General features: G+C 63.1%; 43 protein-coding genes (1 of these 43 running past the window's edge). 14 read left to right on the top strand and 29 right to left on the bottom strand.

What is annotated here, in order from left to right; genetic code table 11:
* From Q5H93_RS19405 to Q5H93_RS19325, 17 genes are all read right to left on the bottom strand, one after another.
* On the bottom strand, positions 1–1,114 hold the 5' portion of the coding sequence (locus tag Q5H93_RS19405; protein WP_305008316.1) for a sensor histidine kinase. Its footprint begins 2,696 nt before the window's first position; 1,114 of the gene's 3,810 nt are visible here — the first part of the coding sequence; it begins with the start codon at positions 1,112–1,114; its stop codon lies off the left edge, out of view.
* A gap of 135 nt (positions 1,115–1,249) precedes the next feature.
* Positions 1,250–1,504, bottom strand: a complete 255-nt coding sequence (locus Q5H93_RS19400) for a hypothetical protein (protein ID WP_305008315.1) — start codon at positions 1,502–1,504, stop codon at positions 1,250–1,252.
* A 38-nt stretch (positions 1,505–1,542) separates the two neighbouring features.
* Positions 1,543–2,112, bottom strand: coding sequence for a DUF420 domain-containing protein (locus Q5H93_RS19395; RefSeq protein WP_305008314.1), 570 nt, complete (start codon positions 2,110–2,112; stop codon positions 1,543–1,545).
* Positions 2,096–2,764, bottom strand: a complete 669-nt coding sequence (locus tag Q5H93_RS19390; protein WP_305008313.1) for an SCO family protein — start codon at positions 2,762–2,764, stop codon at positions 2,096–2,098. Before Q5H93_RS19390 ends, Q5H93_RS19395 begins: the two co-directional genes overlap by 17 nt.
* A 3-nt stretch (positions 2,765–2,767) precedes the next feature.
* On the bottom strand, positions 2,768–3,112 hold the full coding sequence (locus Q5H93_RS19385; RefSeq protein WP_305008312.1) for a cytochrome C oxidase subunit IV family protein: 345 nt from the start codon (positions 3,110–3,112) through the stop codon (positions 2,768–2,770).
* Between the two features lie 113 nt (positions 3,113–3,225).
* Positions 3,226–3,984, bottom strand: a complete 759-nt coding sequence (locus Q5H93_RS19380; protein ID WP_305008311.1) for a cytochrome c oxidase subunit 3 — start codon at positions 3,982–3,984, stop codon at positions 3,226–3,228.
* A 21-nt stretch (positions 3,985–4,005) separates the two neighbouring features.
* Positions 4,006–4,590, bottom strand: coding sequence for a cytochrome c oxidase subunit 3 (locus Q5H93_RS19375; protein ID WP_305008310.1), 585 nt, complete (start codon positions 4,588–4,590; stop codon positions 4,006–4,008).
* Between the two features lie 98 nt (positions 4,591–4,688).
* A complete protein-coding gene (gene cyoE / locus Q5H93_RS19370) occupies positions 4,689–5,540 on the bottom strand; it encodes a heme o synthase (protein ID WP_305008309.1) in 852 nt (283 codons plus the stop codon).
* Positions 5,541–5,593: 53 nt separating this feature from the next.
* Positions 5,594–6,712 carry a COX15/CtaA family protein gene (locus Q5H93_RS19365; protein ID WP_305008308.1) on the bottom strand — a complete coding sequence of 373 codons (1,119 nt, stop codon included), beginning with the start codon at positions 6,710–6,712 and terminating at the stop codon, positions 5,594–5,596.
* 102 nt (positions 6,713–6,814) lie between these two features.
* A complete protein-coding gene (locus tag Q5H93_RS19360; protein ID WP_305008307.1) occupies positions 6,815–8,701 on the bottom strand; it encodes a cytochrome c oxidase subunit I in 1,887 nt (628 codons plus the stop codon).
* Positions 8,702–8,729: 28 nt separating this feature from the next.
* Complete coding sequence (locus Q5H93_RS19355) at positions 8,730–9,803, bottom strand: cytochrome c oxidase subunit II (protein WP_305008306.1); 1,074 nt, start codon at positions 9,801–9,803, stop codon at positions 8,730–8,732.
* 93 nt (positions 9,804–9,896) lie between these two features.
* Complete coding sequence (locus Q5H93_RS19350; protein WP_305008305.1) at positions 9,897–11,207, bottom strand: quinol:cytochrome C oxidoreductase; 1,311 nt, start codon at positions 11,205–11,207, stop codon at positions 9,897–9,899.
* A gap of 3 nt (positions 11,208–11,210) precedes the next feature.
* Entirely contained in the window at positions 11,211–11,951 is a 741-nt protein-coding gene (locus Q5H93_RS19345) for a c-type cytochrome (RefSeq protein ID WP_305008304.1), read from the bottom strand.
* Between the two features lie 2 nt (positions 11,952–11,953).
* Positions 11,954–12,478, bottom strand: coding sequence for a DUF3341 domain-containing protein (locus Q5H93_RS19340; protein ID WP_305008303.1), 525 nt, complete (start codon positions 12,476–12,478; stop codon positions 11,954–11,956).
* Entirely contained in the window at positions 12,471–13,934 is a 1,464-nt protein-coding gene (gene nrfD / locus Q5H93_RS19335; protein ID WP_305008302.1) for an NrfD/PsrC family molybdoenzyme membrane anchor subunit, read from the bottom strand. The genes Q5H93_RS19340 and nrfD overlap by 8 nt, the downstream gene beginning before the upstream one ends.
* A 61-nt stretch (positions 13,935–13,995) precedes the next feature.
* Complete coding sequence (locus Q5H93_RS19330; protein WP_305008301.1) at positions 13,996–16,995, bottom strand: TAT-variant-translocated molybdopterin oxidoreductase; 3,000 nt, start codon at positions 16,993–16,995, stop codon at positions 13,996–13,998.
* A 165-nt stretch (positions 16,996–17,160) separates the two neighbouring features.
* Positions 17,161–18,459 carry a cytochrome c3 family protein gene (locus tag Q5H93_RS19325; RefSeq protein WP_305008300.1) on the bottom strand — a complete coding sequence of 433 codons (1,299 nt, stop codon included), beginning with the start codon at positions 18,457–18,459 and terminating at the stop codon, positions 17,161–17,163.
* A gap of 375 nt (positions 18,460–18,834) precedes the next feature.
* On the opposite strand from Q5H93_RS19325, the gene rpsF reads away from it, so the two are divergent.
* The 5 genes from rpsF to Q5H93_RS19300 all read left to right on the top strand — a co-directional run bounded on the left by rpsF (position 18,835) and on the right by Q5H93_RS19300 (position 24,847).
* Complete coding sequence (rpsF, locus tag Q5H93_RS19320) at positions 18,835–19,212, top strand: 30S ribosomal protein S6 (protein ID WP_305008299.1); 378 nt, start codon at positions 18,835–18,837, stop codon at positions 19,210–19,212.
* Between the two features lie 11 nt (positions 19,213–19,223).
* On the top strand, positions 19,224–19,499 hold the full coding sequence (gene rpsR, locus Q5H93_RS19315) for a 30S ribosomal protein S18 (RefSeq protein ID WP_305008298.1): 276 nt from the start codon (positions 19,224–19,226) through the stop codon (positions 19,497–19,499).
* A gap of 93 nt (positions 19,500–19,592) precedes the next feature.
* On the top strand, positions 19,593–20,036 hold the full coding sequence (gene rplI / locus Q5H93_RS19310; protein ID WP_305008297.1) for a 50S ribosomal protein L9: 444 nt from the start codon (positions 19,593–19,595) through the stop codon (positions 20,034–20,036).
* Positions 20,037–20,132: 96 nt separating this feature from the next.
* On the top strand, positions 20,133–22,712 hold the full coding sequence (locus Q5H93_RS19305; RefSeq protein WP_305008296.1) for a GSCFA domain-containing protein: 2,580 nt from the start codon (positions 20,133–20,135) through the stop codon (positions 22,710–22,712).
* Between the two features lie 68 nt (positions 22,713–22,780).
* Positions 22,781–24,847: a thioredoxin domain-containing protein gene (locus Q5H93_RS19300; protein ID WP_305008295.1), complete on the top strand. Its 2,067-nt coding sequence runs from the start codon at positions 22,781–22,783 to the stop codon at positions 24,845–24,847.
* An 81-nt stretch (positions 24,848–24,928) separates the two neighbouring features.
* Here Q5H93_RS19300 and Q5H93_RS19295 read toward each other — a convergent pair whose 3' ends face one another.
* Positions 24,929–30,037, bottom strand: a complete 5,109-nt coding sequence (locus Q5H93_RS19295; RefSeq protein WP_305008294.1) for a T9SS type A sorting domain-containing protein — start codon at positions 30,035–30,037, stop codon at positions 24,929–24,931.
* Between the two features lie 774 nt (positions 30,038–30,811).
* Here Q5H93_RS19295 and Q5H93_RS19290 point away from each other — a divergent pair.
* On the top strand, positions 30,812–31,798 hold the full coding sequence (locus Q5H93_RS19290) for a hypothetical protein (protein ID WP_305008293.1): 987 nt from the start codon (positions 30,812–30,814) through the stop codon (positions 31,796–31,798).
* 258 nt (positions 31,799–32,056) lie between these two features.
* Positions 32,057–34,600 (top strand): replication restart helicase PriA, encoded by a 2,544-nt coding sequence (gene priA, locus Q5H93_RS19285; protein WP_305008292.1) that lies wholly within the window; start codon positions 32,057–32,059, stop codon positions 34,598–34,600.
* 78 nt (positions 34,601–34,678) lie between these two features.
* On the opposite strand, the gene Q5H93_RS19280 is transcribed toward priA, so the two are convergent.
* Entirely contained in the window at positions 34,679–35,356 is a 678-nt protein-coding gene (locus Q5H93_RS19280; RefSeq protein ID WP_305008291.1) for a hypothetical protein, read from the bottom strand.
* Positions 35,357–35,516: 160 nt separating this feature from the next.
* Here Q5H93_RS19280 and Q5H93_RS19275 point away from each other — a divergent pair, with 160 nt between their 5' ends.
* The 3 genes from Q5H93_RS19275 (at position 35,517) to Q5H93_RS19265 (ending at position 37,980) form a co-directional block, all read left to right on the top strand.
* Complete coding sequence (locus Q5H93_RS19275; protein ID WP_369811068.1) at positions 35,517–36,305, top strand: class I SAM-dependent methyltransferase; 789 nt, start codon at positions 35,517–35,519, stop codon at positions 36,303–36,305.
* Between the two features lie 33 nt (positions 36,306–36,338).
* A complete protein-coding gene (locus Q5H93_RS19270; RefSeq protein WP_305008290.1) occupies positions 36,339–37,583 on the top strand; it encodes an S-adenosylmethionine:tRNA ribosyltransferase-isomerase in 1,245 nt (414 codons plus the stop codon).
* Between the two features lie 79 nt (positions 37,584–37,662).
* On the top strand, positions 37,663–37,980 hold the full coding sequence (locus tag Q5H93_RS19265) for a hypothetical protein (protein ID WP_305008289.1): 318 nt from the start codon (positions 37,663–37,665) through the stop codon (positions 37,978–37,980).
* 81 nt (positions 37,981–38,061) lie between these two features.
* Here Q5H93_RS19265 and Q5H93_RS19260 read toward each other — a convergent pair whose 3' ends face one another.
* Entirely contained in the window at positions 38,062–38,340 is a 279-nt protein-coding gene (locus tag Q5H93_RS19260) for a hypothetical protein (RefSeq protein WP_305008288.1), read from the bottom strand.
* Positions 38,341–38,520: 180 nt separating this feature from the next.
* Here Q5H93_RS19260 and Q5H93_RS19255 point away from each other — a divergent pair, with 180 nt between their 5' ends.
* The 3 genes from Q5H93_RS19255 (at position 38,521) to mltG (ending at position 41,626) form a co-directional block, all read left to right on the top strand.
* Positions 38,521–38,988 (top strand): hypothetical protein, encoded by a 468-nt coding sequence (locus tag Q5H93_RS19255; protein ID WP_305008287.1) that lies wholly within the window; start codon positions 38,521–38,523, stop codon positions 38,986–38,988.
* A 270-nt stretch (positions 38,989–39,258) separates the two neighbouring features.
* Positions 39,259–40,434 carry a ribonuclease D gene (locus Q5H93_RS19250; protein WP_305008285.1) on the top strand — a complete coding sequence of 392 codons (1,176 nt, stop codon included), beginning with the start codon at positions 39,259–39,261 and terminating at the stop codon, positions 40,432–40,434.
* Between the two features lie 154 nt (positions 40,435–40,588).
* Positions 40,589–41,626, top strand: coding sequence for an endolytic transglycosylase MltG (mltG, locus tag Q5H93_RS19245; protein ID WP_305008284.1), 1,038 nt, complete (start codon positions 40,589–40,591; stop codon positions 41,624–41,626).
* 74 nt (positions 41,627–41,700) lie between these two features.
* On the opposite strand, the gene Q5H93_RS19240 is transcribed toward mltG, so the two are convergent.
* The 9 genes from Q5H93_RS19240 to Q5H93_RS19200 all read right to left on the bottom strand — a co-directional run bounded on the left by Q5H93_RS19240 (position 41,701) and on the right by Q5H93_RS19200 (position 56,431).
* Complete coding sequence (locus Q5H93_RS19240; RefSeq protein WP_305008283.1) at positions 41,701–44,088, bottom strand: fibronectin type III domain-containing protein; 2,388 nt, start codon at positions 44,086–44,088, stop codon at positions 41,701–41,703.
* 99 nt (positions 44,089–44,187) lie between these two features.
* Positions 44,188–45,897: an NIDO-like domain-containing protein gene (locus Q5H93_RS19235; RefSeq protein ID WP_305008282.1), complete on the bottom strand. Its 1,710-nt coding sequence runs from the start codon at positions 45,895–45,897 to the stop codon at positions 44,188–44,190.
* Positions 45,898–46,175: 278 nt separating this feature from the next.
* Positions 46,176–49,334 (bottom strand): NIDO-like domain-containing protein, encoded by a 3,159-nt coding sequence (locus Q5H93_RS19230; RefSeq protein ID WP_305008281.1) that lies wholly within the window; start codon positions 49,332–49,334, stop codon positions 46,176–46,178.
* A 284-nt stretch (positions 49,335–49,618) separates the two neighbouring features.
* Positions 49,619–51,472 (bottom strand): T9SS type A sorting domain-containing protein, encoded by a 1,854-nt coding sequence (locus Q5H93_RS19225; protein WP_305008280.1) that lies wholly within the window; start codon positions 51,470–51,472, stop codon positions 49,619–49,621.
* A gap of 672 nt (positions 51,473–52,144) precedes the next feature.
* Positions 52,145–52,390, bottom strand: coding sequence for a hypothetical protein (locus Q5H93_RS19220; protein ID WP_305008279.1), 246 nt, complete (start codon positions 52,388–52,390; stop codon positions 52,145–52,147).
* 133 nt (positions 52,391–52,523) lie between these two features.
* On the bottom strand, positions 52,524–52,703 hold the full coding sequence (locus Q5H93_RS19215) for a hypothetical protein (RefSeq protein ID WP_305008278.1): 180 nt from the start codon (positions 52,701–52,703) through the stop codon (positions 52,524–52,526).
* Between the two features lie 3 nt (positions 52,704–52,706).
* On the bottom strand, positions 52,707–52,856 hold the full coding sequence (locus Q5H93_RS19210) for a hypothetical protein (protein ID WP_305008277.1): 150 nt from the start codon (positions 52,854–52,856) through the stop codon (positions 52,707–52,709).
* Positions 52,857–52,869: 13 nt separating this feature from the next.
* Positions 52,870–56,013: a fibronectin type III domain-containing protein gene (locus Q5H93_RS19205; protein ID WP_305008276.1), complete on the bottom strand. Its 3,144-nt coding sequence runs from the start codon at positions 56,011–56,013 to the stop codon at positions 52,870–52,872.
* A gap of 247 nt (positions 56,014–56,260) precedes the next feature.
* Positions 56,261–56,431 carry a hypothetical protein gene (locus tag Q5H93_RS19200; protein WP_305008275.1) on the bottom strand — a complete coding sequence of 57 codons (171 nt, stop codon included), beginning with the start codon at positions 56,429–56,431 and terminating at the stop codon, positions 56,261–56,263.
* Positions 56,432–56,526: 95 nt separating this feature from the next.
* Between Q5H93_RS19200 and Q5H93_RS19195 the strand changes: the two genes are divergently transcribed.
* Positions 56,527–57,671, top strand: a 1,145-nt coding sequence (locus Q5H93_RS19195; RefSeq protein ID WP_305008274.1) for an OmpP1/FadL family transporter, incomplete at its 3' end; no start/stop codon positions are given.

Below are 57,671 nucleotides of genomic sequence, written 5' to 3'. Positions count from 1 at the left end.
ATAGAAATAAGGCTGTTAGATACGCCCCGGTATGCAGCAGCACCGCCAGGGCCAGCCCCAGCCGAAAGCCCGTTACCTGAATGCTGCGCGTCACGTCCAGGCTAAGCTGCGTGCTGCTGAAGGCGTCGGAATAATACGAAAACAACGAGGCCAGTAATCCGCAAAATGCAGCGCCGATACCTACCAATGCCAAGGCCTGCCCCGGCAACGTACGCGGTGCCCGCACCCGGGCCAGCACGCGAAAATGCCCCCACAGCAGCACCAGTCCATACGCCAGCAGTAGGGCTAGCAAGGAGTTTAGCAGTAAGTCGCCCAGCGACGGCGCCCACAACGAAACCGCATACACCCGGGGGTCAAACAGCGGCAGCTCGATAAATGAGTACGGTAGCCCCAGATACAGCAGCACTCCTCGAAGCAGCCCCAAGGGCAGCACCAGCGCCGCCACGGCTGCTACTCCCCGACCAGCCAGCCACCAGCGGCGCGCCAGCAGCAGCCAGCCGGCTGCATACAGCACTATCCCCAGCACCAGCAGCGCCAGCGGCACGTATTGCCCGGTCAGCGGGTTAGGCTGCAAGCGCCTGATGGAAAACAGGTAGCGCCCATCGGCGGCTTCGAAGCGCGGTAAGTTACGGGCGGCGCTGTCGGTTACCACTTTCAATTCCAGGCCGCGAAACAGCGACTCGGCCCCACCATCGCGCAGGTAGCGGTTGTTGATGCCGTAGTGCCGCTTCAGCGGCACGTACGTCAGCACCAGGTAGCGCCCGGCCATGCGCCGCAACAACAGAAATTCCCCGAAGGCATTTTTCACCATCCGCTCAGCCGCCGGGCCGCTGGTAGCGTCGTTCTCCGGCCGCAGCGTAGCATCAGACCAATAGCGCAACTGCCCGTTTTCGAATACGAACGTGGGGTAGGTACTACGGGCCAGCAGCGGGCCAAAAGCGTACTTACCCTGGGCTAGCTGGGCGGCCACGGTATCGGCATCGCGGCGGGCGGTGGCTTCGGCAGTGCGCACCAGCTGTTGCAGGCGCGTCACGTCGGTGCGCTGCACCACGCCCGGGTTCTGGCCGTAGCGGCCGGTGAGATAACCACCGGCGAAGCATAGCAAAGCGGCCATCAGCAAGGCTAATGGTCCCCAACGCCGCGCAGGTAGTAGGTCGCTCACTCGAAACACGTAAACTGAAGCGCAACAAAAATGCCGCCAATTGGCGGCATTTGCGGCTTTTTGCCGAATTATTCTGCGGGCCGACGGTTAGGCTTTCGCCGTTTTCGGGTGCGTGCGACGATACCAGAAATAGCCCACTGCGCCCATCAGCACATACGGAATGCTCATCATATAGAGAATACCCTTGTTGAGGCCGGTTACGTCGTAGTCGTCCTTTTCGGCGCGGGCAGCTTCCACTTGCGTCTTGCACATCACGCACTGGGCTTGCGAAGCCATTGGCAGCAGGCTGAGCAGCAGAGCAATAGCCAGAGTAAAAAATCCGAGGAGCGTGTGCTTTTTCATAGGTAATGGAACACGTTTTAAGTGGTTAAGTTCGCCGCTTAAGTGTAGTAGGGCGAAATCATAAAGTACACGATAACCCCAGTCACCGACACATAGAGCCACACCGGAAAGGTCCAGCGGGCAATGCGTTTATGCTTGGTGTACTGGCCGGTAAGGGCGAAGTATAGCGTAAAAAGCACCAGTGCTACCGTTACCACTGCCAGGCTGATGTGCGTCAGCAGTAGAAAGAAATAGACCAACCGGATGGTGCCAACGCCGCCAAAATGAGTGCTAGGTACTTGCGAATGGTAGGCCACGTACGACAGCAGGAAAAGCGCGCCAAAGGCGAAAGCTGTGCCCATCATGGCACGGTGTGCCAGCACATTTTTCTGCCTGATGAAATAGAAACCCGTCAGCAGGCACACAGCAGTCAGCGAATTGAGTACGGCATTCACAGCCGGCAGAAACTTCACCTGTGCTCCCGGAATGCGGAAGGTTTCGGGGAAATAGTAAAGCACGGCCACCAGCAGCGGCACCACCGCGCCCAGCACGCCCATAATGATTTTGTAGCGGGTATAATCGGCCGGGTCCAGTACCGGCGGGCGCAGTTGTTCAGTGGGGGTGCTCATAATCGTAGAGTTGCACAGTAATTTCAGTTAGCAGCCGGTCGATATCACGGCCGTCGCGGCCGTCGTAGATGCCGCGCACCCGGCGCTGGCGGTCGACCAGCAGCAGGCGGCCGGCGGGCACGTTGGCGGTGTACACGGCACCAGGCAGGCGCTTGGGGTCGGCAGTGAGGCGGAACTCCTGTTTCAGCAGCTGCTGCAGGGTATCAGCATTGGCGGTAAGGAAAAACCACTTGCCCGCGATGGTACCATACTGCTCGGCCAGCTTGGTGAGCGCAGTAGCAGGCGGGGCGGTGGTCACGAAAGTGACGAGGCGCACTTCCGGCTCGTGGCGGAATTTCTCCTGCACCCGCAGCAGCTCGCGCGCTACCAAAGGGCTGGCCGCATCGTCGCTGTAGAACTGGGCCACGTAGAGGCCGCGGCCCAACTCGTCGCTGCTCACGGCCCGGCCGGCGGAGGAGCGCAGCCGAAACGGGGCGACCTGGTGAAAAACAGTATCGCGCCGCCACTTACCCACCACTTGCGTCGAATCGACGCGGTCGGGCAGGTAAGTGGGCAGCGCGTAACGGTTTGTGCCAAAGCGGTACAGGAACAAAAAGGCCAGTACCGGCACCAGTAGCAAAAGGCCCAGCAACAGGGTTTGGCGGGGCCGCATCGATTAGCTAAACATGTGGGCCAGCACCTCGCCGATGGCCGAGCCTTCGGTGATGAGGGCTACCAGCAGCCATATCAGCAGCGAGGTAGGCACCAAAATGGTCCAGATGAGCCCCTTCGTCTCATGCTTCAAGTGCATGAACTCGGCCACGATGAAGAAGGCCTTGAAGATGGTGAGGATGATGAAGATGGTATTGCGAGCCGTGCCCGCGTTCATGAAGAACACGAACACGAACTCCAGGGCCGTGATGCCCACCAGCACCCAGAAAGTTTTCCAAATCCAGCCGGTGTTGGGTTTGGCGATTTCGCCAGGGGCGAGGTCGTGGTCAGTAGTTGCGTGAGCAGCCATAAAAATGTCATTCTGAGCGCAGCGAAGAATCTAATCCCGTTTGCGCCGTTAGAGGTTAGTTGAGCTGAAATATCGGAGCGTGATAAGATGCTTCGTTCCTCAGCATGACAGGATTAAACCAAGTAGAAGAAGGTGAACACGAACACCCACACCAGGTCCACAAAGTGCCAGTAGAGGCCGATTTTCTCAACCATTTCGTAGTGGCCGCGCTTGTGGAAAGTGCCGTTGGTGGTGGCGATGAAGCACCAGATGAGCAGGCAGACGCCCGAGAATACGTGCGTGCCGTGGAAACCAGTGATGAAGAAGAACAGGTCGGCGAAGAGCACCGGGCCGTACTGATTTACGGCCAGATTGGCGCCGTGAACCACGGAGCCGTCGGCCATCGTCAGGCCTTTCTCGGTACCGTGGATGAAGTGGGTCCACTCCCAGGCCTGGCTACCGAGGAAGGTAGCGCCGAAGAGGATGGTCCAGAGCAGCCATTTCTGTACGTCGGCTTTGTCCATGCGGTGGCCGGCTTCTACGGCCAGCACCATGGTTACCGAGCTGAAAATGAGAATCATCGTCATCAAGGCCACGAATGCCAGCGGCAAATCGACGCCGTGCAGGCCGGGGAAAGCATTGAAAACCTGGTCGGGCACGGGCCACCAGCGCGTGCTAGCGAAGAACTTACCGGGACCGGCAAACACTTCGTGCTTGTGGCGGATGAAGCCGTAGGTAGTCAGGAAGGCGGCGAAGGTGAAGGCATCCGAGAGCAGGAAGAACCACATCATGAGCTTGCCGTAGCTCGCTTTGAAGGGTTCGTTGCCGCCGTCCCAGGTGCCGGTGCGCGGCGCATCGAGGGTAGCGGTAGCAGAGGGGGCGTGGTGGGCCATAGAAGACAGCAAAAGGGCGTTTTAGTGGTTCAAAAGTAGGAACAAATACAGGTACAACCAAAGGCCGCCCAGGAAGTGCCAGTACAAGGTAGCGTTGCCAATGGAGAGCATGGCACGCGAATGCACCTGATACTTAACGGTACGCAGCAGCACAACGGCCACAAAAACCAGTCCCGTAATCAGGTGAAAAGCGTGCACGCCCATGAGCACGTATACGAAAGAGCCGGAAGGATTGGCATCGGCGCCGCCGAAAAAGGTGCGCCCGGCCACCAAGTCACCCCAACTGATAAACTGCCCGGCGAGGAAGGCCAGGCCCAACGCCAAGGTCAGCATAAGGCCGATTTTTACGCGGCTCAGCTCGTCTTTTTTGGCCGAAAACCAGGCCCACTGCATGGTGGCGCTGCTCAGGGCAATGATGATGGAATTGATGAGCAGCGAGGCCGGCAGGTCGAACTCGCGCCAGTTGCCCTCGTCGCGCCGCACAATGTAGCCGCTGGTGAAGGCAGCAAACATCATCACGATGCTGAAGATGAGTAGAATCAGGATAACGCGCTTCGGGTGCCAGCCAAGGCCGACTTCTTTTTCGGACAGGATTTCGGGATTCATAGGATAGTCAAATGAGTAATGAACAACTGGCAATGAGCAATGAACGGGAGGCGTTGAAACAAAAGAATACTTATTGCCAATTGTTCATTACTCATTGATTATAACTTATCCAGCACCAGCGCAATCTGCACAATCGGCAGATACAAAAAAGAGGCAAACATGATACTCAGTGCCGCCTTGCGCGACTGCCGCCGCATGAGCTGCACCGTGAGCAGGAAAAACAGCACGCCGCACACCACCGCCACCAGCGCCGACCATTTGCCGGAAATGTTGAACACCAGCGGCAGCAGGCTGAGCGGAATGAGCAGCAGCGTATAAGTCATTATTTGAAACGCCGTGCGCAGGTCACGGTTCCCCGGCGAGGGCAGCATTTTGAAGCCCGCCCGCTTATAGTCCTCGTCGGCTACCCAGGCAATGGCCCAGAAGTGCGGAAACTGCCACATAAACTGAATGCCGAACAGCACCCAGGCCTCCACGCCGATGTAGCCCATGGCTGCTACCCAGCCAATCAGCGGCGGTAGCCCGCCCGGAATGGCCCCGACGGCCACGCAAACGGGCGAAATCGTCTTGAGCGGCGTGTAAATGAAGCCGTAGAGAATAAGCGACAGCAGCGACAGCGCGGCAGTGAGCGGGTTGAAACAGTAAGCCAGCAAAGCCAGGCCCGTTACCCCCAAAAGCACGCAAAAAACCCAGGCTTCGGCGGGCGAGATGATACCGAGCGGCAGCGGACGCCTGGCGGTGCGGTTCATCAGCTTATCCAGCTCCTTTTCGTGGATTTGGTTGATGATGTTGGCCGAGCCCGTTACGAGCAAGCCACCTATCAGCACCAACGCCGCCTGCAGCCAGCTGAAATCCCGCGCCCCGAGCATGTAGCCGATGGCGCTGGAAAACGCCACCGTGAGCGAAAGCCGGAATTTAAGCAGCTGAAAATAGGCGCGGGCCTTACTCATCAAGGATGGGGCTAGGGAAATCAATTGGGCCAGGGCCAAACCGGGCTGCAAAGTTACGCAACAACGCGTTGGGGGGCACCCTGCGAATCGGGCATTTGTGAGGCTTTTCGCAGCTCACCCACGCCCAGCAGCAGCAGGAACTGCGTACCGAAAATGATGGTGGCTAGCGTGAGGTGAATGGGCTGTACGGCTGCGGGCAGGGCGAACCCAGCCAGGATGAAACCGGCGAGGATTTCCAGCGCAATAAGGCTCATAGTAGCTCCAACCAGTCGCTGCAGACGCCGTTGGGCCAGTTGCCACACCTGGTAGCCGACGTACACGTTTGCCAGCAGCACAATGGCCGAGAAGGTACGGTGCCAGTTGAATACGTGGCCCAGGCGGGCAATCCAGTTTTCGCGGCCAGTGTAGCCCACCGCCGCCGACACCATGTCGATTTCTTCCCGCACCTGCGTACCGAGCAGAATCTGCACGAAAGTCAGCAGCAGCAGCACCCAGATGCCGAATTGCAGACCGGTGTAGGATTGGGGCGCATGGGCCGGTATTGATGGCTGAAAAGCGGGCACAGTATTTCCTCTCCCACACCGCGCCCGGTCTACCGCGTAGAGCAGGATGGCCACAATCACCAAGGCCAGCGCCATGTGAATGGTCACCATCACCGGCAGCAGGTTGGTTGATACTACCAATGAGCCCAGCCAGCCCTGCACACCCGTCAAAATGAACGAGGCAAAGGCCAGCCAGAAAATCGTCGCGTCGCGCCGCCAGTACGGCAAGGCAAACACAACGGTCAGAAACACGAAAATCCCAATCAGCGCGCCCAGCAGTCGGTTCACGTATTCAATCCAAGTTTTGACGGGGTTGAAGTCGGTTTCGATGTACTGCGTGGGGTGATTAAAAATCTCGCCCGCCACCTGCTTGAAGCCGAGCTTTTGCAGGGTGCGCGCCAGCTTCTGGTTTTTGGCCACGCGCTGGGCGGTGTATACTTCCTTGTAGTTGGCCGGTAGCTGGCTGATGTGCGTGGGCGGCACCCAGGTGCCGAAGCACTTGGGCCAGTCGGGGCAGCCCATGCCGGAGCCGGTGCTGCGCACGATGCCGCCGACCAGGATTAGAAGGTAAACCGCCCCGACCGTCAGCAGGCCCACGAAGCGGAAACGTCGAACAGCAGCGTCTTGCATTGTTCTTCAAAAAAGGCGGTGTTGGCTACAAAACCGCCGGGTAGTAAATGAAAGCGGGCCGCCGGTCAGGCGGCCCGCTTCGGGACTTTGTCAGGCAATTACTTAGTCAACCACTTCCTGCTCGTAGGGCAGGTTCGACGACTGCGTTTGCGAATACGGGACGGTTTGCGGGATGAAATCCGCTTCCGAACCGGGCTTGCTGTAGTCGTAGGGCCAGCGGTACACGGCGGGGATTTCGCCGGGCCAGTTGCCGTGGCCGGGCTCGATGGGCGTGGTCCACTCCAGCGTGGTCGAGTTCCAGGGGTTCTCGGTGGCACGACGGCCACGGAAGATGCTGTAGAAGAAGTTGAACACGAACACGAACTGCGCGAAGAACGCCAGGATGGCGGCCACCGAGATGAACTTGTTCATATCAGCAAATTGCGAGAAGGCGTCGAAGCCCGTCCAGGCGTAGTAGCGGCGGGGGAAACCGGCGATACCCACGTAGTGCATCGGCATAAACACGAGGTACACACCCGCGAACGTCAGCCAGAAGTGGATGTAGCCGAGCTTCTCGTCCATCATGCGGCCGAACATCTTCGGGAACCAGTGATACACGCCGCAGAACAGACCGAAGAAGGCCGAGCTACCCATTACTAAGTGGAAGTGAGCTACCACGAAGTAGGTGTTGTGCATCTGAATGTCCAGCGTAGCGTTGCCGAGGATAATCCCCGTCAGACCACCCGAAATGAACAGCGACACGAAGCCGATGGCGAACAGCATGGCGGCCGAGAAGCGGATGTTACCGCGCCAGAGAGTGGCCAGCCAGTTGAACACCTTCACGCCCGAAGGCACGGCGATAATAAGCGTCAGGAACATGAAGACCGAGCCGAGGAAGGGGTTCATGCCGGTCACGAACATGTGGTGAGCCCACACAACGAACGACAGCAGCGAGATGCCAATCAGTGAGCCAATCATGGCGCGGTAACCGAAGATGGGCTTGCGGGCGTTGGTAGCCAGTACTTCCGACACCATACCCATGGCGGGCATAATTACGATGTATACCTCCGGGTGACCCAGGAACCAGAACAAGTGCTGGAACAAGACCGGCGAACCGCCCTGGTTGCTCAGCGCCTGCCCGGCAATATAGATGTCCGACAGGAAGAACGAGGTACCGAACGAGCGGTCGAAAATCAGCAGTAGCGCGGCCGAGAACAATACCGGGAACGACAGAATGCCGAGGATAGCCGTCAGGAAGAAGGCCCAGATGGTGAGCGGCAACTTGCTCATGCTCATGCCGCGGGTGCGCAAGTTGATAACCGTAGTCACGTAGTTCACGCCACCCAGCAGCTGCGACACGATAAACAGCGCCATACTCACGAGCCACATCGTCATGCCGGCGCCCGAGCCGGGCATGGCTTGTGGCAGAGCCGACAGTGGCGGGTAAATCGTCCAGCCAGCCGAAGCCGGGCCGGTTTCGAGAAACAGCGACCAGAACATCACCACGCTCGACAGGAAGAAGAACCAGTACGAAAGCATGTTCATGAAGCCCGAAGCCATATCGCGCGCTCCTACCTGCAACGGAATCAGGAAGTTCGAGAACGTCCCCGACAGACCAGCCGTCAGCACGAAGAACACCATGATGGTGCCGTGCATCGTCACCAGCGCGAGGTAAAACTCGGGGTTCAGCTTGCCGGCGTCAATCCAGTGGCCGAGCAGCGGTTTGAGCCAGTCCAGCGTGGCCTCGGGCCAGCCGAGCTGCAGACGGAACAGGCTCGACAGCGTACCGCCGATGATGGCCCACAGCATCCCCGTGATGAGGAACTGCCGGGCAATCATTTTGTGGTCCTGGCTGAAAACGTACTTCCACAGCCAGTGCTGGTCGTGGTGCTCGTGGTCGTGCTCGTCGTGGTGCAGGTGGTCGGCGTGCTCGGTGTGAGGCACGGGTACCGCTCCAATACCACCCTGGGCATCTACCGCGGGCGAAAGATTGGGTTTATTAGTGTCCATATCTACCTTAATTGCGCGTTAAATTCCCTTAGTGAGACATGCTGGCCAGCGGAGCCGCCGGCTGTTCAGCCGCTTCTACCTGAGCCGCGGCGGGAGCCATCGTGGCGGGCTTGTTCTTGAAAGACGCCAGCACGTCGGGGTTTTGTTCCGAGAAAGACTTCTGGGCGGCGTACCAGTTTTGGTAGTCATCCGGCTCATCCACCACGATTTTCAGTTTCATGGCGAAGTGACCGCGGCCGCATATCTGGTTGCAGGCCAGCTCATAGTCGAACTTGGGGTTGCCCAGCTTGGCGCGCATCTCGTCGGTCGTCGTAGTCGGGGTGAACCAGAAGCGGGTCGGCATGCCCGGCACGGCGTACATCTGCACCCGGAAGTGCGGCATGTACACGGCGTGCAGTACGTCGCGCGAGCGGATTTTGATGAGCACCGGCACGCCTTTCGGAACGTGTACTTCACCAGCAGTAAAGTCATCGAGGGCTGACTTATCAGTTAGGTCGAAGCCGAATTCATTGGTGGCGTCAATAAGGCGGTAGTTTACTACGCCCAGTTTCATGTCGCGGCCGGGGTAGCGCACCAGCCAGTTGAACTGCTTGCCCATCACTTCCAGCACAACCGACTCTTTGGGGGCCGGGCCAGTGATGCGGGTCCAGGCTTTCCAACCAGCGAAAATCAGCGCGGCCATTACGACGGCCGGGATGATAGTCCACACCACCTCAATCGTGTTGTTGTGCGAGAAGAAGTAAGCACGACGGCCTTCTTTATGCTGATATTTATACGAATACCAGAATAGCAGGGCTTGGGTAATCACAAAAGCCACACCAATCACCGCCATCGTAATCCAGAACATCCGCTCCATGGCGTGGCCGTGGATGGAGGCAATGGGGGGATTCATCTTGTTGAAGTTCTCAGCAAACGAGTAGGCGAACCACGCGCCGCCGCCCACGAGAAACACAATGAACAATACAGCGTTTACGCTGTTGCTCATGCCGATATCGCGGGTAAACGAACCGGAAAAAATGGAAGTCAGGGTTTGCAGGCGAAACAGCAGGCCGAATACGACCAGCAGTAACACCAACACCAGTACAATGGTAAGAGCAGTCATCTTGTATTAAGTTTAGTGCTTGATGCTTAGTGCTTGGCGCTTACCGCTGATGGTTATCAGCCGCTATGCACCAAGCACCAGGCACTAATTGAATTACGTAGTGTGGTGGACGCTCTCGTCCAGGAAGGGGTGATGAATCGGAACCAGCGAGGCGGCAGCCAGACGACGCGTCATCAGCAGCATGAAGCTACCAGCGAAGATGGCAAAGATGCCAATTTCGATGAGGAAGCCGCTGTTGCCTTGCAGCGTGGCAGGCATCAGCATCAGGTAGAAGTCCGACCAGTGGCCCAGCAGAATGGCGATGCAGACAATCTTCAGCATAATCATCTGGCGCTTCGCATCGCGCGTCATCAGCGCGAGGAAGGGAAACACGAAGTTGATGATGAGGTTGAAGAAGAATAGGCCGGTATAGTGGCCATTGTAGCCGCCGAGGCGCTGGTTGAAGTACACTGCTTCCTCAGGCAGGTTGGCGTACCAAATCAGCATGAACTGGGCGAACCATACGTAGGTCCAGAAGATGCTGAAACCAAACATCAGCTTGCCGAGGTCGTGGAAGTGCCCGGCCGACAAAAACTTCAGGTAGCCGTTCTGCTTCAGGAAAATGGCCGTCAGCGTGATACCGGCAATGCCAGAGACCCACCACGAGGCGAATACGTACCAGCCGAACATGGTGCTGTACCAGTGCGTGTCAACCGACATTACCCAGTCCCAGGCGGCCATCGACGAAGTCACGGCGAACAGCACAAGGAAAAGTGCAGCTACAGTAATGCTTTTGTGGAAGTAAGCCGTACCACCATTCAGGTCTTCGGCCAGCGAAATCTTACGCAGACGCTCCGAGAAGAACCACCAGATGGCCAGATAAACCACCATGCGAATCAGGTAGAACGGCAGGTTCAGGAAGCCGCTTTTACCGGCAATGATGTGGTCGTAGTTCGGGCTTCCTTTGTCCATGATACCCTCGTGGGTCCAGTGGAAAATATCAGCCTTGCCAACGAAGAACACAATCAGCATGATAACCGCACCGGGCAGCAACCAGGCACTAAATGCCGAAGCAATGCGCTTCACCAGCACCGACCAGCCAGCGTAGGCTACGTATTGAATTGCGAGGAATACGGTACCAACTACCGAGATACCAACCAGGTATAGGTTGCTGTGCCAGAGGCTAACCAGCACACGTTTCACCCAGATGGGGTTGCCCTCATGATGAGCGCCGCCGTGAGCAGCCGCAGCAGCATGGCCAGCCGCCGCATGGTGTTCCTCGCCCCAGCCCATGAAGGAGGCGACGAGGCCCAGAATCAGCACCAGTACACCGGCTCCGATAATGGTAAAGAAGGTTTTACGCGCGCCGTCGGTTACTACCAGGTGCTCAGCCGTCGCGCTTTCGTGATGCGTTAGAGTTGCCATAGTTTAGTTCGCGGTGCCGTTGTGTCCTTTGGTATTGCCCTGACCGGGCGTTTCGGAAGCCGTATTTGCGCCAGCTTGGCTGGTCGGCGTCAGGCCATTGCTAGCGGTGCTGGCGGTGTCGCTGGCCGTAGTCGTAGGCCCGGCTTTAATCATGTCTGCCACGCCATCAGCGCCTTTGCCCAATTGCAGAGCGCGCACGTACATGGCAATTTTCCAGCGCTCGTTGGGGTTCACCTGCGAGCCATGCGGCATCATGCGGCCTTTGCCCCACTGAATAACGTGGTAGATGTGGCCGTCGTTCATGGTTTTGTAGGCACCGGTCGAATAGTTCGGCACCCCCTTGAACTTCGCCCCTACTGCACCCTGGCCATCCCCAGCTTCACCGTGGCAGTGCTGGCAGTAGCGCGAGTAGAGCAGCTTACCTTCTTCCAGATTATCCTTTGAATAGGCGTAAGGCTGACGCAGCACGCGCTCGGCAATTTTCACGCTGTCCTTAGGAATGTGCGTGTAGTAGTTGAGCTTACCACGCGGCACGGTGCCGGTAGCCGGCGTGCGCTGGTTGATGCCGAAGGCGTTAATGGTATTGTAGCCGGTCTGACGCAGCGGCTCGTACGGGATAGACTCGTACATCTCCGGCGCGTATTCCAGGCCGGGGTCGTTTTGGTCCCGCGTACAGGACGAAGCCAGTCCGAGGGACAGCAGCAGCGCCGACACGCGCAAACTCAGGTTCAGCGGATGCATCATTACTATTCGGTCATTTCTTTTTGGTTGACCTCCGAAGCGCCGTTATCGCGCAGCAGTTGAGTCAGCCGGGGGAGTTGCGAGCTGGTTTCGTCCAGCTCGATGGCCATAACGAACTTGTCGTCGGTAGCGCGCACGTCCATCACCTTGGTTTTCCAGCGCGGGTACAGGCTGGTGATGAGGAAGAACGTAAACGACATGCCGTGGCAGGTGAAGAACACCGTCAGCTCGAACGACACCGGGATGAAGGCGGGCAGCGCGATGTGCGGCTTACCACCGATAATCATCGGCCAGTCGAAGCCCAGCATGTAAATCTGCATCCACAGCGCGAAGCTCAGGCCGGTGAGGCCGTAGAAGAAGGCGGCGATGGGCAGGCGCGAGCGTTCAATGCCCAGCGCGTCGTCAATCCCGTGGACGGGATAGGGCGAAAACACATCGTAGATTTTCACGCCGGCAGCGCGAATGTTTTCGATGGCGTGCAGAAGAACATCTTCGTCCTCGAAGATGCCGAGGGCATAGCGCTTAGTCATGCTGGTTGTAGGTTACGGGAGCCGAGGCAGGAACACCGGGGGTGACAGGATGAGCCGGCGCGTGGCCGTGCCCGTGACCATGGCCGCCGGTATAGGTCGGGCCATTGTCCACGGTGTATTTCAGGATGGTCTTCACTTCGGCCATGTTAATCACGGGGAAGAACTTGGCGAAGAGCAGGAACAGGGTGAAGAATAGCCCCAGCGTACCCACGTAGATGCCGATGTCGATGATGGAAGGCGAGAACATCACCCAGCCCGACGGAATGTATTCGCGGTGCAGCGAAGTCACGATGATTACAAAGCGCTCGAACCACATCCCGATGTTCACGATAATCGACAGGATGAACGTGAGCGGAATGCTGTAGCGCACGCGGCGGAACCACACCAGCTGCGGCGTAATCACGTTGCAGGTCATCATCGAGGCGTACGCCCACCAGTACGGGCCGGTCGCGCGGTTGATAAAGGCGTACTGCTCGAACTCTACCTGCGAGTACCAGGCGATAAAGAACTCCGTGATGTAAGCCACGCCCACGATGGAGCCGGTAATCATCATGATTTTGTTCATCAGCGCGATGTGCTCCAGCGTGATGTAGTCTTCGAGGCGGAACACGACGCGGGTGATAAGCATCAACGTCAGTACCATGGCGAAGCCTGAAAAGATAGCACCGGCCACGAAGTAGGGCGGGAAGATGGTGGTGTGCCAGCCCGGTACCACCGAGGTGGCAAAGTCCATCGATACGATGGTGTGTACCGAGAGTACCAGCGGGGTCGAAACGCCGGCCAGAATCAGCGACACAGTTTCGTAGCGCGACCAGGCTTTGGCTGAGCCTTTCCAGCCCAGGCTGAGCATCGAGTAAGCCACTTTGGCGATGGGGCCCTTGGCACGGTCGCGGATGGTGGCGAAGTCGGGCACAAGGCCGATGTACCAGAAAACCAGCGATACCGAGAAGTAGGTCGAGATGGCGAACACGTCCCAGAGCAGGGGCGAGTTGAAGTTAGCCCAGAGCGAGCCGTAGGTGTTTTGCAGCGGCAATACCCAGAAGGCCATCCAGGGGCGGCCCATGTGCAGCACCGGGAACATGGCGGCGCAGATTACGGCGAAGATGGTCATGGCCTCAGCTGCCCGGTTGATGGAGCTCCGCCATTTCTGACGGAACAGCAGCAGTACGGCCGAGATGAGCGTACCGGCGTGACCGATACCGACCCACCACACGAAGTTGGTGATGTCCCAGGCCCAGCCTACGGTTTTGTTCAGGCCCCACTCGCCGATGCCGTACCACAGCGTGCGGTACACTGAGTAGAAGAAAACACCAAGGAAAAACAAGGCCACGCCGAAAGCCATCATCCAGCGGATGTTCGGCTTGGCTTCTACCTGGTAGCAGATATCCGCGGTTACGTCGTGGTACGTTTTGCCCCCGGTTACGAGCGGCTCACGTACGGCTGATATGTGTTGCATAAGAACTACTAAAGTCGTGGGTGCTTGGGACGTGGGCGGCCCTGCCTTCCTAACTTATTGATTAAGCTTCTTTTTCTTCGGGGAAAAACTCGGATGCGGCGTTACGAATCTTGGTCAGATACGTGATGTTCGGCTGCACGTTGATGGTGTCGAGGGCGTGGAAGGCGCGCTCGCCGTCCTCGCGCTTCAGCAGCTTGCTGATGCGGCTCTCGGGGTCGCGCATATCGCCAAACACGATGGCTTCGGTGGGGCACGACTGAGCGCAGGCCGTCACCACTTCACCATCCATCGGACGACGCTTCTGCTTCTTGGCTTCGAGCTTGCCGAGCTGAATGCGCTGCACGCACATCGAGCATTTTTCCATCACGCCGCGGGCGCGCACCGTCACGTCCGGGTTCAGCACCATGCGGCCGAGGTCGGTGAACATGTGGCCGTTCACGTTCTCAAACTTCTCGTTCGAGTAGTACGAGAACCAGTTGAAGCGACGCACTTTGTACGGGCAGTTGTTGGCGCAGTAGCGGGTACCCACGCAACGGTTGTAGGTCATCTGGTTCAGACCTTCCGAGCTGTGCGTGGTAGCCAGTACCGGGCACACCGTTTCGCAGGGCGCGTGGTTGCAGTGCTGGCACATCATCGGCTGGAAGATAACCTGCGGATTTTCCGAGGGGTCTTCCATGGCGGCGTAGGTCGCCAGCTTGCCTTTTTCGTCGAAGTCGGTGCGGTGAGCATCCGAGGAATAGTAGCGGTCGATGCGCATCCAGTGCATCTCGCGGCGGTTGATAACCTCCTGCTTGCCCACTACGGCCACGTTATTCTCGGTCTGGCACCCAATCACGCACGAGCCGCAGCCAATGCACGAATTGAGGTCAATGGCCATACCCCAGTGGTGGTTGTTGTACTGATAGTCTTGCCACAGCGAAACCTTGCTGGGTTTCTCCGCGCCGTCCGGCGTGACAATCGTCTCGTACTCCGTGACCTTTTTGGGGTCTTTAATGTAATTCGCCAGCGAGTTTTCCTGCACCACCTGGCTCCGGTCCATGATGGTGTGGTGCGTCTGCGTCTGGGCAATGGGTGAGTTGGCGCCGGTTTTGTCCAGCGTCACCGTAGCAATACCCATGAACGGGGCAGCATTAGCGCCCACTTTGTCGCCTACTTTACCTGCCATCTCACGGCCGTAGCCGAGGGCGATGCTGACGGTGCCATTGGCCTGGCCGGGCTGAATCAGGACGGGCAGCTCGATGGTCTTACCATTGCCCGTTACCTTAATTACGTCGCCCTGCTCCCACTTCTGCTCAACGGCCATTTTGCGCGGCACGGCGAGGTAGTTGCCCCAAGTAGCTTTCGATACCGGGTCGGGCAGCTCTTGCAGGAAAGGGTTGTTCGACTCGAAGCCCGCGGCACCAAGGCCTACTTTCTCATAAACAGTTAGTTCAATGCCACTGCCTTTGGCACTGCCCAGTTGGCCCAGTGCTTCGGCAGCGCTCATAGCGGCGGCGCTCGGAGCGGGAGCGGCGGCCAGGGCCGTGCCCATTGCTACGCCGTCGTGTACGGCTTTGTCCCAGGCGGCATTGAAATTGCCGCCCAGCACATTGCGCCAGCCGTTACGCACGTAGTTGTAATACGTCGTATTGTTGCCGGCCCAGCGGAGCAGGGTTTCCTGCGCTTGGCGGGTCGAGAACAGCGGGGTGATGGCGGGCTGCGCGAGGCTCAGAAAGCCGCGCTTGGGCTCGAAGTCATTCCACGACTCCAGCCAGTGATGGTCGGGAGCGGCGTACTGGCAGAGGCTGCCGGTTTCGTCCAGCCGGTCGTTGAACGAGATGGACAGACCCAGTTTCGGGATGGCGGCTTTCAGCTTCTCCCCCATCGGGTGGCTGAACACTGGGTTGGCGTGGTAAAAAATCACGCCGCCGATACGGCCGCCGATGATATCTTCTACCAGCGCATTCATGCGGGCGTCGTCACCCTGACGCACCATGCTCGGCGCGGCCAGGTCTACGGTGGTGCCTACGTTGCCCAGCGTCTGGTTGATAGCGGCTACCAGTGTTTGCACGGCCGGGTCGTTCGAGCCCGAAACCACGAGGCTGGCGCCGCGATTGGCTTGCAGGTCGCTGATGGCCTTGGTCAGCTTGGGGTTGCTATAGCTGCTTGAGCCGCCACCGGCGATGCCATTGTACAATGCAGCAGCCACAGCACCCAGCTCCGAAGGCTTCACCGGCACGCGCACGTCGGCGTTGGAGCCGGTAAGCGACATAGCGGTTTCAAACTGGTAGTGGCGCGACATGGTCCGCTTCTCGCTGCTCACCTTGCGGGTGGTAGCGTACTGACGGGCAAACTCCACCGGCGAAATCCAGGTGCCGAGGAAGTCGGCGCCGAGGCTTACGATGACGTTGGCGCGCTCGAAGTTGTAGCTCGGCAGCACGCCGCTGTTGGCTTGCAGCAGGCCGCTAGCCGATTGCGCATCGTACATGACGTGCGAGGTGCCGGGGTAGCGGTTGGCAAACTCGGCGATGGCGCGTTTGGTGCTCGGGCTGATGATGGTGGGCGACACGATGGCAATACGGCCAGCGCTACCCAGTTTGCTCATTACTTCACGGTCAAGCGCTTCCGGCGTCGATTTCTGCCCTTTGATGGCGAAATGCTGCAAACGGCCACCATCGTACAGGTTCAGCACGGCGGCCTGGGCGCGGGCCGAGAGGCCACCGCGGGTGATGGGCGACTCGGGGTTACCCTCCAGCTTGATGGGCCGACCGTCGCGGTTTTTCACCAGCACGGCGTTGTAGTCGGCGCCGTTGAAGTACGTCGAGGCGTAGAAGTTGGCGATGGACGGGTCAACTTCTTCCGGCTTGTTGAGGTACGGAATGGCCTTGCGCACGGGGGCTTCGCAGGAAGCCAGCGCGGCGGCGGCGACGCCAAAACCCATCAGCTTCAGGAAGTCGCGGCGCGGGGCTGCCGTCGGGTCGCTGCTGGGATGCAGGTCCTTCATCGGTGCAAACTCCGAGAAGGCAGTTTGCAGAAATTCCGGTGAATTCTCCAGCTCCTCAATTCCTTTCCAGTACTTCATTGTCGGGGACTTAGGGACTTGGGTGCTTTCGCGCTGGCAAGGCCAGGGCGCGCGGCCCATAAGTAATATAAGTAGGCTAAAACTTTTGCAAAGAGGGTGGTAAGGTTGAAAACGAAGCGTTATCGGGTGACCGGCAGGCGCTTCGTTTTCGGAAGTCCTAACCGTTTAGTAGTGGCACTTCGAGCACTCGGTACCGCCGTTCGACGATACGGTGAAGGGAGCACCGGCATTTTTCGAGTCGTGCAGCTTCACGAGGGCATCGTAGTAGCCGTTGCCTTTAGTGTTGAGCGGTGTTTCGCGGTGGCAGTTGATGCACCAGCCCATGGTGAGGGCCGAGTATTGGTACACCACGTCCATTTTCTCGATGGGACCGTGGCAGGTCTGGCACTCGAGACCGCCCACCTGGGTGTGCTGCGAGTGGTTGAAGTAAGCGAGGTCGGGCAGGTTGTGGATACGTACCCACTGCACCGGCTGCTTGCGCTCGATGGCGCGGTAGATTTTCTTGATTTCGGGCGACTCCGTCTTAATCTGCGAGTGGCAGTTCATACAGATGTTGGCCGAGGGAATGTTGGCCGACTTGCTCTTGTACACCGAAGTGTGGCAATAGGCGCAATTGATTTGATGCTCGCCGGCGTGCAGCTTGTGCGAGAAGGCAATCGGCTGGGTGGGTTGGTAACCCTGGGTCAGGCCCACGGCCATTACTTGTTGTACGCCTTCATAGAGCAGCACCAGCGCAAACACGGTACCCACGATGCCGCGCAACACGGGCGAGCGGTAGATTTTGCTCCAGTCGGTGCGCTGCTCCAGCACTTCCACGTCGCGGCCGTTGAGGTCTTTGCGACCACGCAGCACGTCGCGCATCAGGTTGCCGATGATGACGAGGGTCACAACCAGCACAATCAGCACTACTACGAGGACGATGAGGAGGATGTCAACGTATTTGGCAGCGCCGCCTTCGTCGGCTTTAGGGCTGTTTTCGGTGGTAACACCGCCAGGCGTTTCAGCTTGTTTAGTGCCGCCTTCTGCCGATTTGACATAAGCGAAAATGCTGGTAATCTCCTTGTCCGTGAGGGCGAAGCTGGGCATCTGCTGCTTCTGGTACTCATTGAAAAGTTTCACAGCATAAGCGTCGCCGCTGGCAACTACTTTGCTCGAGTTCTTCACCCAAGGGATGAGCCAGGAGATAGGACGGCGCTTTTCAACGCCGGCGAGGGCAGGCCCCACCACTTTATCATTCACCGCGTGGCACTGGGCGCAGTTGCCCTTGAAAAGGGCATCGCCGGCCGAAATGGCGGCGGCATCGCCACCACCCGTAGCGGGCGCAGCGCCATCCGTGGCACCGGGGGTAACACCTTCTTTGCTTACGGCCTGCGCATCCTGGGCCGAGGCCTGATAGGTGCCGGCAAAGGTCAGAAACAGGGCTAGTAACAGATGAGGTAGTACGCGGAGTCGAGGGCTACTCATAGTCGAAACAGACAGGGAAAACAGAACGCAGGGGTATTTCAAGGCCACAAATGTAGGGCAGGAATCGCGGGCAGCAAAAGCGGAGGAGGCTTTTTTGGCACTCTAATGGCTCTGCGGGGCTTATTTAGAAAAAGGATAAATAAGCGCAAAAGCTATGTTCAGCCTCATGCGGCCAGTTTACTCCTTAGTATATGGCTGCAGAGACCTGAAAAATAACGTCGGTGGCACTTAGGCTAAGGGGGTTGCGGAGGCGGTAGCGGCGCCGGGAAAGCCGTGTACGGACTAATATCTAATCAGGACTTGGCAATCTGCCCGAAAGTCAGTACCTTTGCGCCCCAATCAAATTTTTCACCCCCATATTTTCACCCCGTCGTAATGGAAGTAAGAAATTACGAGACGGTCTTCATTCTGACTCCCGTGTTGAACGAGAGCCAAGTGCAAGAGACGGTCGAGAAGTTCACCCAGGTGCTTAAGGAAAATAGCGCCGACATTCTTTCTACTGAGGCTTGGGGCCTGCGCAAGCTGGCTTACCCGATTCAGAAGAAATCCACTGGCTACTACTTCGTAGTCGAGTTTACCGCCGAAAGTGGTGCCGTTATCAACACGCTGGAGCTCGCGTTCCGTCGTGACGAGCGGGTTATCCGCTTCCTGACCACGGTGCTCGACAAACACGCAGTGGCCTACAACCAGCGTCGTCGCAACGGCGAAATGAATCAGCAGAAAGCTGCGAAAGAAGAGGCCGTAGCTCAATAATCTATTCTGACATGGCAACTACTAACAACCGCAACAACAACGACCGCAACGCTGGCAACAAGCCGGTGGACACGCGCAAGAAGTACTGCCGCTTCAAGAAAAACGGCATCAAGTACGTGGATTACAAAGACCCGAACTTCCTGCTGAAGTTCGTGAACGAGCAAGGCCGCGTGCTGCCCCGTCGCCTGACGGGCACCAGCCTGAAGTTCCAGCGCAAAGTGACCCAGGCCGTGGCCAAAGCCCGCCACCTAGCACTGATGCCGTACGTAACCGACGCTCTGAAATAAATTATGAATTTTGACTTTTGAGTTAAAAGTCTCGTTTAGACGGGCTTTCTAATTCATAATTCATAATTCAAAACTCATAATTCCCCTACAGACATGGAAGTTATCCTCAAAGACGACGTTAAGAACCTCGGGTTCAAAAACGACCAGGTGACGGTGAAGCCGGGCTACGGCCGCAACTACCTGTTGCCGCAAGGCCTGGCGATGCTGGCCGACAAAACGAACAAGAAAATCGTAGCCGAGAACGTGCGTCAAGCCGCTCACAAGGCAGATAAAATCAAAGGCGACGCCCAAGCCATTGCCGACCAAATCGGTGACATGGTGCTGGAGCTGCGCGCCAAAGTAGGCGAAAGCGGCAAAATTTTCGGCCGCGTGACCACGCTGCAACTCGCTGAGGCTCTGAAAGCCAAAGGCGTGGAGGTGGACCGCAAGCGTCTGTCGTTTGACCAGGAGCCTTCGGCTGCCGGCGACTACACCGCTACGGCGCAGCTGCACAAAGAAGTGAAACACACGGTTAATTTCCGCGTGGTAGGCGAGTAGTTTTCGCTGCACTTGATGTTACAAAAAGCCCTGCCTGCTGGTAGGGCTTTTTGCTTTATTGGCGTTGCCGCCGCGCTGGCGGCTATTTTTGCCCTGATGTTTAGAACTGAGCTTACGATTGCGCCTTCGGCGCAGCAATTTTCGCGCACGGCCCGCGTGCTGACTATAGGTTCCTGCTTTGCGGAGAGCATTGGCGCCCGCCTAGCGGCTAATAAGGTAGAAACGCTGGCTAACCCGTTTGGCACGGTGTTTCAGCCGTTGATACTGGGGCAGTTGCTACGGGCCGCCGCCGGGGAGGAAATGGATTGGCAGCAGCACATTACCGAGGCGCGCGGGCGCTGGCAGAGCTACGATTTGCACAGTAGCATCGGAGCGGCTTCGCCGGTGGAGTTGTTGCAGTACATTCAGCAGCTGGCGCAGCAGGTGGGCGACTTTGTGCGCCGGGCCGACTTGGTGGTGCTGACGCTGGGCACGGCCTGGGCCTACCGCCTGCGCGAAACCGGTGAGCTGGTGAATAATTGCCACAAGCAGCCGGCTGACTTATTTCATAAGGAATTATTGACGCCCGATGAGATTATCAATGCGCTGGCCGAGACGCACGCTTACTTGCGGCGTATTAATCCGGAGCTAAAATTTGTGCTGACGATAAGCCCGGTGCGGCATATTAAGGACACGCTGCCGCTGAATGCGGTGAGCAAGTCGGTGCTGCGGGTGGCTTGTCATTATTTGAGCGAGCTGCTGCCGGGCGTGGCGTATTTCCCGGCGTTTGAGCTGCTGATGGACGACTTGCGGGACTACCGCTTTTATGCCTCGGACATGCTGCATCCATCGGAAGTGGCGGAGGACTACATCTGGGACAAGTTTGCGCGGACGTATTTCGACGTGGACTTTGGGCGTTTTCGCAAGGAGTGGGCGTCGGTACGGCAGTCGCTGACGCACCGGCCTTTGCACGACGGCGCGCCGGAGCACCGGCAGTTTCTGGAGGCTACGCGCGAGCGGCTGCAGCGGCTGGCCGGGCAGCAGGTGGATGTGGCGGCGGAATTGCAGGACGTGGAGCAGCGCATTGCGGCTTTGCCGGTGCCGCTGGTGATTGTGGAGCCGGAAATTGAGGACGACGGCGAGGAGCGGATTGACGTGGGCGGCGTGGAAACGGCGCGGGAAATAGCGACGGAGGCTGATGCGACACTGCAGGTGGCGACTGAAACGGTAGTGGCTGCAACGCCGCCGGCCCGCTTGTCGCCGGAAGAATTCCGCAGCCAGCGCAACCGCGACCGTGACCGGCGTGGGCGCAACGACCGGCGCAATCGCGACGAGCGGGCACTACAGCCTACGCCTGCCGTTGAAGCCGCAGAAGTTGCTTCGGCACAATTTGAAGTAGAGGAAGAAGCAGTTGAAACTACCCAGCCACTGGAATTAGCGGAAGACACTGCTTCGGCTTTCCAGGTGCTCGGCCTGGGCATGCCGAGTGCAGCCCAGACGACGGTAGATGCCAGCCCGGTATTGCCGGACAACCAGCCGAAGAAGAAAAAGCGGCGCAGCCGCGGCGGGGCCAAGCGCACAGCCCGCAAGCATGCGGCTCGCTTGGCGGCAGAAGGCATACCGGCCGATGGCATCGTGGCGGACGCAACGGTAGTTGGAACAACTGAGGAAGTTGTGGATTTTGCTACCCCGACTTCAGCAATTGAGATGGTGGAGCCGGTAGCGGCTGTGGAACTGCCGGAGGCGGCGCAATCGGTGACGACGGTGGCGGAGACGCTGCCCGAAGTGCCGACCACTACGATTGGCATACCGGATGCTAATCCGCAGTGGAACAGCCGCCGGGAGGGTAAAAAGTCGACGGTTATTCAGAAATCGACGCCCGTGAAACGGGGCGGACGGCGCGTGCTGTTCAATACGCCGGCAGTGGCGGATAGCTCAATAGTAGAGGCGGCGCCAGTAGTAGCACCGCCGCTGCCGGAATTGCCCGCAGTGCCCACGATAGTGGCGACGCCGGAGCTGCCGGTTATCGAAATGAGTGTGACAGAGACGGAGGCCCTGGGCGGTGCTGCACCAGCGACCGTAGCGCCCCCCACTGCCCAGAAAAGCCGCAACCGTAACCGGGGCAAGGGCAACAAGCCCGCCGTGGCAACGGCAGTGCCGGAAGCAGCCGCCGCAACCGTAGCGGTAACGGACACGCCGCCAGCCACGCCGGCCTTCCTAGAGACTCCGGCAAGCCCGAAGCCCGGCGACAACGCCGCCCCCCCCGCCCCGGCAGCAACCCGGCGCAAGGCCCCGAAGAAACCAGCTGTCCCGGTAGCTCCCGCAGTAGCCGCTGCGCCAGCGCCCGAGCCAGCCACAGCAGCAACGCCCGCCCCAGTGAACACAACGCCTGCACCAGCAGCGGAAATGCCGGCCGCCAAGCCCGCCAGGGTGCGGCCCTCACGCAGCAAGGTGCAGGCAGTGTCCGCCACCCCGGCCGAACCGGTAGCAACGGAGCCCGCCGCCCCTCCCCTGCCGGCTGCCCCGGCCCGCCCCAGCCGCAGCCGGGCGGCCAAACCGGCAGTAGCGTCACCAATAGAGCCAGCTATAGAGGCCCCGGCCAAACCCAGGGCCAAAGTAGCGCCGAAAACATCGGCCGCTACCAAGCCAGTCGCGACGAAGCCCAAACCGGCTGGCAAGACAACCAAAAAAGCGTAATCAACTTATACCGAAACCCGGCCGATGTGGCCGGGTTTCTTGTTTCCGCTCCACATCACCTTGCCCTTATGGCCTCCGACATGCACCCCAACCGCCTGGCAAACGAAACCAGCCCCTACTTGCTCCAGCACGCCCACAATCCTGTCGACTGGTACCCCTGGGGCGAGGAGGCGTTGGCCCGCGCCAGGGACGAGCAGAAGCCTATCCTCGTGAGTATCGGCTATGCCGCCTGCCACTGGTGCCACGTCATGGAGCGCGAGTCGTTTGAGAACGCTGCCGTGGCGGCGGTGATGAATGAATACTTCGTCTGCATCAAGGTGGACCGGGAGGAGCGGCCCGACGTGGACCAGGTTTACATGGATGCCGTGCAGGCCATGGGCGTGGGCGGGGGCTGGCCGCTCAATGTCTTTCTCACCGCCGAGGCCAAGCCGTTTTACGGCGGCACTTATTTCCCCCAGGGCAACTGGACCAAGCTGCTCGAAAACATCGGCCAGGCTTATGCCGGCGAGCACCGCGCCGAGCTTCTCCAATCGGCGGAGCGCTTCGCCCAGGCTGTGGGGCGCAGCGAGCTGGAGAAGTATAGCGGGCATGTGAAGCTGGATGACACGCCACAAACCACCGCCGATGCTGGCCCGGCCGGCGTGAGCGATGAAGAATTCAGGCTCCTCGTCTACAACCTCGGGGTGAAGTTCGACCGGCAGTTTGGCGGCATGGACCGGGCGCCGAAGTTTCCCATGCCCAGCATCTGGAAGTTTTTGCTGCGCGGCCATGCCATCAGTGGTAGCCCGCGTTTGCTGGAGCAAACCGTGCTCACGCTGCGCGAAATAGCCTGGGGCGGCATCTACGACCAGGCGCATGGCGGCTTTGCCCGCTACGCGGTGGATGAGGAATGGCTGGTGCCCCACTTTGAGAAGATGCTCTACGACAACGGCCAGCTCATCAGCCTCTACGCGGAGGCTTTTCAGGTGACCGGCGAGCAGTTGTTCCGGGACGTGGTGTACGATACCATTGAATTCGTCCGCCTGGAGCTGACCAATGCGGAGGGCGGCTTCTATTCCTCGCTCGATGCCGACAGTGAGGGTGAAGAGGGCAAGTTTTACGTCTTCACCAAGGCCGAATTGCGCGAAATCCTGGGGGATGAGGAGCCCTTGTTCAGTGATTATTACAACTGCACGGCTGCCGGCAACTGGGAGCACGGCCGCAACATCCTGCACCGCCGCCAAACCGACGCCGACTTTGCCGCCGCCCACCAGCTCAGCCCCGAGGCCGTGCCCGCGCTGGTCGAAAACTGGAAGCACCACATCATGCTGGCCCGCGTGGGCCGCATCCGGCCAGGGCTCGACGACAAAATCCTGACCGGCTGGAACGCCCTCATGCTGCAGGGTCTCTGCGACGCCTACCGCGCCTTCAACGAGCCGGAGTTTCTGGTGATGGCCGAGCGCAACGCGCGCTTTATCCAACGCACCCTGCGCAATGGCCCCCAGCTTTACCGCACCGCCAAGAATGGCAAGGCCAGTATCAGCGGCTTCCTGGAAGATTACGCGCTGGTTATCCAGGCGTTCGTGAGCTTGTACGAGGTTAGCTTCAACGACAGCTACCTGCACGAGGCGCGCGCCCTGACGGACTACGTGCTGGCCCACTTCTTCGACCCCGCCGAGCAGCAATTCTTCTTCACCGACGCCAGCGCCGAGCCGCTCATTGCCCGCAAGAAGGAGCTGTTCGACAACGTCATCCCCAGCTCCAACTCGGTGATGGCGCACAACCTCCACCGCCTCGGCCGCCACTTCGAAAACGCGGAATACCGCGACCTCGCCCTGGCCATGCTGGCCCGGGTGCGCCCGCTTGTGGTCAAAGAGCCGCAGCACCTCAGCAACTGGGCCTCGCTCTACGCCGCCGTGCTGCGCCCCGGGGCCGAAATTGCCATCGTCGGCCCCGAGGCCGATGAGCTCCGGGCCGACATCAGCCAGCGCTTCCTGCCCGACGCCGTGCTCGCGGGCACCGAAACCGGCAGCGACCTGCCCCTGCTGCGCCTGCACCGTCTGCCGGCGGATAATCGCACCGCCATCCACGTGTGCCGACACCACGCCTGCCTCGCCCCGGTGCATACCGCCGCCGAGGCCCTGGCCGCCCTCTAAAACGGCCTTCCGTACGGGCTTCTCAACAAAAAAGAGCCGGGCATTGCCCGGCTCCTTTCCATGAGTTGCAACAGTTAAATCTTAATCAAGCACCACTTTGCGGCTCACCACGCCCGCGCCCGCCACGATGCGCAAGGTGTAGAGGCCGGCGGCCAGCTTTTCGGTGGGCAGGCGCTGCTCGGAGCTGCCGGCGGGCACCGCCGTGTGCAGTACCTCCTGCCCCAGGGCGTTGAGGAGCACCGCGGTGCCGTGGGTGGGCAGGCTGCTCAGGCGCATAGTCAGCGGGGCGCCGTGGCTGGGGTTGGGGAAGAGGTGCAGGACGTCGGCAGCCAGGGTGTGGCGGGTGCCGAGCATCACATCGTAGAACGAGAGGCCGAAGGTGCCCGGCGTATCGCCCGTGGCGTAGCCACTCACGGCCACATAGTAGCGCTGGCCGGGAATAAGGTTCGGCACGCTAAAGGGCGCAACAACCGTATTGGCCGCCCCACTGCCTTCGCAATGCACAAGCGTGAACGGGCCGGCCGCACAGTCGGGGGCCGAGAAGATGCGCACCATGCCGGCGGCTGCACCCGTCACGACAAAGCGAAGCAGGCCGCCCGCATAGTCCACCGTAAACCACACATCCTGCAGAGCAGTGGCTGGCGAGCAGCCAGCCCCCCCCACGCCCGGCTGGGTGCTGGTAGTGGCCCCCACATTGGTGCCATTTATTACGATGAGAGGCTGCGTATTGGGCGATATCGGCAGCACGGTGGCCCCACAGGGCTCATCGTTGGCCGGCACGGGCGGCACGGTGCCCGTAGTGAAGCACTCCGGGCCCACCCAGGCACTGCTGCCGCCCACGGGGGCAGGGCACACCTGGCGCACGTAGTAGCAGTAGCTGGTAGCGGGCGTGAGGCCGCCGAGCGTGGTGGCGGGGCCACTGAGGCCGGCCACCACGGTGCCGGTGCCCAGCGTGAAGCCCGCCGCGCCATACTCCACGTCGTAGGTAGTGCCGATGAGCGGGGCGCCGCCCGGCGTCCAGCGGAGGGCGGCGGTGGTGGCCGTGACGGCCCCGGTGGTCACGGCCGTGGGCACGGGGCACCCCACGGCGGCCGTGGTCGTAAAGCACACCGGCCCCACCAGCGCGCTGGTATTGCCGGCCACGGGGCACAGCTGCTGCACGTAGAAGCAGTAGTTGGTGCCCGGCGTGAGGCTGGCGAGCGTCACAGTGGGCGAGATGAGGCCCACGATGTACGTGCCGGCAGTCAGCGGGTCGAAGCCCTGCGGCCCGTACACCACTGTGTAGGTGGCCCCGGTGGGCGGCGTGCCCCCGGGCGTCCAGCTCAGGTCGGCCCCGCCGGGGGTGATGTTGGCCGTGGTCAGGGCCGTGGGGTCGGCGCAGGTGGGCATGGGCGACGTCACGCACACGGCGAGGTTGCCGGTCGTGCGGTTGTTCAGGCTCCACACCCGAATGTAGAGCACCTCGCCCGGCGTGCGGCCCGTGAGCTGCAGCAGCGACTTCAGGTTGCCGCCGCCGTCGTCGTTGCAGTTCACCAGGCTCAGGCTGGCGCAGGTGCCGGCATACACGGCCAGGCCGGTGTCGCCCACGTCGTTGGTGGCGGCCAGCACGGTTTGCACCGTGAGGGTGCCCGAGGCCGGCACGGTGGTTTTAAACCAGATGTCGCCGCCGGTGTAGACGGCGCAGCCCGGCGCGGGCACGCCGGGGCTGGCCGTGGCGCCCAGGTTGCTGCCCGTGGCGGGGCTGGTGCAGGTGCTGCCGTATTGCACGGGCACCTCAATGGCCCCGGCGCAGTTGTCGTTGGCGGGGGCGGGGGGCGCGGGCGTCACGCAGATGGTGATGGCCGCCTGCGCGCCCGTCGGGGGGGCCAGGTCGACCCCGTACACCCGCACGTAGTAGGTCTGGCCGGCGGTGAGGCCGCCCACCAGGTGCGTCACGGGCGTGGGGCTGCGCTGCAAGTTGCAGAAGATGGTGCTGAGGGTGCCGCAGGTGCCGCTCAGCACCTCCACGGTGGCCGCGAGGCGGGCCTCTACCGTCACGTTCTGGCTGGTGCCGCCGGCCACGAAGCTATACCACACATCGGGGGCGTTGCCGTTGCCGCCGACGCAGGTGCTGCTGGGCGCCAGGCTCTGCGTGGCGTTGGCCAGCGTGCCCGCGGTGGGCGTGCAAGTGGCCCCCACGGCCAGCGGCACGGCGGCGGCGCACTCATCGTTGGCGGGGGGCACGGGGCCGGGCTGCACGCACAGCGTGAAGGTGGCATTGAGGGGCGCCGGCTGCACGTTGGAGCTCGAATACACCCGCATGTAGTAGGTGTTGCCCACCGTGAGGCCGCCCACCAGCACGGTGTTGTTTGGGGTCATGTTCATGGCGGTGCACACGAGGCTGCCGCCTCCGCCGCAGGGGCCGGTGCGCACGTCGAGCACGGCCATAAAGCGGGCATTCAGGGTCACGAGCTGCGTCACGCCACTCGCCACGAAGCGATACCACACATCCTGGGCCAGCACGGCGTTGCCGCAGTTGGCGCTGGGGCTCAGGCTTTGCGAGGCGGCCTCCACGGTGCCGCTCACGGGGCTGGCGCAGCTGGTGGTCACGGGCACGGGCACGGCCTGGGCGCACTCGTCGTTGGCCGGGGGCGTGGGGGCCGGGTTGATGCACAGCGTGAAGGTCGAATTGGCCGTCGTGGGCGGGTTATTAGTGCCCGAGTAGATGCGGATGTAGTACGTCTGGCCGGTGGTGAGGCCCCCGGCCACCGTGCCGGTGGCCGCGTTGGCCTGAATGAAGTTGCAGAACACGCTGCTGGAGCTGGCGCAGGTGCCGCTGCGCACCTCCAGCACGGCTGCAAACCGCGAGGTGAGCGTGATGAGCTGCGCCGGGGCCGCCGCCACGAAACTATACCACACATCGTTGGCCGCGGCCGTGCCACCGCCGCAGCCGGCCGTGCCGGGCAGGCTCTGGGTGGCGCCGGCCACCGTGCCGTTGGTCGAAGTGGCACAGCTTTGCACCACCGGCACCGGCACGGCCGTGGCACACTCGTCGTTGGCCGCCGCCACGGGGCCCGCCGTCAGGCAAATGGTGAAGTTGGCCTGCGTGCCGGTGGGCTGAATGTTGGTGCTGGGGTAGAGGCGCAGGTAGTAGGCCTGCCCGGTGCTCAGGCCGGTCACCACCAGCGGCGTATTGGTAAACACGGTGCCGCAGAACACGCTGCTGGAGCTGGCACAGCTGCCCGAGCGCACATCTACCACCCCCCCGAAGGTCGAAGCCAGGTTCACGGTCTGGGTGGCGCCCGTGGCCACAAAGGCATACCACACGTCGCGGGCAATGGTGACGTTGCCGCAGCCCGTGGTGGGCGGCAGGCTCTGGCCCACGGTGAGGTAGGTGCCGGCGGTGGGGTTGGCGCAGGTGCTGCTCACCGGCAGGGCAATGGCGCCGGCGCACTCGTCGTTGGTGGGGGGCGTGGGGCCGGTGCTCAGGCACACCGTGAAGGTGGGCGTGGGGGGCGTGGCAGCGCTGTTGGCGTACAAGCGCAGGAAGTAGGTCTGCCCGCTCGTCAGGCCGGTCAGCACGGCCGTCTGGTTATTAAACACCGTGGTGCACGACACGCTGCTGGAGCTGGCACAAGTGCCCGAGCGCACTTCCAGCACCGCCACAAACAGGCCCGTGAAGGCCAGGTTCTGCGTTGCGCCATTGGCCACGAAGCTATACCACACATCGTTGGCCGTGGCCACGTTGCCGCAGCCCGTCACGGCCGCCAGGCTTTGCGAGGCATTGGCCACGGTGCCGGCCGTGGGCGTGCCGCAGGTGGCCCCCACCGCCAAAGGCACGGCCTGGGCGCAGTTGTCGTTGGCCGGGCCCACCGGGGGCGGGCCCAGGCACAGCGTAAAGCCGCTGTTGGCGCCCGTGGGCTGCTGGCCGCTGGCATACACCCGCAGGTAGTACGGCTGCCCGGCCGTGAGGCCGCTGATGATGCGCGGCTGGTTGCCGAAGCCCACCGCACAATACACGCTGGTGCTGCTGGCGCAGGTGCCGGCGCGCACATCCACCGCCAGCTGGAAGTTGGCCGTGGTGGTTAGCAGCTGGGTAGCGCCCGTGGCCACGAAGCTGTACCACACATCGGTGACGGTGGCCAGCGTGCCGCAGCCCGTGGTGGGGGCCAGGCTCTGGGTGGCGTTTTCGAGGGAGCCGCCCATGGGGTTGCAGGTGGCACTCACCAGCAGGGGGCGGGCTCCGGCACACTCGTCGTTGGCCGGGGCCAGCGGGGTGCGGGCACAGAGGCCAATGGGCCCCACCACGTTGCCCCCAAACTCCCACACGCGCACATACAGCACCTCGCCGGGCGTGCGCCCGGTGGCCGTGTACAGGGAGTAGCCGGTGCCGCCCCCGCCGTCGTCGTCGCAGCCCACCAGGCTCAGGTTAGCGCAGCTGCCGCTGTACACGGCGAGGCCCGTATCGTTAATGGGGCTGCCCGAGGCGGGCGCCACGGTCTGCACGGTCACGCTGCCGGAGGCCGGCACGGTCACTTTAAACCAGATATCGCCGCCCACATACTGGCCGCAGCCCGGCACGGGCACCCCGGCGCTGGCCCCGGCGCCGGTGTTGTCGCCCACGGTCAGGGCGCCGCACATGCCGTTGGCCTGCACCGGCACGTCGATAGCCCCGGCGCAATCATCATTCACCGGCACGGCCGTGCTGGCCCCCGGCGCAATGCACAGGGCAAAGGTGCTGTTGATGCCCGCGGGCGGGGTGGCCGCCGTGGCATACACGCGCAGCAGATACGACTGCCCTACCGTGAGGCCGGGCACCGTGGTGGGGTTGGTGTTGCCCTGAAACACCTGGGCGCAGAACACGCTGGTGGTGGCGGCACAGTCGCCCGAGCGAATGTCCATGATGGCCGCAAAGCGCGGCGCCAGGGTGATGAGCTGGCTGGCCCCGGTGGCCACAAAGGAGTACCACACGTCGTTGGCCGCCGTCACGTTGAAGCCGCAGCCCGTGGTGGGGGCCACGCTCTGGGTAGCGCCGGCCACGCTGCCGTTTACGGGGATGGCACAGTTGGCACTCACGGCCACGGGCACGGCCTGGGCGCAGTCGTCGTTGGTTTGGGCCCAGGCGGCACTACTACTAAGGAGTAGTAGCAGGCCCAGCCAGCGCTTGCCGGCGCCCGCCCAGCGTTGAACAGTAGGTAAGAGTTGCTGCATGTGAAAAAGAGGGTTTAGGTAAGAAGAAAGCACGCTTCGCCCGGCTACCACTCAAGCAGATAGGCAGCCAAAACGACCTTTTGCACCCAGCAAAAACACCGCCATTCTTCCCGCTTTTTTTCGTCTTCTCCCAAAAAGTTCCCCACTCAGCCCCAATTACCAAAATAATGTACGGCCGGCCCCGCGCCGGCCGCATCTGCCTGCCCCTGCGCCCCTGCTTTCCCCCGGGTGTCCCCGCGTGTTCAGGCTATGCCCGCATCCCTACGCCCGGTGCCCCCCCCTTCTGCCGCTTAGCCTCCCCCAGGGCGGCCCCGGCAGGCCGCAGGCGGCGCGGCGCGCGCTCCCCGCAGCGTTGTGCGGGGCGGCGCCCGGCGTTGCAGCCCCCCGCGCCCGGCTTTCCTTCCTCCCGTAGCGGCAGGGCGCCCACCCGGCTCCGGTTACTGGCCACCGCGCCGCACAACGCAGGCTTCGCGGGTGGCATGTTGGCCGCCGCGGCTGCCGTGTTATTCTCCGCGGGTGCCGTGTTATCCGCCGCGGGTGGCGTGTTGGCCTCCGCGGGTACCGTGTTGGCCTCCGCGGGTGGCGTGTTGGCCTCCGCGGGTGGCGTGTTGGCCTCCGCGGATGGCATGTTGGCCTCCGCGGAGTGGCATTTTGCGCCAATCAGCGAAAAAAAGTGGGTTTTCGGCTAAAAATAATTTGAAAACAGGTGTTTTTACGGGGGTATTTTTAAGAAACCTGTCTTTGCTTTGCAGCTCACCAATTTTTTTTCAGTTTATGAGTACCACCACTACTACCACCATACCGCACGATGTTATCGTGCAGCGGGCCTACGACTTCTACGCCCTGGGCGTGCTGCGGCAGACCACGCTGGCCGGGGCCGACAACCAGCTCACCATGGGCTGGTTTGCAGACCTCAAAACCAAGACCGATGCGGCGGTGCTGCTGCCCAGCTACGCCCAGCTGCGCGCGGCCGACTCGCAGTTTACCGTGCAGCGCAACGCCCACATCAAGGAGGCCCGGGGGCTGATGCAGGACCTGTTTTACTACGCCAAAAAGGCCTATCCGCAGGACACTGCCCCCGACGAATACTTCGGCCACAGCAAGTACACCCGGGCGGGCTCCAACCCCGTGGAGGTGCTGAAGGTGATGCAAAGCGCCGTGGCCGCCCTGACCACCCGCTACGACGCGCTGCTGAACGGGGGCATGGCGAAAGAGAAGCTCGACCGCCTGATAGGGCTCACCGGGCTGGCCCAGACCGACACCACCAGCCAGCGCGTGGCCGAAGGCACCACCAGCGTGGCTACCAGCAACACGGGCCGCGAATTTGAGGAGCTCTGGAACCTCTGCCGCCTCGTGGCCGAGGCCGCCGTGGTGGCCTACCGCACCGATGCCGTGCAGCGCCGCCTGTTTCTGCTCTACCCCGACGGCCCCGAGGAGCGCAGCCTCACCCTGCAGCCCGGCACCGGGGCCGCCCCCACCATCAAGGCCCTCGTGCTCGATAGCATGCTCTCGGCCGGCCGCCGCCTGAGCATCACCATCGAGGCGCCCGGCGGCCCGGTGCGCGTGCTGCTGCACAACCCGGCCATGCCCTACTCGCCCGACGGCGGCACCGCCCTCGCCGCCACCGACAAGAACAAGCCGCACCGCTGCAAGGCCGCCAGCCTGGGCTGGGTGCAGGCCGGCGACCAGGAGCTGGTGGTTATCAACGACACTGCCGCCAAAGTGTGCCTCAAAATCCGGGTGCTGGAGGTGGGTGAGTAGCAAGTTACCGGCGCGGTGCCGTGCGCCCCCCCCCCTGGCCTCCTCCCCTTCGGGAGAGGGGGAGCCAGGGTGGCGCCTATGGCCGGCAGGCAGGCCCCTGTCGGCAACCGATAGGCTCCCCCTCTCCCAAAGGGGAGGGGGCCGGGGGGTGGGGTGCGCGGCACCGTGCCCCTCGCGGCTAAAAGCCCCGCCCCGGCGGGGCTTTTTCGTGGCCCCGCCGCCAGACGTATCTTTACTATTCCTACTTGCCCCCGCGTTTTGACCCTCGCCCTCGATTTTATCTCCGACCAGCAGACGCCCACCGCCGACCGCGTCACGCTGTTTGTCGATGTCATTCTACCGCTGCCCCTGCCCCGCCTCTACACCTACCGCGTGCCCTTCGAGCTGAACGATAGAGTCGTCATCGGGGGCCGGGTCATCGTGCAGTTTGGCGCCAAGAAAACCCTGAGCTGCATTGTGGCTGCCGTGCACGAGCAGGCGCCCAAAGAGTACCAGGCCAAGTACATTCTGGAGTTTATCGACGACGCCCCGGTCGTCACCCAGCCCCAGCTCAAGCTCTTCCGCTGGATGGCGGAGTATTATCTGTGTACCCTCGGCGAGGTCATCAACGCCGCCCTGCCCTCAGCCCTCAAGCTTAGCTCCGAAAGCCGCATCCAGCTGCACCCGGCCTTCGAAAGGGACACCAATGAGTACCCCATGACCAGCCAGGAAGACAAAATCCTGGACGCGCTGGGCGCTTTGGAGGACGCCAAGTCGCTCACGTTTACCGAAGTCGGCGACCTGCTGGGCGTGGCCTCCTTCCACAAGGTCATCAAGTCGCTGATGCACAAGGAAGCCATCTTCCTCTTCGAGCACACCGCCGATAAGTACTCGCCCAAGGTGCTCAAGAAGGTGCGCCTGCACGGCCGGCACCTCACCGAAAGCAATCTGGAGCGCCTGTTTGAGGATTTGACGTCGAAGCCCAAGCAATTGGACGTGCTCATGAAGTACCTCCAGCGCGTGCCCGTGTATCAGGACGAGCATGCCAACCACCGGGGCCTCGAAAAAGCCTACCTCACGAGCAGTCCGCACCTCTCGCCCTCGGCCGTCAACACCCTCATCAAGAACGGCATCCTCGAGCAGTTCGACCAGATAGTAAGTAGGTTCCCGATGGACGAAAACCCCATCGCGCACATCCAGTTTGAGCTCAGCGAAAGCCAGACCGCGGCCCGCGACGAGATAATGACCTACTTCGGCGAGAAGGATATCGTCCTGTTGCATGGCGTGACGGGCTCCGGCAAAACCGAGATTTACATCGACCTGATAAGGCAGGCCCTCGACGGCGGCGGGCAGGTGCTGTACCTGCTGCCCGAAATCGCCCTCACCACCCAGATAGTCACCCGCCTGCTCCGGGTGTTCGGCTCGCGCCTGGGCATCTACCACTCCAAGTTCTCGGACAATGAGCGCGTGGAAGTGTGGAACGGCGTGCTCTCCGGGCGGTTCCAGGTGGTAATTGGGGTACGCTCGGCGGTGTTCCTGCCGTTCGATAACCTGGGCTTGCTTATCGTGGACGAGGAACACGAGTCCTCCTACAAGCAATACGAGCCCGCCCCCCGCTACAATGCCCGCGAAGTGGCCCTGATGATGGGCAATTTCCAGGGCGCCAAGGTGCTGCTGGGCTCGGCCACCCCCGCCGTCGAAACCTACTACCAGGCCAAACAGGGCCGCTACGGCCTCGTCACGCTCAGCAAGCGCTTCGGCGAAGCCGGCATGCCCGACATCGAGCTCATCGACACCCGCAAGCAGCGCGAGCAGAAGACGATGCACAACCATTTCTCCGCCGATTTGCTCGGGGAGATTGAGCGCAAGCTCGGGGCCAAGGAACAGGTCATTTTGTTCCAGAACCGCCGCGGCTACGCCCCCGTGGTGGCCTGCCAGGACTGCGGCTGGATTCCCAAGTGCAACAACTGCGCCGTCAGCCTCTCCTATCACAAGCACTCGCACGAGCTACGCTGCCACTACTGCGGCTACCACGAAAGCATGGTGACCAAATGCCCCGCCTGCGGCTCCCGCGCCGTGAAAACGGTGGGCTTCGGCACCGAAAAGATTGAGGACGACCTCAAAATCATGCTCCCGCAAGCCAGCGTGCAGCGCATGGACCTCGACACCACCCGCGCCAAAAACGCCTACCAGCAAATCATCAGCGACTTCGAGAAGCAGGTGACCAACGTGCTGGTCGGCACCCAGATGGTGACCAAGGGCCTCGACTTCGCCAACGTCAGCCTCGTCGGCATCATCAACGCCGACAGCATTATTCACTACCCCGACTTCCGCGCGCACGAGCGGGCCTACCAGATGTTTGTGCAAGTGAGCGGCCGGGCGGGCCGCAAAGGCAAAAAGGGCAAGGTGCTCATCCAAACCTCCGACCCCACGCAGGTCATCTTCGACAAAGTCATCCGCAACGACTACCTCGAGTTCTACAACTACGAAATCATGCAGCGGCAGGAGCACGGCTACCCGCCCTTCATGCGCATCATCAAAATGACGGTGAAGCACATGGAGCAGGGCCTCTGCGAGCAAGCCGCCATCGCCCTCACCGGCGAGCTCGTCGACCGCCTCGGCCGCGCCGCCGTGCTCGGCCCCGAAGCCCCCTACATCTTCCGCATCCGCAACTTCTACATCCAGGAAATCACCATCAAGCTCGACCGCGCCCACACCGTGCTCAAGCACGCCAAGCTGATGATTACCGAAGCCATGGACGCCGTGAAGGACCAGAAGGAGTTCCGCCAGGCCCGCCTCGTGCCCGACGTGGACCCCATGTAGCCCACCCGCGCGGCGCTTCACAAAAAAATCCCCGGCCGCAAGCGCAGCCGGGGATTTTTGGTAGCTAACGAGGGCAGCCTAGATGTTATCGAGCAGCCACAGCACGATGAAGATGAGGCCAATGATGGCGATGATGGCGCCAATGAGCCCGAAGATGCTGTTTACCCGGCTAAAGAGCGAGATGATGAGGCCAATCAGAATGAGGATGATGCCGGTGCGCAGGTTGCCGCTCACCTTCTGGGTCTTGGCCACGTCCAGCTTCTCCTTAAATTGGGTAACGCCGCTGGCTTTGCTCATCATTTTGATGGCTTTGCTGGCCGCGAAGCGCTGCACGCGGGTCATCTTGGCGGGCGCCGTGGGCGTGCTGATGGCGGCAGTGCTGCCCAGCGCTGCCGGGGCGGCGGCCGTGGCTGCCGGGATAGTCGCGGCGGGCGACGATACTTCGGCTACGTTCGAAGTAGAGGGCGTAGCCTCGGCCGGGGCCGCTGCTACGGCGGGTTTGGGAGCGGCAACGGCGGCCTCGGTGGGGGCAGCGGCCACCTCAGTGGGCGCAACGGCCGGCTTGGGGGCCGGGGCGGGCGTGGCTACGCGGGTGCTGCCCAGGTAGGAGGCGCCTTGCGGCAGCATGGCGTACTCAGCGCGGTTGCAGCTGCCCAGGGTGAGGGCGCAGGCCGCCGCTACGAGCAGCGAGGAGAAGGAGGAAAACAGGTTTTTCATCGGCGAGATGAGGTAAGTGGGTAAGTAAAACAGGAGCATCTACGGCAGAAACGCGACGGGAGCGAACATTTGGCTATTTTTTTATGTCTGATGCGGTTTTGGCAATGGCGGCGCGGCCCGCATCTTTGCCGGGCGCGGGGCTGAACGCGGGGCGCCCTATTGTTGTTAAACCCGCCAGATGTGCGTACTTGCAACCCCTATGATAGTATCTCTTCGGACCTGGAGCGTGGCGGCGGCCTGTGGCGGCATGGCTTTCCTGGCCAGCAACTGCACCCAGATACCCACCGAAACCCGCCCTTCGCCCCTGGCGGAGGGCCGCATGGCCCGCCGGGCCTTGCCCGATAGCGCCGGCTACCTCGACGCCCCGCCCCGCGACCCCAACGGCATCGCCCGCTACTACCAGGGCCGGCAGATTGCCCACGTGATGGGCCACGAGGGGGCCGACTGGCTCGAACGCAACGGCCGCCGCCAGGAGGAAGGCACCGACCTGCTTATCAAGGAGCTCAAGCTCAAGCCCACCGACGTGGTGGCCGACATTGGCGCGGGCACCGGCTTCTTCTCCTTCCAGCTGGCCCAGAAAGTCCCCCAGGGCCAGGTGCTGGCCGTGGACATTCAGCCCGAGATGATTGCCGCCCTCAGCGCTAACAAGGCCAAACGCAAAGCCCCCAACGTGCGCCCCGTGCTCGGCACCACCACCGACCCGCACCTCCCCGCCGACAGCGTCGATTTGGTGCTCATCGTCGACGCCTACCACGAGTTTGACCACCCCCGCGAGATGGGCCAGGCCATCGCCCGGGCCCTGAAGCCCGGCACCGGCCGCCTCGCCCTGGTCGAGTACCGCGCCGAGGATATGAACGTGCCCATCAAGCGCATCCACAAGATGAGCGTGGCCCAGGTGCAGAAGGAAATGACCGCCATCGGGCTGGAATTGGTGCAGAATGTGAGCTCACTGCCGCAGCAGCACTTGCTGTTGTTTAAAAGGAAGTAAGCCAAGCGCGGCTTCTACCCGACCTTTGCGGGCATGAACCCCGACCCGCGCCAGCTTTCTATCCACGATTTCACCTACGACCTCCCCGCGGAGCGCATTGCCCCCGAACCGCTGCCCGACCGCGCCGCCAGCCGCCTGCTGGTGAGCCGCCACGGCGCCATCACCGATAAAAGCTTCCGGGAGCTGCCCGCCGAGCTGCCCGCCGGTGCCCTGCTCATCTTCAACGATACCAGGGTGGTGCGCGCCCGGCTGCTCACGCGCCGCCCCAGCGGCGGGCAAGTCGAGTTGTTCTGCCTGGAGCCGGTGGCGCCGCACCGCGCCATCGAGCCCGCCATGCAGCAAACCGGCGAGTGCGTCTGGAAATGCCTCGTGGGCAACGGCAAGCGCTGGAAAAGCGGCCCGGTGCTGCTGGACTTCAAAGCCCAAGGCCAGCCCGCCACCCTCACGGCCGAGCGGCTGGAGCAGGGCGAGGGCTTTTCGCTTATCCGCTTCCGCTGGGAGCCCGCCGCGCTGCCCTTTGCCGAGGTGCTGCGCGGCGCCGGCCACCTGCCCCTCCCCCCCTATCTCAACCGCGCCGATACCGACGTGGACGCCGTGCGCTACCAGACCGTGTATGCTGCCCACGAGGGCGCCGTGGCTGCCCCCACCGCCGGCCTGCACTTCACTCCCGAAATCCTGACCGAACTAGCGGATAAGGGCTTCCAGACCGGCCACGTCACGCTGCACGTGGGCGCCGGCACCTTCCAGCCGGTGAAGGCCGACCAGATGGCCGGCCACGCCATGCACGGCGAGCCGTTCGTGGTGACGGCCGCGCTACTGCGGCAACTGCTGGCGCAGCACCGGGCCGGGCAGCCCATCATTGCGGTGGGCACCACCAGTTTGCGCACGCTGGAAAGTCTGTACTGGCTGGGCGTGTATGTGCTGCACCAGTTTGAGGAAGACACGTTCCACTTCGAACTGCTGCATGTAGCGCAGTGGCAGCCCTACGAAACCACTGCCGACGTGCCCACCACCGAGGCGCTGGAGGCCCTGTTGCGCTACCTGGAGCTGCTGGCTACCGACGACGAATTGCACGCCACCACGCAGCTGCTCATTGCGCCCGGCTACCACTTCCGGGTGGTTACGGGGCTGGTCACCAACTTCCACCAGCCCGAAAGCACCCTGCTGCTGCTGGTGGCCGCCCTGGTAGGCCCGGGCTGGCGCGGCATCTATGAGCACGCACTGGCGCGGGGCTACCGCTTCCTGAGCTACGGCGACAGCTCACTGCTGCTGCCCTGATGATTATACTTTCGCACAACCCGGCACGAGTCGGCGCGTACAAGGCGCATCCTTTCCGAAGAATTTTCCCTCTGAAATCATGAAAAAAGCAACTCTGCTCCTCGCCCTTTGCGCTTTCGCCTTTGCCGCCAACGCCCAAACCACGCCCACCACGGACGTAGACCGCCGCGCCAACGGCACCGTTAAAACGACCACCACCAACCCCGACGGCTCGGAAGTGACCGTGAAATCGGGCCGCACCAACACCGGCGAAGTAATTGCAGCCGGCGAGCGCGGCACCAAGAAAGCCGCCCGCAAAACCGGCAGCGCCGTGAAAAAAGGCGCCCGCAAAACCAAAACCGCCGTGCAGCGCGGCTCGAACAAAGTAGCCGAAAAGGCGAAAGACGTAGCTGACTAGAATTCCTCCTTCCTTTCCATTCCAGCCCAAAAGCCTCGCCGATTTCGGCGAGGCTTTTCTGTTTTTTCAAATAACCGGAGCTTACAGCAGCCCGATATTCCCTGCCTCCAGCTCCCAATTGGGCTCGGTTTCCAGCGGTTTCTCGTGCAGTTCATGCAGTACCTTTTCGGCCACGCCGTGGCCGAAGATGCTCAGGCCGGCATTGAGCACGGCCAGGGCCAGGGTGCCGGCGCCCAGCCACTCGCGGGTGGGGCGGCCCCGGTCTTTGAGCGAGCCGGCCCAATGGACCATGCTGGCCCCGGTGCCCACGAGCACCAGGCCCGCCGGGGCAAAAATCAGCCATTTGGTTTTGTGCGTCATAACGGGGGAGCGGGGAAATAGAATGATGGGGTAAAGATGCTACCGTATTTTTGACGGACGGGTTGCGGCGCAGCTATAACCGGGCGGACCGCCCGGCGGTTGCTAATGCCTGAGTTGAGAATGAGTTGCTTTGCTGCGCCGCCCCTCTCCCGCGCCGTGCTTTAATCCCATAATTTTATTATGTCGCCCTACGAACAGCTGTTGCACCTGGCCTTTCACGCGCCCAACGACGTGCGCTACTACCTCACGCCCCCGGCCCGGCAGGCCTACGACCGGTTTCGGCGGGCGCCGCGGCCCGAGCAGCCGTTTTACTTCGAGCAGGTGCGGCTGGGGCTGGCGCTTAGCTTGCTCAAGCTCTTCTCCGACCTCGGCGACAACCACGACGCCCGCGCCCTGCTCGACGTGCTGCACCGCGCCCTCAACGACAGCAACTCGCCCGAAGACATCGACCGCATCATTGGCCGCGAGGCCAGGCTGTTTGACCGGCTGTATGACAATCTGTACGTGAACGACGAGGGCGAGGAGCTGATGAACCTCTTCGGCCGTACGCTGGAGGCCGATGCCCCGCAGGTGCTGGAAGAAATAGCGCTGGAGGGCGTGGCGCTGGCGCGCACGCTCGATTTTACGCGGGAGGAGGACGAAGAATAAGCAGCCGGGGAGGGCGAAACTACCCTCCTTGGAAAGGAGGGGATGTGAGCGCCGAAGAGGCGCGAACGGGGGTGGTTCGCCCGGTCGCGCCGATAGAACGACGCGGTAATTCGCTTACTCGAAAGCCCAACCGGCGCGGACGACTTCAATCACCCCCGTTTTGCCTGCGGCAAAACATCTCCTTCTTTCCAAGGAGGGGAGTTTTTCGTTCAACTTCCCCGCCTACCCTCACGCCCTTACTTCCCCTTCCGCTCCTACCTTTACACCCGCATGAAGCCTACCATCCATTACCTCACTACGGCCGCCGCTATTGCCGAGGCGGCTGCCCACTTTGCCACTCTGCCGCGCATCGGCATCGATTTGGAGTTTGACGACATGCGCTACCGCTACGGGCGGCACTTGGCTTTGGTGCAGGTGTTCGACGGGCGCGAGGTGTATCTGATTGACCCGCTGCCGCTGGAGCCGCACATGGCCGAGGGGCTGGAGCCGCTGTTCAAGGTGCTGCGCGACCCGGCCGTGGCTAAGGTGTTTCACTCCTGCAAGTCGGATATTCTGCTGCTCGACGAGCTGTTTGGCGTGCATTGCCGCAATATCGTGGACACTAGCGTGCAGTTTACGATGCTGGCGGCCGAGGACAACAACATCTCGCTGGGCCGGCTTATCAGCTCCGAAATGGGCTTCGAGGTGGACAAGGGCGAGCAGAAATCGAACTGGCTGAAGCGCCCGCTGACCGAAGCGCAGAAGGAATACGCCGCCAACGACGTGCTCTACCTCTTCGAGCTGACCGACAAGCTGACGGCCCGCCTCACCGAGCTGAACCGCGTGCACTGGGCCGAGCAGGAAAACCAGGCCCTGGAAGACGTGCGCTACGGCCGCGACGACCTGCGCCCCTGGACGCGCAACGCCACGAAATTCAAAATCACCCCCGACGAATTGCCCCTCTACCGCGAGCTGTACAAGCTGCGCGAGAAGCTGGCCAAGGAAATCGACCGCCCGCCCTACCACGTCATCAGCAACGACAAGCTGGCCGAGCTGGCGCGCCACCCCATCACCACCGCCAACCAGCTGCGGGCCGCTAATGGCCTGCACCCCGAGCTGAAGCGCGCGCCCTACGCCGCGCAGTTCCTGGACATCACCAACGTCGACCACGACCCCGAGCCGCCGCTGCCGCCCGAGCAGCGCCGCTTCCCGTTCCGTCGCCGGCTGCATGGCCCGGCGGCGGCCCGTGCCGAGGCTCGCGAAACCCTGCTGCTGGCCCTCAAAACCCACCTCGCCACCGACCACGGCCCGGTGATGGCTAACATGGTGCTCAGTAACCGTATTATTGCCGAAATCATCGAGCAGGGCGCCGATGCGGTGCTGCGGCCCTGGCAGCAGCAGCTCATCAGTCACACGGCCGACAACCACGGCGTGGATTACGGGTCGGTGCGGGCGCCGTTTGCGTAAGACTATCTGAGGCTAGCTTTAGCTTGTGGCGGAGTTGGGTATTTGGTGTTGGGTTTTAGGTGTTCGGTGTCAGGATAAACAATCCCAACACCGAACACCTAAAACCCAACACCAAATACCCAATTTCAGTAAAACCGCTGCGCAACATCCCACTATGCCCCGCTTCCTCCTCCCACTTGGGGCCATATTTTTGGTACTATTAGGCGCCATTAGCTTCGCCACTTGGCACCTGCTGTACCGGGCCAACGTGGCCGAACTGCCCGAAGGCCCGGCCTACCTCTACATCCGCACCGGCACGGGCTTCAGGGCAGTGCAGGACTCGCTGGCGCGCCACGGGCTGCTGCAGCGCCCAGGCACCTTCGAAACAGTGGCCGCCTGGCGCGACTACCCGCAGCACCTCAAGCCCGGCCGCTACCGCCTCGACCCCGGCCTGGGCAACCTCGACCTACTGAAAATGCTCGAAGCCGGCCGCCAGGACACCGTGCGCTTCGAGCTCAAGCCCTTTCACTACCTCGAAGACCTGCCCCGCCGCGTGAGCCGGCAGCTCGAAACCGACTCATTTAAGCTGCAGCTGTTGCTGGATGACAATGCCGGCCTGCGCGCCCGCTACGGCCTCGACACGGCCACGGTGCGCACGATGTTCATCCCCGGCCAATACCGGCTGCTGTGGAATACCTCGGCCCGGCAGCTGCTCGATTCGGTGGCCTCCCGGCACCGCCGCTTCTGGAGCAGCCGGCGCCGGCAGCAGGCCGACTCCGTGGGCCTCACGCCGGTGCAGGTGAGCGTGCTGGCCAGCATCGTGCAGCGCGAAACGGCCCAGCCTGCCGACAAGCCCCGCATTGCGGCCGTGTACCTCAACCGCCTGCGGCGCGGCCAGCCCCTGCAGGCCGACCCCACGCTGCTCTGGCCCCTGCACGGCCTGGGCACCCGCAAGCGCGTGCTCAACGTGGACAAAAAAGTCGATTCGCCCTACAACACCTACCGGCACAAGGGCCTGCCGCCCGGCCCCATCACCACGCCCTTCCCCGGCAGCCTCGACGCGGTGCTGCGTCCGGCCCGGTCCAACGACCTCTTCTTCTGCGCCCGGCCCGATGGCAGCGGCTTTTCCGATTTTGCCGAGACGTACAAGGAGCACAAGCAGAACGCCCGGCGCTACTGGCACTACCTCGACAGTTTGAAAATTAAGCGCTAAGGCCCGCTAAAAGGCCCGTCGCCCAGGCGGGCAACGGGCCTTCAGGGGCGCTTTAGCGGGGCGTGGCCGGGGCCTTATTCCACCACGAGGCGCTTGAGGATAGTGCCCTGGCTGGTAGCCAGGCGCAGCGTGTACACGCCGGTGGGCAGGCCCAGCAGGCGCAGCTCGGCGTGGGTGGTGCTGGCAGCGGCGGGTAGCGCCTGCTGGCGCACCAGCTGGCCCAGACTATTGTAAAGCAGCAGCGTGCTGCCCTGGCGGCTCAGCCCGGCGGGCACCAGCAGCGTGGCGGTGGCGTGGGCCGGGTTCGGAAACAGTTGCACTTGGGCACTGAGCGCGGCGCGGCTGGCCAGCGGCGTGCTGAAGGCCGTGCTGGCCGACGTGGCCGTGCCGGCCGGGCAGTTCGAGGTAACCGTCACGGTATAGGCGGTGCCGGGCGTGAGGCCAGCCAGCGTGAGCGGCGAGGTGCTGCCCGTGACCGTGCTCAGGGCCCCGGTGCCCCCCACGGGCGTGGCCGTGGCCGTAAACGAGCCCGTAGCCACGGCGGCGGCCGGCAGCACGAAGCTCACGGTGGCCGTCGAATCGGCGCGGGGCACTACGGCCAGCTGCTGGGGAGGCAGGCAGGGCAGCGCCACGCAGCCGATAGTCAGCCCATACTGGTCGAGCCGGTTGCGGCTGGTGGGGCTGATGAGGATGTAGTACGTCGAGTCGGCCACGCTGCGGAAGCCTACCGTGGTGCCGTAGCTACCCGGGCAGATGGTCTGATTCGCAGTGTAGGCCCGGCTGCCTACGCACACCAGACTGTCGCAACGGCCCATGTACACATGAATGGCAGTCGAGTTGTTGACGACGGTATGGGGGTGGCAGGTGCTCACCACCACGCTGTCGCCGGTGCCCGTAAGGCGGTAGTACACTGGCCCGCCCTGCCCGGCTATCCCAATGCTCAGCGGGGCCGAGCCGCAGGTAGGCCCGTTCAGGGGCGCGCCGATGCCGGTGGCTCCGAGGGTGTTCGTGCCCAGCACGGTCTGGCCGCAGCCCACGGGCACGGCGTTGGTACAGCGGTCGTTGGCCGGGGGCAGCAGGTTATTGGTAGTGAAGGTGCGGCTCTGGGTGATGCTGCCGTCGCCGTTGCCGCAGTCGGCACTGAGGAGCACCTGGTAGGTGGTGTTCGGAAACAAATTGCGCAGCAGAATGGGTGCCGTGGCGGGCGCCGGCGTGAGTACCGTGAGGGAGCCCGTGAGCGGGCCGTAGGCCACGCTGTAGCTGCCGGCGCCGGGAGTGGGCACAAAGTTGATTTCAGCCTCTGTATCGGTGGTGCGGATGGTCAGGTTGGTGGGCTGGGGGCAGCTGGGCGTGCTGGTGAGGCAAAGCGTAAACTGGTTCATGGGCGGCTGTACAGGATACGAAGGCCCATTGGCGCGGCCCACCTGCACGTAGTACTGGGTGCTGGGCGTCAGGGCAGCTAGGTCGAGCACCAGGGTCTGGCTGTTGTCGCCGTAGGCACAGCCCACGATACTGAAGGGACCAGCCACGCCGGTGGAACTGCGCAGCACTTGCAGCACGCCATACTCCGTGCTGGTGAGCGTGAGGCGGGCGGCGGTGCTGCCGGGGCCGCTGGCCGGGGTGGTGAAGGTGTACCATACGTCGCGCAGGAAGCCGTTTCCGGTGCCGCATACGTAGGCGGGCCAGCCATTGAGCGGGCTGCGGGTGGCCAAGCCGATGAGGCCGCTCACCTCGGTGCAGGTGGCGGCCAGCGTGAGCGGCAGCGCCCCGGCGGGCTCGTCGTTGGTAATGAGCGTTTCAAACCTCAGCACCAGCGGCGGGCTGAAGCTGCCGCCGCAGTCGCCGGTCAGGCTCAGGGTGTAGGGGCGGCCGGGCAGCAGGCCGGTGAAGGTGTAGGGCAGGCTGGCGGCCGGGATGGTCACGGTTTGGGGGGCGCTGCCCTGGGCCGTGTAGGTAACGCGCAAGGCGGTTTGGTTGGGGCGCAGGGTGGCGTTGAGCACGGCGCTGGTGGTGGTGCGGCCGGTTATGCTCACGGCCGTGGGCTCGAGGCAGCCGGGGATGGCGGCGGCGCAGATGGTAAACGTCCGGTAATAATTATTGCCGTAGTACGCCTGGTCATCGACACGCACCAGGTAGCTGGTGGCGGGCGGCAGACCGGTCAAGTCGAGCGGCGGCGTCAGGCTGCCGGGGGCCGGCGCGCGGATGCAGCCCACGAGGGCGCCCACCACCCCAGGGCTGGTTCCGCTGTACACGAGCAGGCGGCCGGCAGCCAGGCCGGTAGTAGTGAGGCGCAGGCTGTGCGGGCCGGCGGTGCCGGGCGTAGTGAAGCGGTACCACACGTCGAAGCCAAAGGCCGTGACCGACGGCACGCAACTGCCGCTGGTGTAGGCCGGCAGGCTGACCGTGGTGGCTTCGGTGGTGCCCGTGACGGGCGTGCAGGTGGGGCCAATGGGCAGCTGCACGGCCCCGGCCGGGTTGTCGTTGAGTTGCGGCGTGAAGAACGTGTAGCTCAGCTGCGCGCTTTGGGTGCTGCTGCAGTTGGCCTGCAGCGTGACGCGGTATTAAGTGCCCGGCGTGAGGCCCGTAAACGGCACCGGCGAGGCCGTGGGGGTGAACGTGGTGGCCGGGCCGCCGCTGGGCGTCAGGGTCACGGTATAGTTGCTCACGGCGCCGCTGCCGGGCACAAACGTGAGCTCGCCGCTGGTAGACGACGTGGCCTGCACCCGCACGCTGGTGGGGTTGCTGCAGGCCGGGGGCTCGCTGAGGCAGAGCGTGAAGGGGCCCGGCGTAACGCCGTAATCAGGAAAGGCCTGCACCTGCACGTAGTAGGTGGTGGCGGGCGTGAGCCCGGTGACGATGATGGGCGGCTTCGTGGCCGTGGGCACGTTGGCCACGGGCAGGCAGCGCAACTCCTGCAGCGGCCCGGTGGGCACGCCGGCAAACACCCGCGCCATCGAGGCCCCGGCCCCGTCGAGGGTGAGCTGCACGGCTGTGCTGCTCAGGCCCGTGGCCGGGGTCGTGAACTTGTACCACACATCAACCATGTTGCGGGGATAGCCGCCGCAGGTGGGGCTGAGCTGCGCGAAGCCCAGGTTCCAGTATTCCGAATTGATGGCCCCGAGGGCGGTGGCCGCAAACGGCTGGCAGGTGGCGTTGATGGGAACGGCGAAGGCCCCGGCGGGGTCGTCGTTGAGCAGCGTGGTGATGAACCTGCCCTTCACCGAGCGCACCGAGGCACCGGTCGCGCCGCAGTCCTGGGTCACGTAAAAGTCGTAGTTGGTGTAGGCCGTCAGGCCGCTCACCGGCACCGAGCGGCCGGTGGCCGGCAGGGTCTGGTAGGTGTTCGCGCCCGCGCTGGGCTGCGTGGGGTCGAAGCCGGCCGGGCCCACCTGCACGGTGTAGCTGCCGGGCGCCGCCTGGTTCGCAAACCAGCTGAGCTGGCCGGTGGTGCCCGTCAGGCGCGTGGCCTGGAGGCCGTAGGGCGTGGCGCAGGTGCGCGGCGCACCCGGCGTGAAGGTATATACCAGGCCCAGCGGCGGGGCCGTCAGGTTGTCGTAGGGCAGGGTGGCGGCGTTGCTGAGGCCGGGAGTGCTGGCCGGCCAGGTGCCGGTGCGGTTCACAAAGTCGTTGCCATTGGGCCCGCGCAGGCCCACCTGCACGCCCGCCGTCACAATGCGGTTGGCGGGGGCGCACTGGTAGTGGTACTCCACGGCACTGCTGCCCTCGTGCAGGCGCAGCTGGAAGTTGAGGTGCCGGCCGGTTTCGTTGTAAAAGTGAAAGTTTTTCCACTGCACCACAAACTCCCGGCTGGGGGCGGTGCCCAGCGTCTGGTAGCGCAATTCGGCCAGGTAGCCAGGGTCGTGGGTATTGCCCTGCAGGTCGGCCCCGATGGCGGCCAGGGCCGCCGCAAACGGCGTGGTCGAAGTCAGCACCAGCCGGTTGTTGCCGTCGGGGTCGGCAAAGCTGAGGTAGCCGTTGCAGTTCAGCACGAAGCCCGTGTAGGCAGTGCCGTTGATGCTGAACGGAAACGGGATGGTGCCCGCCGGCAGCCGCCAAGCCGCGTCGTCGAGCGTGGCGGCCCCGAAGAGGGCGTTGTAAGTGGCCGTGCCTACCACCGTGCCGCCGGTCAGCGGGACGTAGGGCCGGCTGCTTTGGCTGAAGGTGTACTCGGCCACCTGAGCCACGGCGGGCCGAACCAGCAGCAGCGCCAGCGTGAGCAGGCCACCCAGCCAACGGCCCCACCAAAGTTGGAGTGAATAGCGGTGTTTCATAAATGAGAGTGGCGGGAGAAACAAATTCTACGCATACTCTAAACCAAGTAGTTGTAGCATCGGGTTGGCGTAAGCAATGTCGCAACGCAAGCTAGTAGGAAAATTCTCACAGTCAAAAAAAATAGCCTCACTTAGTCCCGGGATTCCAGCTCCCACGGCAACAGGTTTTCGGAGATTCGCCCAAACGTACAGGAACGTCCGGAGCCACCTCTAAAATCTAGCAATCAATTAGTAGATTGAATTAGGGGCGCCGATTGCTGCTTCAACCAGCACCCCCATTACTCAATAACCAGGCGCTTGGTGACCGTGCCGGCCGCCGTGCGCACCTGCAGGCTATACACGCCTGCCGCCAGCCCCCGCAGGTCCAGCTCGGTGCGGGCGGCAGTGCCCAGGGCGGGCTGCTGCACCACCTGCCCCAGGCTGTTGCGGAGCCCGCAGCTGGTGCCGGGGCCGCGCAGGGCGGCGGGCAGCTCCAGGGTGGCCGTGGCGTGGGCGGGGTTGGGATAGAGTTGCACCTGCGCCGCCAGGCTGGGCGGCGCGGTGGTCAGCGGCCCGCAGCTAGTGGTGAGCACAAAGTCGGGCAGGAAGCCGGAGCGGCTATTCACCAGCACGTAGTAAGTCTGCCCCTGCTGCGCGGCAAACGTGACAGCCTCATAAGCCTGACCCGTACACGCCGCATCCACGGCACTCACAGCCAGGCAGCTTAGCGCGCCGCAGCTGCCCGTGAAGGCCGCCAGCTGAATGCTCATGTACTGCGGCCCGGTGAGGGTGTGGCAGGAGCGCACCGTTACCAGCTGGTTGGTGCCCTGCACCACGTACCACACGCCGGCCCCGCCCAGCTGGCCCCCGGCGCAGGCCGTGGCCGGTTCGCCGGTGGTGGTGGCGGCGGTGAGGGTGCCCGTCAGCGACTGCCCACAGGGCAGCGGCAGGGCCCCGGCGCACAGGTCGTTGGGCGGCGGGCCGGCCGTGCGGAAGCGCAGGCTGTCGGGCAGGCTGTAGCCGCTGGCGCCGCAGTTGCTACGAATGCGCACGGTGTAGTTGGTGGCCGGCCGCAGGCCGGTCAGCGTCACGGGCGAGGCCGTAGGCGCGGGCGTCCACACCTGCAGGGGCACCCCGGGGGCATAGTAGCTTACTTCGTAGCTCGCGGGGGTGCCACTGAGGCCCGGCACCCGCCAGCTCAGGCTGGCGGTAGTGGTGGTGAGGTTGGCCACGCTCAGGCTCACGGGCTGGTCGCAGGTGATAAGCGGCGGGTGACTGACGCAAATGGTAAAGAGCGGGTCGGTGCTACTAAACTCCTGCCGCACGCGCACATAGTAAGTGGTGCTGGCCAGCAGGCCCGCCAGGTCGAGGTGCGGGCTGGTGCGGGTGTTGGGCGAGCAGCTCACGAACGTGAACGGCCCCGCCGCCCCACCGGCCGAACTGGCTACCACCACCACAAAGCCGCCCGCGCCGTTCAGCGTGAGGCGGGCAGCGGTGCTGCCGGGCCCGGTAGCCGCAGTGGTAAACTGGTACCACACATCGGGCAAAGTAGAGTTGCTGACGCACACCGACGTGAGGGCCGCGGCCGAGGCCGTGGCGCCGTTGCTGGTGCCGGCCGTGGGCTGGCAGGTGGCCGTAAGGGGCAGGGTGATGGCGCCGGCAGGCTCATCGTTTGGCACCCGGGTGGTGAAGGTGCGGGTGATAACCGCACTCTGCCCCGCCGCGCCGCAACTGGCCTGCAGCGTAAGGGTGTAGGTGGTGCCCGGTATGAGGTTGGTTAGTGGCACCGGCGAGGCCGTAGGCGCGGGCGCAATGGTGGTGGTGGGGCCACCGGCGGGCGTCAGCGTCACGAGGTAGCTCCCGGGGCTGCCGGTGCTGGCCGTAAAGCTCAGGCTGGCCGAAGTGGCGGTCAGGCTGCCCACGGCCACGTTCAGCGGGTCGCCACAGCCGCTGGGGTACGTGGCGCAGATGGTAAACGGCGCGGCGGCCGTGCTGCCGGCCACCCGCACGTAGTAGGTGGTGCCGGGCGTCAGGCCCCCGTAGTTCAGCGGCACCAGCGAGCCCCCGCTGAAACTGGACACGCAGGCCAGTGTGGTCAGCGGCCCCGCCGCCCCATTGGCGGCACTGAACAGCATCAGCTTGCGCGCCCCGCCGCCCGTGGCCAGCAGGCGCACGGTCTGGCTGCCGGGGCCGGTGGCAGCGGTGGTGAAGGTATACCACACGTCATTGGTCAGCGGCACGTTGTTGCAGCTGGTTATGCCGGTTTGCGGAGCCCAGCCGTTGGGCGTGGTGTTGGTGGCGCCCAGAGTGGTGCCGGCGGTAGGCGTGCAGGTGGCACTCAGGGGGATGGCTACGGCGCCTACCGGGTCGTCGTTCACCAGCAGCGTCCGGAACGTCCCCTTGGGGTCGGAGATAACCGAGTTGCCGGCCGCGCCGCCGCAGTTCTGGGTCAGGTAATAATCGTACTCACTGAAAGCCAGCAGGCCGCGCACCGTGAACGTGGTATCGCCGGCCGGCACGCTCACCGTGGTGCCGGCCGTGGGCACCGCTGGGTTGAAGCCCGCCGGGCCGTAGCGCAGCGTGAACGGCCCCTGCCCCCCGGCCACCCGCCAGCTCAGACGCGCCGAGCTGTTGCTGATGCTGTCGGCCTGCAGGCTGAACGGCCGCGGGCAAGGCTCCGGCGTGGGCGGCGAGTACGTAAACACCAAGCCGTTGGCCGGAGCGCTGTTGCTTTGCAGCAGCACCTCAGCCAGCCGCGAAGTACCGGCCGTGGTGGTGTTCCAGAACCCCGTGCGGTTCACAAAATCAGTGTTGGAAGAGCCCCGCAGCCCTACCTGCGCCGAGGAATTGTTGGGCGACTGGCAGCTGCCGTACACGAAGTCGATGACGTTGGTCGTCTCGTGCAGCCACACCTGGAAGTTAGACATCCCGGCGCCATCAGCGTTGTACATGTCTTTCCATTGCAGCACAAATGTGCGGTTGGGCGCCGTGCCCAGGGTTTGGTAGCGCAGCTCGGCCCAGGGACCGGTGAAGCTGGCCCCCCCACCCAGATTAGTAGCCATTGGGGCCACCGCGCCATCGTAGGCCGTGGGCTCCGAAATGGGGTCGTACCACCAGGGCGGGTAGGTGCCGCCCACCTGGTACTGCAGCGGCGGCACCGGCCCGAAGGTGAGGTAGCCGCTGTTGTGCATGTAACACCCAGTATAGGTGCGGGCATTGAATACAAAGGGAAATGGAATGGTGCCATCGGCCAGGCGGAAGGCCTTGCCGCCGGTGCTGTTAGGCAGCGAGCTCAGGGCCACCAGCGTGCTGCCCGCGCCCAGGGGCGCATAAGTGCCCGTGCGCTGGCTGAAGGTGTAGCGGGCCACCTGGGCCCGCCCGGCGTGAGCCAGCAGCAGCAGCAGCACCCAGCTCAGGTGCCAGCCGCGCCGCAGCAGCTTGGGTAGTAGTTGTTTCATATAGCAAGCAGATGAAAGATTCCAGGCCGGGCACTTTTTGCCCAGCCGGCGCAAGCTAGCGCCTAAATTGTAAAAGCCAACCATCCGGCGGGCGTCCGCCCGCGGCCATCGGCGCTTAGCAGCAATATTCTATCCCAGCGCAGTGGTAGCGGCGGGGCGGGCGGCCAGCACATTGGGCCGGCGGCACAGGAGCTGCTGGGGCCGAAGAAGCAACAACGCTCCCACCAGAACCAGCAAAAAGCTGCCGGCCAGGGGCCGGCAGCTTTTGCAGGGTAGCTCCGAGGTTAGTTTCGGGAGATTTTCTGGTTGACGGTACGCTCCGAAGTCACTAGCTTCAGGGTATAGATACCGCTGGGGAGCTGCGGGCGGGGCTTCCAGGTAACGGTCTGTTTTTCGGCACCTTTATTCACGGGCAGCTCGTCAATTGTGCGGCCCAGCGGGTCTACTACCTGCAGCTGCCGGGCGGCTTCGCCCTTGTGCAGCTGCAGCTCCACCGTCACGGCCTCTGCCGAGGGGTTGGGGTAGGCCTGCAGCGGCTGCGACGTGGCGGCTGGGCGCAGCGGCGTGAAGCCCACATTGCCCGGCACTTCTTTGGTCAGCTTAAACGACAGCTGGCTGGCTTTATCGTCCACAAAAAGGTGGGTCAGATACGTTTTGGCCAAGTGGCGGCCAGCAATGCTGGGCGTGTGCTGGTTACCCACAAATTGCCGGTTAACCGAGTTGTAGGCCTGTGCGATGCTCGTGCCGCCGAAGGGCGTAATGGGTTTGCCCCCAATCAGCGTGTTGGCCCACACATCCTCCTCCCCGTCGCCACCGAGGCCGCCCGAAGTAATTTTGTGGTAGTTAAGCCCGGTCCAGCTCACCACGTAGTGGCCTTCTTTGCCCATTTCCTCAGCGAAGTAGCTTACCACGGGCTCCTTGGCTACCCGCTTCCGCAAGTTCGTGTACGACTGGCAACCCCCAACGTAAAAATTCTGGTCGGGCAGGCTGACGAGGGTAGAGCCCTGCCGGAACTGCCCGTTATCCTTGCCGTAGTTACGCACTTCGTACATGTTCTCGAAGCACCCGTAGCTGTGCATATCCAGCACCACTTCTACATCCTCCCACCGCGTGTTGTCGAGGTTGGGGATGGCGGCAATGCGCGGCGAGCCCCGCCACGAGAGCGAGGGGTTCAGGCTCCACTCCTTCGCATCTACCCGCACCAGCTCCGGAACCCTGCCTTCGCCGCGCTCTTTGCACACGTTGTACTGCGTCTGAATGACGTCGAGGCTATCCACGATGCTGAAGTTGCCACGCCCGTCCACGAAGTGGCGGATGAAGGTGGTAGATACGATGGGCGGGTTCCGCTCGGCGTCTTCGGTTTCGGAAATAGCCACGTCGGGGCGCAGCGTCTGCTCAAACAAGCCCGTCGGCGGGTCGATAACCGGCACCCCGGTCTGGGTGCCTAGCTGGGGCTCGGGGGAGTAATAGCACTTACCGATGATGCCGGTATTAATCCAGCTGCCTGCCAGATACGAGCGCCCGAAGGTAACCGTTTGCGTAAAGCTGTAGGTCGGAAAATCGGCCGAGCTAACCGTCACCGTGGTCTGGCTGTCCTGGCTTTGCTGCCACACGATGGCTGTCATGCCGAGCTCGTTGGCGTCGATATTGGGCGAGGTATGCCGCCGGTTCGGGCTGCCCAGTGGCAGGGGCCCACTCACCAGGTTGAAATCACTCGCCCCGTCCCACTCGAAAATAAACAGCACCGTCTGGCCACCATTCCCCAGCGCGTTGCTGATGCAAACGACGTTGGCAAACAACCGGTCGCCCCGATACGCCATCACAACGTCCGGGTCCGACAGGGAGCCCGGCAGCGGCGTGGTACCGTGGACGCCGAAGTTAGGGTCGCTCCACGACAGGGTGACGTTCCCGACGGCATCGTCCCAGGTCATTGCCTGCAGTATATCGCCTGAGTTGCGCTCGATGATGGCATCCGTGCCGGTATGCACATACGTTGCATTGGCGGGGGCACCATTATCCGGCTGTTGGTCGGGAGTAGTGGCATAAATTCCGACCGGAATCTGGGCCCAGGCCGGGGCAGTTCCTGCCAATGAGAGCAATGCTGCCCCTAACAGGCAGTAAGTAAAAGACTTTTTCATGAAGTTGGTTTGGTGAGAAATTCCTGGATTCAACGAAATGGCTTTTTGGAGCCGGGGCGAAGCGTATCGCCGGGGTGGCTCGCGGGCCCTGCCGCGCCTGTTGGGACTACATCATTGGCAAACAAATTAGAATAAAACCATTGCAGGCCGTTACCCGCAGCAACCACCGCCCATTCCGCCACGAGATGGACAAGGCTGCTACAACATCGGGCCCGAAAGCAATGCAAGGTTCCACCCGTTTCGTCGCCAGAAAAAGGAAACTTCGGCCACAAATGAGACAAGTACTATCACGGCTTTTAGTATCATTTTAAGAATAATCCCATAACCAAAAGTACCCTGACGATACTGCCAGGGCACTTTGCTCTTCCCAAGTTTTTGCAGAAAAAACGAATAAAGCGACAGCGGAGGCCCGTTTTTTTTGTTTGCTGGCTAGCCCAAAGTGCCCTGGCTGCCTAATCAGGCAGGGCACCCGGTTACCCGCAAGGATATTTACAGGGGGTAAAATCAGCTTTCTGCTTTTTCGCAAATGCGTTTAGGATTTTTTCCACAACGCTTTCACAGGGTTTTCGGGGCTTTTCTGTGGCCGCAGGGTCGTAGGCGTCAAATTTTCCGCCCAGCCCTCGCGCGCTGACACCCCTGACAATGGCGCAGAATGCTGGCCCGCAACCTGGTTTAGTGCAGCACGACGACTTTCATCACGCCTAACAATTGCTGTTGGTGCAGCAGGCGGGCCACGGATACGCCAGCGGCTAGTTCGGCTACTGAGCTACGCCACTCGCTGCCCGCCAGGGCAGAAGTACGTATCGGTCGGCCGGTAGCTACCTCCACCAACTCCACCTGCGTACCCGCAGGTATCGTCCCCGTGACGCGTAGTGTGACTTTAACTGTGGCCGGGTTCGGTACCGCTGCTAGCTGCAAGAGGCCTGCTTTGGTCGTCCGCGTTTTTGGCCGGGTTGAGGCAGGCTTGGCGGCGATACTGGGAGCGGTGCTGCAGCACAGCACAAATGGCCCGCGCCCGCCCACCACGCGCCAGCTCAGGTGGGCCGAATGGTTACTGATGCTGTAGGCCGCCAGGCTGAAAGGCCGTGGGCAGGGCTCCGAATTGAAAGCGGAAGGAAACAGCGCCGCCGGCCAGCCAAAAGGCCCAGCCGACGGCGCTGTTGTTCAGCGAGCTTAGCGCCACCGGCGTGCTGCCGGAGCCCAGCGGCACAGGTGCCCTGGCTTTGCGCAAAGGCTAACGCGTTACCTGGGCGCGGACGGGCAGGGCCAGCCCCAGCCTCAGGAGCAGGGCCGCCAGTACCACCGAGAAAAGTATTTCATAAGCCCAGTAGAGATGAAATAAATGACTCGCTGCTGCCTGGGCAGCGGGGTGTTTGGACAGCATGTAGCACGGCGGATTACTCCACCACCAGGCGCTTCACCAGCGCCCCCTGCGCCGTGCGCAGGTGCAGGCTGTACACGCCCGCCGGCAGGCCGCTCAGGGCCAGCTCGGCGCGGTGGGCACTGGCGGACAGCGGCTGCTGCCGCACGGGCTGCCCCAGGGCGTTGTAAATCACCAGCGGGCCGGCGGCGCGGAGGTCGGCGGGCAACTCCAGGGTGGCGCTGGCGTGGGCGGGGTTGGGGTACAGCAGCACCTGGGTGGCCAGGCTGGACTGCGTAGCCAATATGCAGCTGGTGTTCAGGATAAAGTCGGGTGTGCCCAGGCCAGGGCTGTTGACCAGCAGGTAGTAGCTCTGCCCTGCCTGCGTGGGGAAGGTGACCGTGTGGAAGGCCTGGCCCAGGCAGGCGGGGTCGATGCCGCCCTGGGCGTGGCACTGCATGGTCCCGCAGGTGCCGCTGAAGACCAGCAGCTGAATCTGGTCCTGAAACTGCGGGTCGGCGAAGGTGTTGCAGGTGCGCACGGTCATCTGGTCGCCGGTGCCGGCAATGCGGTACCACACGCCGGGGCCGGCGCGGCGCACGTTGGGGCAGGTGGTGGCTTCGCCGATGCTGGTGGCGCCCACGCAGCTGCCCAGCACGCTCTGGCCGCAGCTCAGGAGCTGGGCGTTGGCGCAAAGGTCGTTGGCGGGGGCGCCGGCGGTGCGGAAGCGCAGGCTGTCGGGGGTGCTGGAGCCAGCGGTGCCGGCGCAGTTGGTGCGCAGGCGCACAGTGTAGTAGGTGGCGGGCGTGAGGCCCGTGAGCGTGGCGGGGCTGGCGGCGGGGGCCGGCGTCAGGGTTTGGCGGGGGCCGCCCTGGGCGGTGTACACCAGCTCGTAGTTCTGGGGGGTGCCGTTGAGGCCAGGGTTGAGCCAGTTGATGGTGGCGCCAGTGGTGGTGATGGCAGTGGCCGTGAGGCCCGTCGGCGCATCGCAGGTGATGATGGGCACCGCCGTGGCGCAAATGGTGTAGTTGCCCGAGATATTCCCCGTGTAGAAGCGCACCTGCACGTAGTAAGTGGTGCTGGGGCTGAGGCTTGTCACGTCCAGAAACGGCACGGTGCGGGTATTCGGGTTACAGTTCTCGAAGGTGAAGGGGCCGGCCGCTCCGCCGGCCGAGCGCATCACCAGCAGGTTATAGCCTTCGGCGCTGTTTATGGTGAGGCGCACGGCGGTGCTGGTGGGGCCGGTGGCGGCCGTGGTGAAGGTGTACCAGGCATCCTCATTGCGCGAGTTGGTACACGGCGAGGTCACGCGGATATTCGAGTCGGAGGCGCCGAGGGTGGTGCCGGCGGTGGGCTGGCAGGTGGGGTTCACTGGCAGGGCCTGGGCCGTGGCGGGCTCGTCGTTGAAAATACCCGTCACGAACACGCGGCGCAGCACAGCGCTCTGGCCGGTGCTGCCGCAGTTGGCCTGCAGCGTGGCGGTGTAGCGGGTGCCGGGCGTGAGGCCGGTGAGAGCAATGGGCGCGCTGGTGGGCGCGGGCGTGAGCGTAGTGGTGGGGCCGCCGTCGGGCGTGAGCGTGACGGTGTAGCTGGCGGGGCTGCCGGTGCTGGGCGTGAAGCTGAGGCTGGCCGTGGTGGGCGTGATGTTGACCACGTTCGGGTTCAGCGGGTCGCCGCAGCCCGCCGGCACGCTGGCGCACACCGTGAAGGCGCCCTTATTGGAGGTGCCGGCGGCAATGCGCACGTAATAGGTGGTGCTGGCCGTGAGGTTGCCCATGACGAGGTTGCGCGAGCTGCCGGTGGTGGTGCAGGCCAGCATCTGGAGGGGGCCGGCGCCCCCGGCGGGGCCGGCCGCCAGCACGCTCAGCCGCGCGGCGCCGGTGCCGCTGGCCTGCAGCCGCACCGTCTGGCTGCCCGGCCCAGTGGCATCGGTGGTGAAGCTATACCAGAGGTCGAAGACGTAGTTGCCGGGGTTGTTGCAGTTGTTGGGGTTGGGGGTGTTGCCGGGGGCCCAGCCGTTGGGCGTGGTGTTGGTGGCCTCGGTGTTGTCGCCGGCCGTGGGCACGCAGGTGGCGCCTAGCGGCAGGGCAATGGCCCCGCTGGGGTTGTCGTTCACCAGCAGCGTGCGGAAGGTGCCTTTGGGGTTCGAAAACACCGAGGTGCCGACCGCGCCGCCGCAGTTTTGCTGCAAGTAAAAGTCGTAGTTGGTAAAGCTGCTCAGTCCCGTGAGGTGGTAGGTCGAGTCGCCGGCCGGCACGCTCACCGTGACGCCCGCCGTGGCCACGCTGGGGTCGAAGCCCAGGGGGCCGTAGCGCAGGGTGTAGGGCCCGGTGCCGCCGGCCACGCGCCAGCTCAGGCGGGCGCTGGTGGGCTCCAGGCTGTCGGCCACCAGGGCGAAGGGCCGCGGGCAGGGCTCGGGGGCTGGCGGCGTGTAGGTATATACCAGCCCGGCCGGACTGTTGCCGGCCTGCGGCAGCAGCTCGTCGAGGGGGCTGGTGCCGGCCCGGCTGGCGGCCCAGGTGCCGGTGCGGTTGGCAAAATCCTGGGGCGTGGTGCCGCGCAGCCCCACCTGCGCCCGGTCCCAGGTGCCCGGCACAATGTTCGTGTAGGCAAAGGCCCCGTAGGCAAACTCAATGACGCCAGTGGTTTCGTGCAGCCGCAGCTGGAAGGCGAAGGGCCCCGACGAAGCGTTGTACATCCGGTCCCACTGCACCACAAAGGTGCGGGCCGGGGCCGTGCCCAGCGTCTGGTAGCTCACCTCGGCCCAGGGCCCGCTTTGCGTCGCCCCGGCGGCCAGGTTGCTGGCCAGGGGCGCAATGGCCCCATCGTAGGGCGTGGGCTCCGAGAGGGGGTCAAAGGGCAGCGGGGGCGTGTCTAGCACGGGTGGCACCAGCCCGAGCGTGAGGTAGCCCTTCAGGTGCAGGTAGCCATTGGTATAACGGCGCCCGTTGTACGGAAACGGAAACGGAATAGCGCCTGCGGGCAGCCGGAAAATCGTACCCGTTACCTGCTGGCCGTCGATGGCCACGGTGCGCCCCGCGCCCAGCGGCACGTAGGTGCCCGGCGCCTGGCTGAAGGTATAGCGGTTGACCTGCGCCCGGCCGGCGTGCGCCAGTAGCAGCAGGCAAAGCAGGCCCAGGGCCCGCCAGCCGCGCGGCATCGTAGAGTAGAAGTTTGACATGAGTAAGAGGAAGTAAGGTGAGAATGAGTGGGCAAGATAATAGGGTTTTGGAAATTGTGCCGGTACCGGTGCCCAGACATTGCAGAACGGTCGGAATAGCAGTGGCACCGGTGCCGGGCCACTACCGAACATTCTGTAAGTGCTTGGCACCGGTGCCGGGCCACTACCGAACATTCCGCAGGTCATCGGCACCGGTGCCGGGCCACTACCAAACGTTCTGTAAGCCGTCGGCACCGGTGCCGGCACTTTAGGCATTCGCATCGGTCGAGCCAGTGTCAGCTGACTTATTCTTAGCCGCCCGTTTCTCGGCTCGCGTAGCGTTGCGCACCGGTATCAGCGCATAATTAAAATACGCCCGGGCCTGCTCCGGCGTGGCCCAGTACTCGCCCAGGGCCTTGCAGTGGGCCTGCCCTTTCACTTTTTTCCTTTCTCCTGCCCACTTCACGCATTGATAACCCTGACCCTAGCCGCCGCGTGCGTACTTTTGTCTTCTGTTTCCGCCATACTGCTTTTATGCGTCGTTCTTTTCTCGTTCTTTCCCTCGTTTCCTCTTCGTTGGCCGCCGCGGCCAGCGGCTTCGACAATGGTGCGCAGGGCGCCCGCATTCTGGGCCTGGGCGGCGCCAGCACGGCCTACGCCGGCAGCATTGCCGCCATCTACACTAACCCCGGCCTGCTGGGCCAGTGGGCCGACACGGTGCAGCGCACCCACTTCAGCCTGGGCGGGCTGGCGCAGTCGCGCCGCTCGTCGTTCGTGAGCCTCGAATCTTTCGGGCGCACCGACCAGGAGCTAAGCATTCAGCCCGGCGGCTACCTCTACGCTACCCACACCATCAGCAAAAAGCTAGCCGTGGGCCTGGCCCTCAACACCCCCTACGGCTACCACACCCAGTGGCCCAGCACCTGGGACGGCCGCTCGGTGGTGCAGGAAAGCCAGCTCAGCACTTACTCGGCGCAGCCCACGGTGGCCTATAAGCTGGGCGACAACTTCAGCATCGGCGCGGGCCTCGTCTACACCTACGGCCGCTACGAGCAGACGCGCGCCTTGGGCCAGTTCGACGACCGCAGCGCCCAGGCCCACTACAAATCCTCGGGCTCGGGCCTGGGGTTCACGGGCGGCATCTACGGCCGCACCGGCGACAATCTGGCTTTCGGCATCAGCTTCCGCTCGCCGGTGAAGCTGAAGATGGACGGCGGCACGGCCACCTACGCCAACATCCCGGCCCGCGACGCGGCCCTCTACCCCGCCAGCGCCGGCCTCAGCACCCGCCTCACGCTGCCCAGCCAGCTCTCGGTGGGCTTGTCGGATAAAATCACCAAAAACCTGCTGCTCACCTTCGACTTCACCCTCAGCGGCTGGAGCACCCTCGACTCGCTCAACCTCGACATTGCCGCCAGCGGCACCGTGCCCGCCAGCCGCGTAGTAGCCAAGCGCGGCTACGAAGACGCCCTGGCCTTCCGCATCGGGGCCGAATACCAGGCGGGCACCAAGCTCACCATTCTGGGCGGCGTGTACTACGACGAATCGCCGGTGCGCGACGAGTATATCACCCCCGAGTTTGTGGATGCCAACCGCATCGGCGGCTCGCTGGGCCTCGTGTACCAGCTCGCCCCGAAGCTGGCCCTGGAGGGCGCCTACAGCTTCGGCTACGGCCAGGA

Source organism: Hymenobacter aranciens (assembly GCF_030580865.1).
In the GTDB taxonomy this organism is placed as follows: Bacteria; Bacteroidota; Bacteroidia; order Cytophagales; family Hymenobacteraceae; genus Hymenobacter; species Hymenobacter aranciens.
The sequence above is the reverse complement of the archived record's forward strand: the minus strand, read 5'-3'. Positions and strand labels throughout refer to the sequence as shown.

Excerpts from the sequence above, each read along its gene's own strand:
- Q5H93_RS19265 (WP_305008289.1), top strand. The coding sequence starts at position 37,663 with ATGAAAAAAGCAACTCTGCTCCTCGCCCTTTGCGCTTTCGCCTTTGCC.
- Q5H93_RS19250 (WP_305008285.1), top strand. The coding sequence starts at position 39,259 with ATGAAGCCTACCATCCATTACCTCACTACGGCCGCCGCTATTGCCGAG.
- Q5H93_RS19305 (WP_305008296.1), top strand. The coding sequence starts at position 20,133 with ATGTTTAGAACTGAGCTTACGATTGCGCCTTCGGCGCAGCAATTTTCG.
- Q5H93_RS19400 (WP_305008315.1), bottom strand. The coding sequence starts at position 1,504 with ATGAAAAAGCACACGCTCCTCGGATTTTTTACTCTGGCTATTGCTCTG.
- Q5H93_RS19340 (WP_305008303.1), bottom strand. The coding sequence starts at position 12,478 with ATGACTAAGCGCTATGCCCTCGGCATCTTCGAGGACGAAGATGTTCTT.
- Q5H93_RS19205 (WP_305008276.1), bottom strand. The coding sequence starts at position 56,013 with ATGTCAAACTTCTACTCTACGATGCCGCGCGGCTGGCGGGCCCTGGGC.
- Q5H93_RS19395 (WP_305008314.1), bottom strand. The coding sequence starts at position 2,112 with ATGAGCACCCCCACTGAACAACTGCGCCCGCCGGTACTGGACCCGGCC.
- Q5H93_RS19230 (WP_305008281.1), bottom strand. The coding sequence starts at position 49,334 with ATGAAACAACTACTACCCAAGCTGCTGCGGCGCGGCTGGCACCTGAGC.
- Q5H93_RS19350 (WP_305008305.1), bottom strand. The coding sequence starts at position 11,207 with ATGGCAACTCTAACGCATCACGAAAGCGCGACGGCTGAGCACCTGGTA.
- Q5H93_RS19275 (WP_369811068.1), top strand. The coding sequence starts at position 35,517 with ATGATAGTATCTCTTCGGACCTGGAGCGTGGCGGCGGCCTGTGGCGGC.
- nrfD (WP_305008302.1), bottom strand. The coding sequence starts at position 13,934 with ATGCAACACATATCAGCCGTACGTGAGCCGCTCGTAACCGGGGGCAAA.
- Q5H93_RS19345 (WP_305008304.1), bottom strand. The coding sequence starts at position 11,951 with ATGATGCATCCGCTGAACCTGAGTTTGCGCGTGTCGGCGCTGCTGCTG.
- Q5H93_RS19290 (WP_305008293.1), top strand. The coding sequence starts at position 30,812 with ATGAGTACCACCACTACTACCACCATACCGCACGATGTTATCGTGCAG.
- Q5H93_RS19390 (WP_305008313.1), bottom strand. The coding sequence starts at position 2,764 with ATGCGGCCCCGCCAAACCCTGTTGCTGGGCCTTTTGCTACTGGTGCCG.
- Q5H93_RS19280 (WP_305008291.1), bottom strand. The coding sequence starts at position 35,356 with ATGCTCCTGTTTTACTTACCCACTTACCTCATCTCGCCGATGAAAAAC.
- mltG (WP_305008284.1), top strand. The coding sequence starts at position 40,589 with ATGCCCCGCTTCCTCCTCCCACTTGGGGCCATATTTTTGGTACTATTA.
- Q5H93_RS19270 (WP_305008290.1), top strand. The coding sequence starts at position 36,339 with ATGAACCCCGACCCGCGCCAGCTTTCTATCCACGATTTCACCTACGAC.
- Q5H93_RS19235 (WP_305008282.1), bottom strand. The coding sequence starts at position 45,897 with ATGAAACACCGCTATTCACTCCAACTTTGGTGGGGCCGTTGGCTGGGT.
- Q5H93_RS19360 (WP_305008307.1), bottom strand. The coding sequence starts at position 8,701 with ATGGACACTAATAAACCCAATCTTTCGCCCGCGGTAGATGCCCAGGGT.
- Q5H93_RS19225 (WP_305008280.1), bottom strand. The coding sequence starts at position 51,472 with ATGAAAAAGTCTTTTACTTACTGCCTGTTAGGGGCAGCATTGCTCTCA.
- rpsR (WP_305008298.1), top strand. The coding sequence starts at position 19,224 with ATGGCAACTACTAACAACCGCAACAACAACGACCGCAACGCTGGCAAC.
- Q5H93_RS19380 (WP_305008311.1), bottom strand. The coding sequence starts at position 3,984 with ATGGCCCACCACGCCCCCTCTGCTACCGCTACCCTCGATGCGCCGCGC.
- Q5H93_RS19375 (WP_305008310.1), bottom strand. The coding sequence starts at position 4,590 with ATGAATCCCGAAATCCTGTCCGAAAAAGAAGTCGGCCTTGGCTGGCAC.
- Q5H93_RS19300 (WP_305008295.1), top strand. The coding sequence starts at position 22,781 with ATGGCCTCCGACATGCACCCCAACCGCCTGGCAAACGAAACCAGCCCC.
- Q5H93_RS19325 (WP_305008300.1), bottom strand. The coding sequence starts at position 18,459 with ATGAGTAGCCCTCGACTCCGCGTACTACCTCATCTGTTACTAGCCCTG.
- cyoE (WP_305008309.1), bottom strand. The coding sequence starts at position 5,540 with ATGAGTAAGGCCCGCGCCTATTTTCAGCTGCTTAAATTCCGGCTTTCG.
- Q5H93_RS19330 (WP_305008301.1), bottom strand. The coding sequence starts at position 16,995 with ATGAAGTACTGGAAAGGAATTGAGGAGCTGGAGAATTCACCGGAATTT.
- Q5H93_RS19210 (WP_305008277.1), bottom strand. The coding sequence starts at position 52,856 with ATGCTGTCCAAACACCCCGCTGCCCAGGCAGCAGCGAGTCATTTATTT.
- Q5H93_RS19295 (WP_305008294.1), bottom strand. The coding sequence starts at position 30,037 with ATGCAGCAACTCTTACCTACTGTTCAACGCTGGGCGGGCGCCGGCAAG.
- rpsF (WP_305008299.1), top strand. The coding sequence starts at position 18,835 with ATGGAAGTAAGAAATTACGAGACGGTCTTCATTCTGACTCCCGTGTTG.
- Q5H93_RS19260 (WP_305008288.1), bottom strand. The coding sequence starts at position 38,340 with ATGACGCACAAAACCAAATGGCTGATTTTTGCCCCGGCGGGCCTGGTG.
- Q5H93_RS19365 (WP_305008308.1), bottom strand. The coding sequence starts at position 6,712 with ATGCAAGACGCTGCTGTTCGACGTTTCCGCTTCGTGGGCCTGCTGACG.
- Q5H93_RS19255 (WP_305008287.1), top strand. The coding sequence starts at position 38,521 with ATGTCGCCCTACGAACAGCTGTTGCACCTGGCCTTTCACGCGCCCAAC.
- rplI (WP_305008297.1), top strand. The coding sequence starts at position 19,593 with ATGGAAGTTATCCTCAAAGACGACGTTAAGAACCTCGGGTTCAAAAAC.
- Q5H93_RS19385 (WP_305008312.1), bottom strand. The coding sequence starts at position 3,112 with ATGGCTGCTCACGCAACTACTGACCACGACCTCGCCCCTGGCGAAATC.
- Q5H93_RS19355 (WP_305008306.1), bottom strand. The coding sequence starts at position 9,803 with ATGACTGCTCTTACCATTGTACTGGTGTTGGTGTTACTGCTGGTCGTA.